Consider the following 57,671-nt stretch of genomic DNA (forward strand, 5'->3'; position numbering starts at 1 on the left):
TGGTTGCGGGAGCAGGATTCGAACCTACGACCTTCGGGTTATGAGCCCGACGAGCTACCAGACTGCTCCATCCCGCGACATCATCTTACTACTTTTGTTGCTACTCTGACCTAAACCGCACACTGAATAAATGGTTGCGGGAGCAGGATTCGAACCTACGACCTTCGGGTTATGAGCCCGACGAGCTACCAGACTGCTCCATCCCGCGTCAGAGGTTGCATATAATACGGAGAGCCTCCCTGTCTGTCAAGGCTTATCAACAAAGAAGACAGGATCTGCTGCGCAAAGCCAGATAGCGATGAAAAAGCGCTCTACAGGGGTGGTCTGAAGCCGGTGGCGGTGATACGTTACCTGTAACAAAAATAACAACAATGACATTACTTATGAGTGCATATCTTACTCCGACATTGACGTCGGCCGCGTTGCATCCTTTGTTCCAGCTCATGCGTGAGCGGGGCCTGAACCCTGACGAGCTTCCTGAGCTGGCCAAGGACTGGGGTAGCAGCCAACTACAATTTCCTGTGCCTGTGTTTGATCGTATCGTCGAACAGGCTGGCCAATTCCTGAAGACACCGGCCATCGGTGTGATGATGGGTAGTCGGCTGGATTGGCGACGCTTCCGGTTACTGGCGTATCTATTGAGTGAATGCCGTACGGGCCGTGATGCGCTGTCACAGTTGCGACGTTATTACCCACTGATCAGCGATAGCCATTCTCCCGATGTGTTTATCGGGCAGCAGGCCGTCAAGGTAGTGTTTTATGTCAGTGAGGGGAGCGCGCAAGCGCGTCAGACCCGAGCGGAGCTGGTCGCGGCCGGTATTCATGATGTCGGTTCCCGACTGGGTAACGGCTTCTACAATATTACGGGTATTGGTTTTCAGCAGCAGCCTCCTCAGTACCGGGATCAACTCGATCGTTATTTTGGTGTGCCGGTTCGTTATGGCGAAAGCTGCAACTGGATCAGTTTCTCCAGCGACTATCTCGACAAGTCGATGAAAAAAGCCATGCCGTTCCTGGAAGCCATGCTCGAGGGAGCGGAAGTCCCCTGGCGCTCGGAAGACACGGAACGCCCTTTCAGTCGCAAGTTACGCCATATTCTTTATTACTGGCCCACCTGTCTGCCAATGACCAAGGAGGCGGTGGCTGATTTATTGGGCACCAGCGCCAGGACATTGACTCGGCGACTACAAGAAGAAGGCAGCCAGTTCTCGGAATTAAGCAAGCATTGCCGGTTGGTACGCGCTGCGGCGGCGTTAAAACGTACCAGTAAAGATGTGCAGCAGCTGGCTAATGAACTGGGGTTCTCTGATCGTCGTGGATTCGAGCGGGCTTTCAAGCAGTGGACTGGGCAAACACCGGCTGCGTTTCGGCGTCAATGGCGTAACCAGGCGGTTGCTGCCGTTTCCAGCCTGTCGCCGCTGGAATCCAATATCGGCTTCTACTAGCGCTATCTCGCAACCGGTTGATCCTGCCCGGTTGGTTGCTGTTTTGTTGAACGAAAAACAGTAACCAACCGGAGACTATCGTCAGGTATATCGGCTATCTGCAACAGGAGATAACAGCGGTCTGTTCAGCCTCTGTTTATTGTATAAGTTCCTGCAGCTCCGTCATGCGGTCACGAACCAGTGCCTTGTCGGCAGCATCAACCGATTCCATTTCATCGATCATTGTCAATGTTCCCCGAAGCATCGATTCCATGGCGTTAAGTTGCTCTGCTGGCATATTACCGCTGCTGCGCATTTGCTGTACTTGAGCCAATTGCTGCTGTACCTGGGCACGGCTTCCTCCTTGCTCGTTCATATCGACCGCCAGCATGCCCAGGCTGATTTCGGTGGTAATCCGGGTCCATTGTTCAACGCTGTCAAATCCGGCGGCGGATAGTTGCTGGCTGAATTCACCATACAATCCCGATGTTTTCAGGCTGTTGATACCTTCCTGGAACATCGCGGCCATGCCGTCTGTCATTGCCGCATTCCCTTGTGGCATCGCATCTTCGTGTTGATCCAGCCAGACCTGTACTGTTGGCATGGATTTAATCCACACATCCAGTTCCGTGGCGGTCAAGGCCCACGCCGGGGATGCTGCCAGCATGGCAGTCAGTGTGATAACTCGACGCATATAATAATCTCCGTTGCTATATTCTGAAGCGATATTCTGGGGTGATCATGCCGCGAGGTTATCACAGCTGGGTCAGGGAGCGACGGGCATAGCGTGGATTTCTATCAAAACCTGCTGATCAAAATCACCGATGGCCGGCAAGGTGGCAAAGTGTCCGCGATCCAGCGCGGCAGAGGCAGGGCAAGCTGTCGCAGCAAGCGTTGCATTGGCTGACTGGCTGTCAGATATCGCTTGCCAGGCATTAACAGGCTCTGCCGTCAGCCCCGCTGGAATGCAATCGTTCAGGCGATTGGGCAATCCGTGGCTGCTGGGGTCATACAACAGATCACCAGCCAGGTACAAATCAAAGCCATCCCAATCATGCTCGTTCACCGAATCCAGAACCACTCCGTTCAACCGGGCATTGTGTTGTGCAGCCAGGGTCGCCAACGGGTCAATATCACAGACGGCCACTCGACTGGCTCCCTGTCGCGCAGCCTGAATCGCCGCTATACCGCTGCCACACCCGACATCCAACACCCGCTTGCCGGCCACCAGCTGCGGGTGCCTGGCCAAATAGCTGGACATGGCGCGCCCTCCTGCCCAGGCAAATGCCCAATACGGCATATACCGCCACAGAGCCGCTACTTCCTGACTATTGAACAGTCGTCCCTGCTGGATAGCCAGCAACCAGAGCTGTATGCCATGTTCCAGCGTAACCGGTTCCAGGCCGGCATTGGACCAAACGTCGTGCTGTTGCAGTCCGGCCAACAAGTCCGCCGGGGGATAATGCATCACACTGGTCATGTGCCACCGCCATAACGCGTCTGGGCAGCGGAGACTTTTTTAAGATAGTTACGGGATTCCTGACTGGGATGACTGGATAGAATGGTGCGATACACTTGGCTGGCCGACATGGCGTTAATGCGGGCAACGGCTTTTTCACGGTCACTGTGGAAGGTTTTATACAGGTTCCCTGCCCCTCCGTTGTAGGAGGCAATCATACAATACAGTTGTTTTTCGGTACCCGGGATATCGCGTAAATAACGATCCCGCAAAATCGACAGATAGGCAGTACCAATATCGATATTCTGTTCTGGACGCAGCAGGACATCACGACCAGGGCTGCCACTGCGCTGGTAGATTTTTTCATATACGTCCTTGCCTGCCGTCCGACTCATTACCTGCATCAGGCCATAAGCACCGGATGGCGACACGGCGAACGGGTTAAAACTGCTTTCGGTTTCAATAATGGCCAGAATCAGTGGCGCCGGTACGCTGTAACGAATCGCGGCCTGTTGCACCAGAGTGCCATATTGCTGGGCGCTGACCTGTTGAAATTCCTGCACCATCGGAATCGAGACCCAGTAACGATTGCTTTCTTGTTGTAATTGGTTAGCCACCAGGTATTCGGCATAACGTCGGGCACGCCAAGAATATTCAATCAGCTGGCCATCGTGATCTTTTACCTTGCCGGCCAGAAACGGCGTTCCGGTCAGGCCAAAGTCGGCAGCAGTGCGCAGATCCACCGCTGCCGGGTCCGCCGGGGTCAGCAAGGTCGCTTCGATAGCGTGTGTCAGCGCTTGCAGTGGTGTTTTACTGCCACGGTTTTCGATATGGATGGTCCCGGCATCAAAGTCGATACGTACCTGGGTATGGTAATTATCCAGATATTTCACCAGTGACCGCACTCCGGAAACAGCCAGGTCTCTTCCCCAGACCTTATTGGCCCGATCCGGAAAGAACATAAACTCCAGAATCACCGACTGTACATCGTCCGACAGCTCAGCGAAGTTTTCCGGTAGCTCGGCATCCGCCAGAGCCAAGCACCCCGTCAGTGGAATGCCCAGCAGTAAATAACGGCATTGGCTCCATCGCCACGATCGCGGTCTGAACACCTTGTTCAACAAGGCCAGAACCGGCAATAAAAGACCTTCACCACAGTATATCCTTATCCAGAAAAGTCCGTAGTGTAGCCGCCTGCTTTCTGGCTGTCAGCGTCTGGCCTGACGACGGATGGCATTGGTGGAGAAATCACTTTCATTCAAACCGGTATCAAAAAAGCGAAAGCTGCGCGGCCGCTCGTTATCCAGCCCTTCGGTGTAATAGCGTCCGGATGGAAAATCATAGGTGACTTCGAGCGTGGTCATCATCAAGGGCATATCGTAGTAGTTGATCAAATGCCCTTCCGTCATCTGTATCAGTGCTCCGTGCTGATCGTATTCTTCGGCATACACAATCGACCACGAATCTTCATCGAGATAATAACGGCGCTTGCTATAACGGTGACTGAAGCCAACCCGCAAGTTGGCCTCGATCACCCACACCCGATGCAACTCATAACGCAGCAAGGCCGGATTCAGGTGATGTTTGGCCAGAATATCGTCCAGCGCCAGATCCCCTTGGTGTACCCGATAGGCATTGTATGGAATATAGATTTCCTGTTTGCCCTGCAAATCCCAGTCGTAATAATCGGGAGCACCGTTAAACATATCAACCTGGTCAATGGTGCGTAACGACTGACTGTTGGGGTCCGGTGTGTCGTATGCCAAATCCGGTGTCCGGCGTAACCGTCGAGCACCCGGTGTATACACCCACGACTTGCGCCGCGCTCGCATCTGATCCAGGGTTTCATGGACCAGGGTCAGGCTGCCGGCCTGATGCGCTGGTGCCAGTGTTTTTCGTGTTAACAGAAAGATTTTGTTTTCCAGTTCGGATGATTTTATGTCCGCCTCGCTGTATTTGAAGTAATAGTTGTACTCCCGCAAGGTGTCCATTCGCTGACCGTTGGTGGTGATCAAGGAGCTGACTGCTTCGTAGGAGACCGTCTGCCCCCGAAATCTCAGGGTGTGATTCCAGAGTACTTCCAGGCCATTGGCTGGAATCGGAAACGGCGAACTCATCACCGCGCCGGTAACCCCCGAGCCATACGGTAATAACTGTGCCGTGGCGGCATTGGACTGGATGGCATCATAAACAGAATCAGGGTACGACGCTGAACGGTGGCTGGGGTAGACATTCAAATACATATCCGGGTAACGCTGCAGCAGCTGACGCTGTCCTTCGGTCAGCTGGTCCTGATAAGCACCGAGGTTGCCAGCATCAATCCGCAACAGCGGCTTCTCGCCGGCATAAGGGTCGGGATGAAAACCGGTTTCCCACGGCCCTTGATCTTGTGGCAAGCCGCCCGTCCAGGCCGGAATGGTACTGCCATTACCTGCGCGCTCCGCCCCCAGGGGCGTCAGGTCCTGCTGTAATCGTTTAATATCACTATCCGGCAACTCTGCCCAGGATGGCATTGCCATACCCAGCAACCACACAAGCATACTTATTATTTTCATGTTTTTATTTACCTGGCAGCCGCGCGTCTGATGAACCAGTCACTCTGCTGTTGTTGTTATTACTGTTATTGTTATTGTTATTCCATCGCTATCGATAATGAGGCCACTCCCCACCAATGATCAATTTCACCTTACAAAAGGCAACATTTTGATCATGAATAAGAAACTGAGAGCCCATCAATCTCATACTTTAGAGTGACATTAATACGAATGCCTTTTGAAAAATAAAAAAATATAACTTTTAGGTTATATGGAAAGATCCGTAGAGCGCCTGAATATCTGACCAATACGGGCAGCCTGTACGGCACGCACGGTGGCGGGAGTAACGCGCTTGAGGCGTGCAAGAGCAACGCCGATTAATGGTAAAAAAACCGGTGAATTGGTCGCGCTGGCAACCACTGCCGGAGCCATATCCGGTGCATCGGTTTCCAGTAACCAGGCGTCCAGTGGCAGCTGCTGCACAGTGCGGCGCAACCGATGGGCATTGGGCCGTAATAACAGCCCACCCAGCCCCAACCGAAAACCCAGATCAAGATACTGCCGGGCCTGCTGTTCACTGCCACTAAAGGCATGGATAACACCCCCCTGGTCAAACCGGGTTTGTCGCAGTGCCAGAATGATCTCATCATGCGCACCAACACCATGCAGGATCACCGGCAGTCGATATTGTTGCGCCAGCTGTAGCTGGGCATCAAACAACCGCCGCTGACGCAGGCGTACCGCCGGGTCCATCTGCCGAACCCGGTGCAAACCAAACTCCCCCACCGCGACACAGTCCGATGTCACCAATGCATGCTCCAGCCAGTCCAGATCGTCCATCGTGTGCTGATCAATAAAAAAAGGATGCAGACCCAGGGCAAACCACCAAGGCCGCCCTTGGCAAAACGACGCCAGTTGTTTGCCTTGCTCACAGCTAATCCCTGGCACGATCAGGCCCGTCAGCCCCAGACTTTCACAGTGCTGCCACACCGCCTGACGGTTTTGCGCAAAGACCTGGAAGTCAAAGTGGCAATGACTGTCAAACCAGCCTGACAGAACAGGAGAGACAGGGCCATCTGTCGCCGCGGGCTTATTCATACATAGCGGTATTCATCGATTGTCTACCTTGGGCCTTGGTGGCCGTTGTCAAATTTATGACAAGTCGTCCCTGTTTTCGTCAGAATATTACCCTAAACAGCATAACAATCGCCCCAAATGCCTGCCTGACCACGCCACCCGTCGCTACCATGACGATTTTGGGGGCATAATAATAAAAACAGGGATGGCGCTCTTTTTGCTTCGATATTCAATACTGCCAATTTATCCGACACTGATTATCCGACACAGGAAGGTGAGCAATGATGCTAACGCCTCACGAGCTCAGAAGTATTATTCATCCAACGCTGGACTATATGGGTTGTTATTCTGTTGCCACAGAAGAGCAACTGGTTGCTCTGGCACAAGCACAATGCCGCCGCCCGCTCAATAACCACGACAGCACTTCTCTGTACCCGATTGATAACGATCTGCACCAGCAAATCTGGGATCAGTACCTGGCATTCAATCCTGATCAGGCCAGCCTGATTCGGGGACTGGCGTCGCAGCGACAGTTTCTGATTGACCCCCACCACGAATTAAAAACCAACCTCAGTTATGCCACCGCCATTGCCTGGGCTGTTTTTATCGCTTATCCACAAATACTGGCAAACGGCCTGGAGCGGAAAAGTGCCTGTTAAAATGCCAGCTGCTCTTTTACTGCATCCCACAGAGCCTGGTAATTACGCGCCAAGGGCACATTAGGCTGGCAGACGACAATCGGGCTGCGTAATTCCAGCATCCGTTCAGCACTGGCAGAATGACCGATAAAAACCGGCAATAACTCTTTGATGGTTGGTGCAACTTCCGAGGCCCATTGCACATGCGCTCGCTTGCGGCGATCAATCAGGGTGACAAATGGCAGCCATTGTTTACTTTTGACCCAGCTGAGATGCTGTTTTGACTGTTCATAGGCCCGAATGGACAGTAACGATGGTTCGATCGGCACCAGAATTTTATCCACCGCCTGTAACACCCCTTCAATTTGCGGTGACAGTATCGGTGGGCAGTCAATCACCACCAGCTCGTAATCTTCTCCCAACATATCGATAGCATCACTGGTGATATCTCTGGCGGTACGTTTGTCGGCGACACTTTGGTGAAATTTGCGCAAAGAGATATCCGCAGCCAAAACGTCCAGACGGTCATACTGCGTCGGGTAAATATAACGGCCGATCGGCTTGCCTTCACTCCAGACCTTGTCTTGCTTGCGATCAGTCTCAACGCCCAGAATCCAGGTGGCGGCCCCTTGCGGGTCAAGATCCCAAAGCAGAGTGCGAACGGAGTTGCTGGCGGCCAGAGCGGCCAGGTTAACGGCGGTAGTAGTTTTCCCCACCCCGCCTTTCAGCTGAAATACAGCAATAGCACGCACGAAACGCTCATCCCTTGATAATATTAACGGTCAGTCTAACACGTGATTCTTACGATATATCCCACCAAAATGCTCTATCAGCACGGCCACTCATCACACCCATGCTGAGATCAGACCAGTCTGGATCTCATCGCCATTTAACCGTGAAAAACCGTGCCAGAAAACATCTTTCTGACCCGGCTTGCTGACACGGTTTTCACACCACCCAGGCACCAGGCTCTCGAACGATAGTTAGATAAGTGATCAGGCGGTAGTTCCCTTGAAAGCCACCCCACAGCCTCCCGATCCACAATAACCGCCAGGGTTCTTGGCCAGATACTGCTGATGATAACTTTCAGCCATATAATAACGAATGCCTGTCCGAATTTCGGTTGTAATCTCTGGCTTGCCTGCTGCCGTCAGACATTGCTGATACTGCTCCCGGCTCTGCTCTGCCACCGTCAGGGCTGCGGCATCGGGCAGATAAATCCCGGAGCGATACTGGGTACCGATATCATTGCCCTGACGCATCCCCTGACACGGGTCATGACTTTCCCAGAACACCGTCAACAGCTGTTGTAGCGATAGTTGCTGCGCGTCATACCAGATACGCACCAGCTCATTGTGACCAGTCAAACCGCTGCAGACTTCGTCGTAGGTCGGATTAGGGGTATGACCGCCACCATACCCGACCGAGGTAGAATACACCCCGGGCAGCGACCAGAACGCCCGTTCGGCACCCCAGAAGCAACCCATACCAACCATCAGCTCTGATAACCCTGCCGGGCGCTCTCCGGCAATCACATGACCATTCACAAAGTGATGGCTGCTGGTTGGCAAAGGCTCGGAGCGGCCCGGCAAGGCCTCTTCCGCAGAAGGAATGGACATATGTTTTGGACGCCACATAATCAGTCTCCAGTAACGGTAATCGTATTCAGACAGAGGAATTTTCTACAGGCATCCTATGACAACCTATCCGAATCAGCTATCCCTCTGTTTTCACGGCGTTGGCAGCGGCGGCCATCTGGCTCTGGGCAGCGCCGCCGCCACTCTGGAACATCAGGGCCAACCCTTGTTATTAATCGACTGTGGTCCAGGGACACTGGCACAGGTCCAGCAGCGCTATCAGGCCTTGCCGACAGCTATTTTCATGACCCATGCGCATATGGATCATATTGCCGATCTGGAAATATTGACGGTACGGGCGAAGCTGCAACAGGTCGCCCCCATTCCGCTGTTTGTGCCTCTCAGTGTCATTCCGGTACTGCATCAGCGGCTGGCAACGTATCCGGGCACGATGGCCGAAGGTGGCCATAACTTCTGGCAGTCGTTCCAGTTATTACCAGTCAGCGACCGGTTTGAATACGCTGGCATGACCTTCCACTGTTATCCGACCCGGCATCACTCTCCCGGCTCATCCTTTGCGTTGCACCTGCCCGGACAGTTTTTTTACAGTGGCGACACCCGGCCCATCCCTGAAATTCTCAATCACCAGTTAAGCGGCAATGAAGTGGTATTTCACGATTGTGGCCTGATTTCCAATCCATCCCATACCGGTCTCGATGATCTGGCAAAAGAATACCCCGAGGCCTTGCGCCGTCAGCTGGTGCTGTATCACTACGCCAATACAGACGCTGGCCAGCAGCTGAGCGCCGCCGGATATCGGGTTGCCACAGTCGACGCCTGTTTTACCCTGGGTAACGGCACTCAAACCCGTGCAGTACAATCAGCAGCACACCAACCAGCAGAGCAGATCAACCACCGCCGTGAATAACAGCCACCCGGAACTCAACCGGCAGCTACAGCAAATGTTGCCGGATGCCTATGTTTGTCGCCAAACCCTGAGTGCCTGTCCAGAGCTGCAACTCTGGCTGGCAGCACCAGAATGTATCAATCGGCCGTTTGCTGCCGACGAACAATTACGTATTGCCGCACACCCGGCCTATTGGGCGGTGTGTTGGCCTGGCGGTCTGGCGATGGCCCGTTATCTGCTGGATCATCCAGCCATGGTTAAGGGCAAAACCGTACTTGATATTGGTTGTGGTTCCGGCTTGGTGGCCATTGCTGCCGCCTATGCGGGAGCCAAACAGGTGATTGCCTGCGATCTCGATCCACAGGCCCTGATCGCCTGTCGCGCCAATATGGCGTTAAATCCGCTGGCACAACAGCAGACCGAACTGGCGTTATGCAGCGACTTTCTCCAGCTCGGCCAGATCGACCTGGTACTGGCCGCCGACCTGCTGTACGACCAGCATAACCATGGCTTGCTGGATAAATTCATAGCGATCAGCCAGCAGGTCTGGCTGGCAGAATCACGACAGCCCGATATCCAGCACCCGGCATTTCACTATCTGGGCCGACACTGTTACCCCACCGAACCGGAAACCGGGCCCAACGATCCTTACGCCACTTCCCTGCTGTATCACTCCCTGCCAACCTGCCAGCCATAAAAAACCCCTGATACCGGGCGGTATCAGGGGTTTGGTTTTATCACCAGGTCGCTATCTGGCCCAAACTAGCCCAGATCATCAACACTCTCCAGCGTCAGTTCTGAACCAGCCAGCACCTGCATACGTTTACCTGTGGTTACGTTGTAGCTTGAGCTGGCGATGGTATCAACAAACACCCAGTCACAGCTGGCCTTTTCTGCGGTAAAGGTCACCAGAATAAAGCCCCGCTGACCGGCATTCAGATACTCAAGGTCATCAATCAAGGTAGTAATCGCCGACTCAAAACTAGCCTGCAAAGCCTCATCCGAACCAAATCCGGCATACAACTCCAGCCCTGGCGAAGTCACCGATGGTGTGGCAAATTCGACACCAATCGTGGTGCCTGACTGAGTCAGCTGGCTGGCCCAGGCATTGTGGGTATCACCCGCCAGTGTCACCAGATTCACATCACGGGACTGGCCGCTGATCTGGGCATACAGCGTTTGACGCGCAACTTCGTAACCATCCCAGGCATCCAGATTATACGGTGCTGTGGTGGCCAATGCGGTGGCGACGTCGTCATCAATATCCATCCCCAGACTTTGCATGTATTTGGCGGTGGCATAGGTTTCCAGCATGGTCGCCAGTGCCAACTGGTCTTCAACGGTTGTCAGTGAGCTCATCGCCAGCAAGATATCTGCCGGGATGTACATTTTCCCCATCAAAACCTGCTGACCCAATACATCCCAGGTGGCACCCGAGGTAGCCAGGCTGTTGCCAAACCAGGCTGTTTGTTCATCCCCCAGCAAGGTACGGGAAGTGTCTGACATGTCCGTCATGAACGCTGTGGTATCCAGCCCGGTAGAAGTGACGTAATCGGCGTAATCCAGTTGCTTGCTACGGGCCAGAATACGGGTATCCAGCATGTGCAGGCGTACCAGATCGCCAAAATCAAACGCCCGATAGATATGGGCGTTATCGGAACCGGTACGAATCGGCAACCATTCATGATAGGCCTGCTCGGCAGCATCACGACGCTCACTGAATGAGCCTTCGGTCGTTTCATCATGATTCTCGGCACCGTCGATATAGGTGTCGTTGGCCAACTCATGATCATCCCAGACGCAAATAAACGGCTTGGCGGCATGGGCAGCCTGCAGGTTGGCATCCACATGGTATTGCGCGTAACGCTGGCGATATTGTGCCAATGTGGTGATTTCTGCCGTTGGCTCCGGTTGGCGGCCTTCGGCATCTTCAGTGGGGTATTCGTTGGAGCCGTATTCGTACAGGTAATCACCCAGATGGATCACGGCATCGGCATCGCTGTTGGCGATTTCCCGATAAACGTTAAACAGGCCGGCCGGAAAGTTGGAACAGGAACACACCGCCAGTTTGACGCTGTCGATACTGCCTTCCGGCAGGGTTTTGGTCTGACCGATGGTTGAAGTTTCACCATCCTTGCCAGCAAATTGATAATAATAGCCAGTGCCTGCCGACAACCCTGTTACGTCCACTTTAACCGTATAGTCACGGGAAGCATCGGTATACACAGTGCCGGATGCCACCACATCGGTCATGGCAGCGTCAGTCGCCACGACATAACCCACTTCGGCTTCCGCGTCGGCATCCGCGAGTTCGTCCGGCGTTACCCGGGTCCAGATAATCACGGCATCCACCAAAGGATCGCCCGACGCCACGCCGTGGCCAAAGACAAATACGGTCAGGTTGCGGCTGGAATCATCGTCGTCGTCATCATCGGCAAAACAGCCGGTAATCACAGCGGGTACACTCACCGCGCTGGCCGTGCCAGCCACAGATTGCAAAAAGCGACGACGGCTCAAATCGGGAGTACGTGACATACTTGGACCTCAACATAACGAGAGGGCGTAATTGCCCCATCAATGACTTAAAAGGCCATAATCGTAAATATTTGTTAAGAACTTAAGACAGAAAGCCTCCTGAGGTAAATCTTTATCAAGAACTACTGGCGGCATGAGTTTTCCGTGCTGGCCTGCACGGCACGCGTCCATTAAACTCAACGGCCTTTTTTACCGGCCGGGGCCAGATCGGAATGCTAGATAAGAATTCGTTGTCACAACTGCAATCTCTCAAACAGGAAATACACGACAGTGTTCCCAGATTTGAGGGAAAGGTTCGAGCGACTGGCGGACGCTTCGGCTTCGTAGTCACGGACGATAACCAGCAGTTCTACATGTCACCGGAAGAGATGGAAAAGGTGCTTCCAGGCGACAGGGTTGCTTTTCGTGTTGAGGAAGTGGATACCAAAAAGACGCAAGCCATTATCGAAAGCCTGATCAGCACAGAGCTGAGCGACTTTTGTGGGACTTATGTGATCAAGGGTAAAGGCCACTTTATCCAGCCCGATCACCAGGCACTGAACCGATGGATTTTTGTACCACCCAAAGCTCGCCAGAATGCCGAAGAAGGCATGTTGGTCAAGGCGCATCTGTCACAGCACCCTTACCCCGCAGGCCGGGCTCAAGCAGAAATTGATACCGTGATTGGCAGCAGCCAGGATGCCGGTATCGAAGCCCGCTACATGTGTCAGAAATGGAATCTGGCCACTGAGTTCAGCGAAACCGAACTGCAACAGGCTCATGAGCTGGCAGCCGCCGGCATTGATGCCCTCAGCACCGATCGCGCCGACCTGACAGAACTGCCGCTGGTCACGATCGACTCCGCCAGCACCCGCGATCTTGACGATGCCCTCTGTGCGACCGTTACCGATACCGGCTGGACCCTGCACATTGCCATTGCTGATCCGGCAGCGGTTATTCAGCCGGGTACTCCTCTTGACCTGATGGCACGCGATCGTGCGACCTCGGCCTATTTCGCCAATCTGGTGATTCCGATGTTGCCGGCAGCATTGTCCGAACAACTCTGCTCACTGCAACCTGGCGTCAAACGCCTTGCTCTGGTGGCCGAAGTCGCGGTTGATCAGGCTGGTGCCTCCACCCTGACCCGCTTGTCTCAGGCGCTGGTGTCCAGCCAGGCCAAGCTGTCTTACCAGCAAGTCGGTGAATTTATGGCGGATGGCAGCCTCGGTGATATCGATGCCGCTCTGCAGCCGTCATTGGATGCCTTGAAAGATTGTGCCCAGGCACTGGCCAGCCAACGCAAAAACGCCTGTCTGGTGATGGAAGACCGCCCAGACTATCGCCTGATACTGGACGAAAACGGCAAGGTCAAAGACATCGTGCGTCAGGAACGTAACGACGCCCAACGTCTGGTCGAAGAATGCATGCTGGTCTGTAATCGCCTGTGCGCCGATTGGCTGCAGCAACATAACAGCGGTATTTTTATTGAGCACGCCGGTATTCGTACCGAACGTATCGGGGATGTCACCACCCTGCTCAAGGAACAGTTGGGGCTGGAAAAGAAACCCAAAATCAAATCGCTGGAAGACTACGTCAGCCTGATGAAACAAGCGGCAGGCGGTGATGATGGCCTGAATATCAAGCAGATCATCAGTCGCCAGCTTGAGCGCAGTAATCTGACCACCGAAGACAAGCCGCATATGGGCCTGGGCTTCCCCCGCTACACCACCATGACGTCACCGTTGCGCAAATACAACGATCTGTTGGTACACCGTATGATTGCGGCAATTCTGACAGAGCAACCCGTCCCTGCCGTCGACGCTCCTTTACTGAGTGCGATTCAGGACAAGCAAGCCAAGGCACGGGTGGCCGCCAATCAGACGGAATCCTGGCTCAAGCTGCAATGGTTAAAAACGTTTCCGGCTGATGCCCAGTTTGATGCGGTCATTCAATACGCGACTGCCAATAACATCATGGTGCGTTTTGAAGACTCCGGGGTGGAAGGACAGATTGATCGTCGTAAAGTGAAGGGCAACTGGGCATTCGACAGCAAAACCCTGTCACACAGCAACGGCGAACAAACGCTGGCCATTGGTCAGACTGTCCGGGTCAGTGTGCAAACACTGGAACCGGATAGCCGCGAGCTGAAGCTGGCATTGCAGCCATAACCCATAACCTCCACTGGTATTACAACGGCATTACAACGCCGGAAACAGCCAGAGGAAGCACTTGTCAGAAAGTGCAGCAAGAATAGTAAGAGTAAGTAAGTAACTAGAAAGAGAAACAGGTAGTCAGAAAAAACAGCAGAGCCGGTCAGTCTGACCGGCTCTGCTGACACCCAGTCAGTTCACCTGGGTTTTGATGGTCAACATCTGGACTTCACTGTCACGATGATCCACCGGTGAGCGCTCATCCTGCCAATCTCCTGGCTGAGCAGTCGGTTGTCCGGTACGGGACACCCGCGCAATCAATGTCAGCTGTTCAAAATCACTGATCGTTATACCCGGAGCCATGGCCTGGGCATCGGTCAGGGTCACTTGTGTGGGCAAATCCGCCACCGTCAAACGTTGTACCGCCAGAGGTAAAGGAGGGCCAGTCACCGCCCGCGCCAGCACAAACACCAGATCATCCGGCTTGACCGCCGCTCTGGCTTCAGCACTGATATCAACCGCCACTGTCAGCCCAACCCGCTCCAGCCAAGCCAGATCGACGATAATATCCTGTGTCGCCAACTGTTCTGCAGCCCGACGTATACCTTGTGCCAGTACCTGGGATTCCGGCCCTTCTGGCAATCCCTGCCACAAGGCTTTCCAGTGATTGATCGCCCGCTCATGCTTGCCCAGCTCAAACGCCAGAATACCTGCCATGCCCAGAGCCTGACGGCTTTGGGGATTAAGCGACAAGGCTTCATCCAGCAAGGCATAGGTCGCTTCGTCGGCTTGTTGGTCGGCAGCAAAGAACTTTGCCTCGGCCATCAATGTCAGGGTCGCAGCACGATCACTGACAGCGTCCTCTGGCAAGGCTTCCAGAATCTCGCCAAAGGCATCAACGGCCTGTTGGTATTCACCGCTGGCGTTAAGCAAGCGGGCGTTCAGATAAGCCCACTCCAGATTATCCGGATCATGGTCCGCTTCTGCCGCCAGGCGCTGCATCAACTGCTGGCGCTCCGGCATGGTCAGCTCAACCTGTTCGCCCTTGTTCAGCAAAGCACTGGCTCGCAGGGCATTATCCGCCCCCCAGATGCTGTACAGCATGACCGACGCCAGCAAGGCCACCACAACCATGCTTCCCAGCATGATCCAGCTGCCAGAGGTCTTGTCGGCACGACTGGTATGCCCGTCGGCGCTGGCCAGAAATTCACGGTCCAGCTCCAGCTGCAAGGCAGCCTGCTCGGCATCGTTCAGCTCGCTGGATTTCAGCTCATCGGTACGTTCCTGGTACAGGCGCAGATTTTCTTCACTCTGCTGATTGGTTTCCGGTCTGAACCACACAGGGCGATACAGCAAGGCCACCAGGGGCAGCAGCAGGATCAACAACATCCAGATCATGAGTTATTCGCCTTTTGGTCGTTCGATGAATCCGCCGAGACTGCGGCTTTTAATTGTTCCAGTTGCTGACGTTCTTCTGCCGTCAATGGAGCCGGAGCAGCTTTCTGATTACGCCGCATTTGTCGCAAGATCAGCAGTCCCAGCAAAAAGGCCAGCAAGGGGCCAAACCAGAGTACATAGGTCTCTGCTCTCACCGGAGGTTTGTAATGGACAAAATCGCCGTAACGGGCGACCAGATAATCAATAATCTGCTCATCCGTCTGGCCGTTATTCATCAGCTCATAAACCTTGTCACGCATGTCTCCGGCCACTGGGGCATTGGAATCCGCCAGGTTCTGGTTCTGGCACTTGGGACAGCGCAGCTCTTCTGCCAGATGCTGAAAACGGGCAATATCATCAGGATCATCAAACGGGTATTTATAGCCATTCACCACCGCGTGGGCAGAGACCGCTCCCAACAGCAGCAGCAAGCCGGCCAGCCAGTGGCGATATTCATAACGCATCATGGCAAGCTCTCAAATTCAGGTTCAAGAGTCGACCAAACCCGGGCATTCAAATCACCGACGTGACGACCACGAATAATCCCGCGACTGTCCAGTAGAAATGTCTCCGGTGCGCCATAAACCCCCAGTTCCAGGCCCAACTGGCCATTGGTATCCGACAGGTTCCAGCGATAAGGATTGCCGTAGGACGCCAGCCATTGAATCGCCTTGCGCTCTTCGTCTTTATAGTTGATGCCGTAAATGCGTATGCCTTCCGCAGCCAGCAAATTAAGGAAAGAATGCTCTGCTTTACAGGTCGGGCACCAAGTAGCCCAGACATTCACCAGCGCACGTTTGCCCAGCAAGTCATCGCGGGTTACCACTTCTCCGGTTTCCAGCGATACCATTTCAAATTCCGGAAATGGTTGCCCGACCAGCGGCGAAGGCAAAACATCCTTGTCTTTACGGTCAATGGTGAGAAAAAACAGCCCCGCCAAGATGGTAAAGCCAACCAGAGGGACAAACAGAATAAACCGGTTCATGCAGTTGCCTCCGCGATTGCAGATGGAGAAGGTGCCGACCGCCGTGGTTGGCGATAACGTTTATCAAACATGGCCATCAGCCCGCCCAGCGCCATAAAGATGGTTCCCAGCCAGACCCAACGCATAAAGGGTTTGACCTGAATCCTCATCCCCCAGGCACCGTTTTCCAGTGGCTCACCCATGGATACGTACAGGTCACGGAACAGCGTGACATCGATGGCGGCTTCGGTCATGACCGAACCCCGCGCCGTGTAGCGGCGTTTTTCCGGCATCAGCTCGCCGATTAGCCGATCGTTGTCGTAGACCCGGAAACGGATGGCATCGGCGTGGTAGTTAGGGCCGCGAATCTGCCCCGCCTCGACAAATTCAAAGCGGTAATCCCCCAGTGTATGACTGTCACCGACCGACATCCGGACTGACTCTTCCTGGCTGTAATTGGCCACCATGGTCACACCGACCACCGTCACGGCAACACCGATGTGCGCCAGAATCATGCCGTTAAAACTGAGACTCAACGATGGAATCCGCTGCAACTGGCCCCGGCATTTTTTCCAGACATCCAGCAGGCTGGCCAGTATCAACCAGCTGGCAATACCGATCCCCAGAATAACCTGGCCATTCAGCTCCCCAGAAACAATCAAGGGGGTGGCGATACCCAGCACAGGAGCGGCCACTGCCGCCAGGCCCAGTTCCCGCCCCAGACGCTTGGTCTGATCCGTCTTCCAGCGCGATACCGCACCGATACCGATAATCAGTGTCAACATGACGCTCACCGGTACAAACATCACGTTAAACCAACTCGCTCCGACGGAGATCTTGCCCATGCCAAGGAAATCAATCAGCAACGGGTACAGGGTGCCCAGCAGAATGGCAAAGGCCGCCACCAGCAACAGCAGATTGTTCATCAACAAAAAGCTTTCGCGGGATAACCAGTCGTAACGCCCAACCGACGCCACCGTGGGCGCCTTGAGTGCATAAATCAGCAGCGAGCCACCCACGCAGATACCCAGCAATGCCAGTACAAACACCCCTCGTTCCGGGTCAGAAGCAAACGCATGTACAGAGGTCAGTACGCCGGAACGTACCAGGAAGGTTCCCAGCAGACTGAGGGAGAACGCAATGATCGCCAGTAACACGGTCCAGCTTTTGAACAGGCCGCGTTTTTCTGTCACCGCCAGTGAGTGCATCAGCGCAGTCGCCACCAGCCAGGGCATCAGTGACGCATTTTCAACCGGGTCCCAGAACCACCAGCCACCCCAGCCCAGTTCGTAATAAGCCCACCAGCTGCCCAAGGCGATACCGATGGTCAGAAAAATCCACGCAGCTGTTGTCCATGGACGAGACCAGCGTGCCCAGGCGGCATCCAGACGCCCACCCAACAACGCCGCCACAGCGAACGAAAACACCACGGACAGGCCAACGTAACCCATATACAAGGTCGGTGGATGCACGATCAAACCAAAATCCTGCAGCAGCGGATTCAAATCACCGCCTTCTGACGGTACCGAAGGCAAGGTGCGGGCAAACGGATTGGAGGTTTCCAGCGTAAACAGAATAAAACCAGTCGAGATCAGCCCCATAATACCCAGCACCCGCGCCAGCATATCCAGCGGCAACGAACGACTGAACAAGGCAACCGCTACGCCCCAGCAACCCAATAAAGCCACCCACAGTAATAACGAGCCTTCGTGGGCACCCCACACCGCGCTGATTTTAAACGGCGTCGGCAAGGCGCTATTACTGTTGGTAGCGACATAAGTCACCGAGAAATCATCCACCACAAAACACCAGGCCAACACCACCAGGCTGACCAGCAAAAACAGCGCCTGGGCTGCCGCCAGTGGCCGGGCGTAGGCCATCATCAGCGTATTATTGCGATGTACCCCCCACAACGGCACGACGGTTTGGAATACCGCCACCACAAACGCCATGATCAGCGCCAGTTGGCCAAACTCCGGAATCGACGACAAGGCGCCGTAAGCTTCGGTCAACATTAATAGGCTCCGTCATTTTTGATCGATTCGGAAATTGAGTAACTGCTCGATGTTGCCGATGCACCCTGCATGGCCTGTTTGCCATCTTCGTGTGCCTGCTCCAGAGCATCCTGCACTTCCGGTGGCATGTAGTTTTCATCGTGCTTGGCCAATACTTCGGATGCCTGTATCACGCCATGCTCATCCAGCTTGCCCAGTGCCACAATACCCTGTCCCTCACGGAACAGGTCGGGCAGGATACCTTCGTAATGAATCGGCACCGTGGCGGCACCATCCGTGACCTGGAACGTAACCGCCAGCCCTTCTTCATCGCGCTGTACGCTACCGTCAACCACCAGACCACCGGCACGAATGGTGCGCCCTACCGGCACTTCACCATTGGCAATCTGGGTCGGAGTCTGGAACAGGTTGATGTTCTGGCTAAGGGAATACATCAACAGCCCCACCGCAACGCCAAAGCCGATCACCAAAAACAGAATCAGCTTCAGCCGTTTCTTCCGTTGTGGATGCATGTCAGTTTTTCTCCTCGTTAACTACGGTTCGGTCAGCGGCCGCTTGTCCGCGACGATCACGGCGTACACGTTGCCCTTGTTCCCGAATCAAACGACGGCGCTGCCACATTGGCAGCACCAGATTGGCAATAATTACCAGCGCACTCAGGCCGTAAGACAGCCATACATACAAACCATGACGTCCCATGGCGAGAAATTCGCCGACACTGTGAAATTCCATTAGCGACCTCCACCCAGCATTTCCGGCAACGCCTGAACCCAGCTGCGCTTGCGTTCATGCCAGAGAATTTCATTACGGGTGCGTAAAATCACCAGCAAGGCAAACAGTACATACGTTGTCAGAATCATGATCAGCAACGGCAATAACATATCCGGGTGCATGCTCGGTTTTTCTGTCAACTTCAAGGTCGCTGGCTGGTGCAAGGTATTCCACCACTCCACCGAATACTTGATGATGGGAATATTCACCAGCCCAACCAGCGCCAGAATCGCCGCGCCCTTATGGCTGGCTTCTTCCGACTCAATCGCCCGCTGTAATGCCATCACGCCAAAATACAGGAACAGCAGCAACAACATCGAAGTCAGACGTGCATCCCATACCCACCAGGTCCCCCAGGTCGGTTTACCCCAGATCGCGCCGGTCAACAGGGCAATCAGGCAAAAACTGGCACCAATCGGCGCAATCGCCCGCGCCACCCAGGCCGCCATTTTCATTTTCCAGATCAGGAACACCGCGCCGGCAACCGCCATCATGATGAACGCACTCTGGGCCACCAACGCCGCCGGCACATGAATATAAATAATGCGAAAGCTGTTGCCCTGCTGATAATCAGCCGGTGCATACAGCAAGCCAAGCACCAGCCCAACCACGCAGCCCACCACAGACAGCAAAGCCAACCAAAAGATCCATTTTGATGTCAGTTCATAAAACCATTTGGGCGAACCCAGGCGGTGATACAGCCGTACAATCCACTGCCACATAAAATCCCCGATCAAAAACGTGCGCCTAGCGCGATAAATTCAGTTTCAGTGCCGCTGCCGAAGCGAAGGGCGTCAAACACACAGACAGCGCCAACATGGCGCCCAGAAAACCGATCTGGCCATTGTATGCCATCCCCAGTCCGGCGTGATAAACCGCACTGGCAGCAAAGATCAACACCGGTACATACATAGGTAAAATCAATAGACTCAATAGCAATCCACCACTGCGCACCCCGGCCGTCAACGCCGCCCCCACAGATCCCAGCAGGCTCAGAATCGGCGTTCCGACCGCCAGGCTCAGTAACATACCGATGTAAGCGTCATCAGGCAGCGCCATCATTAATCCCAGCACCGGGGCCATTAATGTCAGAGGCAAACCGCTGCATAGCCAATGCACCAGGGCCTTGGCCAACGCCAGCATATAGAGAGATTCCCCCGATGCCAGCCATTGTTCCAATGTGCCGTCTTCAACATCGGCTTTATACAAAGCATCCAGTGACAGCAGCGTCGCCAGTAAAGCACCGACCCAGATCACCCCACCGGCGATCCGGGACAAGAATTCAGGGTCCGGGTCCACCGCCAGTGGGAACATCGCCACCACCATCAGAAAAAACATCAACGGATTAAGCCACTCGCCAGGATTACGCCCAGCCAACAGCAGATCCCGCTTGATCGTTGCCATCACCAGGCTCATAAGAGTCCTCCGCCCAAGGCCAGTTCACCCAGATCCAGACGCTTGAGTGACGGAATATTCTGCAACGCATGGTGACTGGTAATAATGACCGCACCGTTGCGGGCAACATGCTGTTGAATGCGGGCTTCCAACCAGGCCACCCCAGCAACATCCAGAGCGGTAAAGGGTTCATCCAGAATCCATAGCGGCGCGGGCACAATCGCCAACCGCGACAAACCGACACGGCGCTGCTGCCCGGCCGAAAGCTGATTACAGGGCGTTTCTTCATAACCGCCCAGCTCAACATCTTCCAGTGCTTGCCACAGATCATCATCGGTAATCACCGACGCGGATTCCGTGGACATCCATGGACTGACCAGCCAGCGCAGATTTTCCAGCGGTGTCAGCGCACGCTTGAGCGCCGCCAGATGGCCGAGATACAAGCGCTGGCTGGCGTAATCGGCAAACACCTGGGTCAATGGCTCGCCATGCCAGAGCAGATCGCCGTCAAAATCCCGGTTCAGTCCGACCAGCAATCGTAACAGGGTGGTTTTCCCGGCACCGTTTGGCCCCGCCAGTTGCAGCAAGTCACCATTCTTGACGGTCAGGTTCAAACGCTCGAATAACACCCGGTCATCACGCTCGCAGTACAACTCACTCGCACTCAGGGACACACTGTTATCGGTATAACGATTTGCCATTCAAACCCCGGAAATTGCCATTGCGCATAAAAGCGGGCGCATTATATACAAAAACCCTGTGGACTGTGGCTTGACCCGGATGGGTCCTTCGACCAATTTGCTTCATTCATGAGACGCACGCCAGACCTGGAGCAATATCACCCCTACTTTGCCATCAGGTGGAGGATCTCTCCCGACGCAGGCACCCGGCATCACTCAGGTTAGAGGTATGGAACCCGGGCAGGAAAAGCGTGATGCCTCAGAGCTGATCTATCGCAAGAAAGGCACCAAACGAAGAAAGGCAACAAATTAAAACCCGGGATGAAGATGCCCATTGGCGTTGATGAAGCTATGAGCCTGACCCACCGCCGCGAATGTTCACAACCTGGCACCTGCTGAAAAGCGGCGCCATGGTGATGAACATTGCAGATCAGGGTTGCCAATTTACTGGGAATTATGGGCTGTATCGGGTTGTTTTAGATTGCTGGTTTGGCATAAAGACAGGCAATCGATGGGCTTTTTCAGAGCTTCCTTAAATTGATTGTTATGAGTACGACTCAAAGGGTTTGAGGTCTATACCTTCAATATCGCAAACCGCCTTAATAGTTGGATTTGAGCAAAGACGCTTTAAATAAGCAGCCAGATGCTCAAATTCAAGAGGGGATTTTTCCAGTGGCAACGACCATTCCGCAAGCATAAACAAAAAATAATCACATGCTGTTAGCGTCCCACCAAGCAAGTATTCATTGCCCTCTAGCTGGTCGTTGATAATGGATAAGGCGTCTGCAACCCTGTCGCCCTGGGCCGCTACAACATTTGGAATGGTAGCTTCATCATTGGTATGGCGATGAGGATAATAGTGAACCATAAGTTCAGCTTGCAGCGTATTATTAAGAAACGCGAGCCACTGATAAAACAAGGGGCGGTTCGGATCACCTGGAGATGGCATCAAATCTGATTCAGGGTGTAATTCACAGATGTGAATGCAAATGGCCGGACTTTCAAAAACGGGCTGCTCATTAACAACCAGAGTCGGAATTCGCCCTACAGGGTTGAGCCTGAGATAATCTTCAGATTTTTGAGCATTTGACGTCTTATCGACCAACAACAACTCATAATCTGCTTTTAAGTGATGAAGTAAAAAATGAGGAGCCAGGCTCGCATTGTTTGGGTAGTAATAAAGTTTGAACAAAATAAATTCCTGATCACCAAAAGTACAGACATTCATAACGAGCCTGTAGAAAAACCTGATTTCAGGTAGTCTTTCCCGCCACCTGCTCGTTCTCTGTTGTTTATTTCCGATTGCCCGTTTTAACCCACAATCGCTTGTTAATTCTGTATTTCAGGTTTTGCTGCCTGTAAGCCAGACCGTCAGATAACCGACGACAGCTGGCTCTGATAATGATTAATACAGAACAACAAACACCCGTGCCAACTATACAGCTATAGCACGGCTATATGAACTTCAATTGCATCGGCACTGGGGTAATATTCAAAGTCAGTTGAATAAACCCTTTTATATTCAGAACCAGGGTTGGAAAAATATTCCCAAATTTCCGTCCATGCATCAATAGCTATTTGAGGCATATTTCCCTTATGAGAAAACACCAAATATTTGGCCGCTGGAATAACTCTCTGCTTTAAACTCACATCAGGCGGCAGTGATTGACCATCAAAACCGGCAAGCACCGTAAATTCTCCAGTATGGTCAGACTCATAATCGGAATATACACCGTATACTCTTTCACCATTTTTATAATCGACTGGCACAGCTTCATCAAATGCTTGCCATAAAGCAGGAATTTTACCTTTATCAGGACTCATTTCCGCTGCGTTATCGGTTCTGACCTCTAACCCATGAATAACCTTGCTTGCAACATGTCTCAACTCCACCACAACGCTCCTTTAGTTACACAGCCAGCTTGTAGAAAAACCTGACTTCAGCCAGGTTTTATCATGCTTTTCATGCTTGCGTTAATACGGTCTTCGCCCTGCCGCTTTGCTCTTGCTGGCAGGGCTGACCGTATTTTGCCAGTTCTTCTACGTTGTGCACCAGGCAATAAAGCTGCCATTGCTCCGGTCAGGCCAAGCCTCAGACGAGATCAACAACCCGCACCTTGACCGCTTCCACCAGCCAGTCGGTATGGGTTCGCACCATATCTTCCGGGATCAGGTCCACCCCTTCCAGCAGCTGTGGCAGGGCCTGGTATTGATAACAGTCGACCAAACCATGAATCGCTGTCAGGAAGTACAGCGTCACTCGCTGACGCTCGACGTCCGTCCGCTGTGCCAGGCCGTCAATGGCGTCCGTCAATAACATCTGGGCCTGGTGTTGCCATTCGTCCAGTAGCCGCGCCAGCTGCCGGGTGACACCCCCATCGTCGTCCCCTGTCGAACCCGGACGAATCCGTGGCGGCTGAAACATCAGTTGGTAATAACCAGCATAGTCTCTGGCGAAACAGGTCAGTTGATGGGCCAGACGATGCAGCGAATCCACTGCATCCTGGCTATCCATCAGCGCCAGTCGTGTATTCTGGAACAGCATTTCAAAACCCCGGCGACGGATATGCAGCAGCAAGGATTCCTTACTGGGGAAGTAGTTATAAATATTGCTGGCTGTCATCCCTAACTCAGCCGCCAATTTACGCATGGAGAGATAATGAAAACCGACATCGGCCATGATGGAAGCAGCACTATCCATAATGCGCTCACGTTGATGAGCGATTTCTTCCGCTGAAAATGGCTTCTTGGGCATGACGACTCCTGGTCGTTACTATAAAAAGGACGGGCGGGTTCAAGCTTATACCCGAGTACCAAACACATCAGGTTAACGACTACCAACATCAAATCAAGTCAGGCTAACTAGCGAAACGTCGTATTGGCATGCTTGGGGCCATTAATCTGACTCTGCATGGCTAGGCGGGGCAGCGATGAAACAGATGCTCCGGCAAGCATAACGACCTGACTCCGTTCTTCTATTGATACAAGGCAATTCAAGCGCTTGCCAACTTATTTATCATTCGTTCATGTAACAGTTTACTGCACTGCCTTGGGTCAGGCTGTTGGGCTGATGATGCGACAGCATGCCACACCGGTGCTTGCCAGCCAGTCACACACCCGATGACCACCCTCCCTGCAGACCGCCAGCCATCACGAGGTAACTTCAGCATGAATCACACCGTCTCCTGGGATCCCCTGCTGATCCAGCGCTACAATCGCCCGGGGCCACGCTATACCTCCTATCCGACGGCTGTGGAGTTCTTGCCGCTCGAAAACGACACTCTCGAACGTGAAGCCTATGCCAGGCGTGATCCACAGCGGCCGCTGTCCCTGTACCTGCATATCCCCTTCTGTCGTCACGTTTGCTACTACTGTGGTTGCAACAAGATTGTGACCAAGGACATGAGCCGGGCAGCCCCTTACCTCGACTATCTCAAGGCAGAAATCCGCCGTAAACATGCGCTGCTGGCCAGCGCGAATAACGGTCGCCTGGCCCCTGTCGAACAGCTGCATCTGGGCGGTGGCACGCCCACCTTTCTCAGTGATGAGCAACTGCAGGATCTGGTGACTTTCCTGCGTGACACATTCGAGTTCAGTGATGCTGAAGACGCGGACTATTCCATCGAGATCGACCCGCGCGAACTGCGCCCCGGTACCCTGACGCTGTTGCGCCAACTGGGCTTTAATCGCCTCAGTTATGGGGTGCAGGATTTACAGCCCGACGTCCAGCAAGCGGTTAACCGCCTGCAACCTGAAGCCATGATCCGGTCGGTTATGTCGGAAGCACGGGCACTGGGTTTCCGCTCCATCAATATTGATCTGATCTATGGTCTGCCACACCAAACCCGTGACAGCTTTGACCAGACGCTGGACACCATGATCGAGTTAAACCCGGATCGTTTGTCCGTGTTCAATTACGCTCATTTACCTGAACGCTTCAAACCACAGCGTCGCATCAATGCCGACGATCTGCCATCCGCTCAGGAAAAGCTGACCATTCTCGGGCACTGCATCCAGCGCCTGACTGCCGCTGGCTATCACTATATCGGTATGGATCACTTTGCCCGCCCGAATGACGAGCTGGCATTGGCTCAGGCCAATGGTAGCTTGCACCGCAACTTCCAGGGTTACACCACTCATGGTGACTGTGACCTGCTGGGTTTTGGTGTCTCTTCCATCAGTCAGATTGGCGATTATTACCTGCAAAACCAGGTACGTATGGATGACTACTGCGCCGCCCTCGACAACCAGCAATTGCCATCCAGCAAATGCTGCCAGGTCACCCGCGATGACCAGATCCGCCGTCGGGTTATCAGCGAATTACTCTGTCACCTGCGGGTCGACTTCAGCGCCATCGACGCCGAATTCAACATTAACAGCCATGATTATCTGCTGTCTTCGCTGCAACGCCTGGAGCCCATGGTGAACGATGGTCTGGTCAGTATTAGCGCCGATGGTGTATCCATTCGTGACAAAGGCCAGCTATTGGTGCGTAATGCCTGCATGGCATTTGACGAGTATATTTACCAACATGAGCAACAACGCTTCTCCAAAGCGATCTGAATCCCGCTGGCGACAAAACTATCAGGCCAGGCCCCGGTGGCAACGCTGGGGACTGGAACTGTTATTGATGGTGGTGGTGATGACCTTGCTCAGCCAATGGCTCGGCCGTCACCTGCTCGACCGGAATACCCCGTTCCCCGACATTTACCTGTCTGACCTGCACGGGCAACCCGTACCGTTCCCGGATACCACCCAGCCACCCCAGACCACGCTGGTGTATTTGTTTGCGCCCTGGTGCAGTGTTTGCCGGGTCAGTATGCCGACCCTGCCATGGGTCGAAAGCGACAATATTCGTATTATTGCCATCGCTCTGGATTGGCGCCAAAAGTCAGAAGTGACCGATATGGTCCAATCCGTTGGTTACGCCGGCACCACGCTGCTGGGTGATCCGGCAACGGCCAAAAAGTTGAATATTCAAGGATATCCCAGTTATTACGTTATCGATAAAAACGGCGCCGTCCGTTTTGCCGATCAAGGGCTGAGCACCTTGCCAGGCCTCTGGTTACGGACTCGTCTGGCTGACTGGTAAGCCCCTCTGGCTGATATTCCGCGCCTGCCAAGGAACTCCGGCCTCGTTACTCCTTCAAAGTCTGCATTCTGACCCATACGCCGATTCCGTCGTGCATAACGTCTCCGTTGCCTCTGTCCAACCTCTAAGGCGTCTCAGTTTTGAAATATTTTTGTCATAAATGATTCACGAATGGCATGACTCCCAATACCATCACACCCCTTGGAACGAATGTCGGATATGTCACCCAAATGTCATACCCAAGCCGTAAATTTGGCCGGATTAACTCAACCATCAGGTGTCACTATGCAGCAAGCCACTGCCTCCCAGATAGCCATCAGCAGCGACTCCCCCCTCGTGGCCCGAGTTACCCAGGACCCCGCTGAAATCCGTCAGGCACTGGCGCTGCGCTACCGAGTGTTTGCCGAAGGAATGGGAGCCAATATCGATAGTGGTGAAGCGGGTATCGACCGTGACCATTTTGACGATATTTGCCTGCACCTGATTGTGAAAGATGTCAATAACGACCGGGTGGTGGGTTACAGTCGTATCCTCACCAACGAGTTGGCAGAGCAGGCGGGCGGGTTCTACTCCGCCACCGAATTTGACCTCAGCAACATCGTCAAACCCGGTTACCGTTATATGGAAATTGGCCGTACCTGTGTTGATCCTGATTTTCGCAGCGGTGCGGTGATTGGCTTGTTATGGTCAGGGATTGCCCAGTTTATGTCGGCTCACCAGATTGATTACCTGATGGGCTGTGCCAGTATCTCGCTTAATGACGGTTATGCACGTGCCATCGCCATCATCAATTACCTGCGAGACAAGCATTTCTCGGCAGCCGATGCCCGCGCCGAACCCCGCGTCCATATGCCCAGCATCGACGTTGAGATGGATGGTGCCAGGCTGGTGCCACCGCTGTTAAAGGCGTATTTGCGTATTGGTGTCAAAGTTTGTGGCGAACCCTGTCTGGATAAAGACTTTAATGTCGCCGATGCCCTGATTTTGCTGAGCCGCGACAACATCAACCAACGTTACCTGCGCCACTTCACCAAAACCGACGGTCAGAGCTGATCGCGGCTCGTCATCAAGCGGCAGACTAGCGGGGTAACGCAGCTGCCTGATGGCGGGCACGACCAGTGTTTTTGGCCTGGTACAAAGCCTTGTCAGCGACCTCAATGGCCATGGTAACCGGGTCACTCATCATGGGTTGAAACCAGCCACTGCCAATACTGATACTGAGCCATGGCCCTGCGGGTGATCCTTTATTCTCCAGCCGTAAGGCAGCCACCGATGCCAGCATTCGCTGCGCAACAATCGCGACCCCTTCCGGCTCGATCAACGGCAGTACAATAGAAAATTCTTCACCACCGTAGCGGGCAACCAGATCGTGGGAACGATTGACGCTGTCGTCCAGTGCCCTGGCCACCTGACGCAAGGCCTCATCCCCTTGTACATGGCCGTATCGATCGTTAAACGCCTTGAAGGCATCCACATCCACCATCATCACCGCCAGATTACTTTGCTGTCGTTGCGCCCGACGCCACTCCGCCAGTAAAAACTCATCAAACCGCCGCCGATTGGCAATTCCGGTTAACCCATCAGTCATGGACAGGGCTTTCAACTGCCGTATACGCTGATACTGTCGCTCCAGTACGCCCAGCCGGGCGGCTACCAGCGGTACCTGTAACGGTTGCTTGAGATAAAGTGCAGCACCAGCATCCAGTGCCATAATTTCCTGATCAACACTCGCTGCGCCTACCGCGACCACTTCCATATACCGGTACAAGGGGTCTTCGGCCCGCTGTGCCATAAAAGCAGCGAAGTCCAGTCCCGGCAGATCCATCGCCAGAATCAACAACGAGGGGTAACGCCCAAATTGCAGCAAACACGCTTCCAGCTGCGCCAGTGAGTTCAAAGACATCACATCACTGGTAGCGGGCAATACAGACGCCAGCAGGGTCTGATCAGACGGGCTGGCAGAGGCGATCAAAACAGTCAGGGATTTATTCATATTCAGAGACACCGGGGGCTGTGAATCAATACTGACAATGAGTCACCATAAAGGACAAACCAGACACACTGCGACATAAAAATAGCAGAAATGAGCACTACCGTTACTGTGCCGAATCAGAAAGCCTGATCCATCGGTTATTTTTTGAGGTCAAACCCCATCCTCATATACACTGCAAACCAATCATTGTGACCAAGGAGCAACACATGTCGCGACCAACGACTTCACGGACCTCTCTGCCTTTACTGCCACTGAGTGTACTGGCCACCACGGTGGCACTGGTACTGACGGGCTGTGACCAACCCGCTGAGCCGGCTGCACCAGAGCCAGTACAGCCGCAAGAGCAAGCACAAGAACAAACACAGCCACAAGAACCGGCACCAACACCGGAAGCACAGCCCGAGTCAGCGGCATCCGAAGCGGCGCCAGAATCCGAAATGCCAACGGTCGAAGTCGCTCCGCAAACCGTCAAGGCCGTTCAGTCACCGGCTGAGCCAGAACATACCGGCACGGTTACCTTGCCTGACTTTGCCAGCTACACCGACGTCAAACAGAAAAAAGAAGCCTTTTTTGGCTACATGCTGAAGCTGGTCAAGCACGCCAATGCCAACGTCCTCAAAGAACGAGACATCATCAAACAATGGGATGGTAACAGCGCTGCAAGCCCGGCTATCAGCGCTCTGGTTGAGAAATACCGGGTCGACGACACACTGTCGACCAGCGACCAGAAAGCCAGCCTGCTAAAACGCGTCCAGGTTATTCCACCGTCACTGGTACTGGCACAAGGGGCCAATGAGAGCGCCTGGGGCACCTCTCGTTTTGCTCGTCAGGGTAATAACTTTTTTGGCCAATGGTGTTTCTCCAAAGGCTGCGGCATTGTGCCGAGCCAGCGTAATGATGGCGCTGGTCATGAAGTGGCCAAATTTGATGATCCGCTGGAATCCGTCGAAAGCTATATCCGCAACCTGAACAGCCATCCGACCTATCAGAAATTGCGTGATTTGCGTAATACCGAAATGGCGACCCAAGGTTATCCGACCGGCATCAATCTGGCCGGTGGTCTGGAAGGCTATTCCGAACGCGGCCACGAGTACATCAAGGAAATCCGCAGCATGATCAGCTTTAACAAGATTGATCAGCTCGACCCGGATGTCCAGACCGACCTCAAGGCCAACACACAGGAAGACTGATGTGAGTGTGACTGAACGTCATTTCAGTCAACGCTATGATGCAGCTCCACTCAAGCTGGAGCTGTATCAGCGTAGCTGGCTGGGTCAATGGCAAGCCCCCCATCATGCCATGGCACTGGAAATCACCCTGGGAGGCGTATCGATTCTGTCGCCCCTGAAACTTCGCATCGGACAACACCTGCTGATATCGCTGGGCAACCGCCACCACAGCTTGCAGCAAGTAACCGCAGAGGTGATTCAAAAATCCCCTCAAGGACGTGACTTTCTCTATGGCCTGAAATTCGATTTCAGTAGACAATCGGACAATTCACGCCAAAGTGCTGAGACCCTTCTCAAACTTATCCTGAATAACCTGACTCATTGACTGGCAATGGGTTGTTACCGGCACCGGAAGCCACTTTCCCGGCTTGACCCACACAAACCGGTAGGGTTTTATGCAGCTCGATATTGAATTCCGACTTTCCATAACGATAGCGAAAAAAGCTCATATCATATGACCGCACTTCTGACCGGACTGGCTGCCAGCCTGTTGCTGATCATCAATACCCTGTTTTGGGCACCCTTATTGATCGTCCTGGCCCTGCTGAAATTGCTGCTGCCCATTCCGGCACTGCGATCCGTGATCAGCCCCCTGATCGATGGCTGTGCCAACCGCTGGATTTCTGGCAACTCCCTTTGGATGAAACTGACCCAGGCAATGGACTGGCACATAGAACGGCCATCACAGCTCGATTCTGATGGCTGGTACTTTGTTGTCAGCAATCACCAGAGTTGGGTAGATATCCTGGTGCTACAACATTGTTTGAACGGCCGTATTCCGCTGCTCAAGTTTTTTCTCAAGCAAGAGCTGATCTGGGTACCGATTATGGGAGTCGTCTGGTGGGCTCTCGATTTTCCATTCATGAAACGCTACAGCAAGGCTTATCTGGCCCGCCATCCAGAAAAACGCGGTCAGGACCTGGAAACCACGCGCCGCTCCTGCGAAAAATTCCAGCACCTTCCCACCAGCGTGATGAATTTTCTTGAAGGCACCCGTTTTTGCCCGGACAAACAGCAACAACAACGCTCACCCTACCGCCACCTGCTGCAACCTCGCGCTGGCGGCATGGCGTTTGCCATGAATATTATGGGAGACAATTTCCATTCTCTGATTGATGTCACCATTCATTATCCTGATGGCGTACCCACATTCTGGTCATTTCTCAGTGGCAAGATGCGACGCTGCCAGGTCATTATCCGCCAGATCCCCATCCCGGCCGGGCTGTCCAGCGGTGACTACCAGAACGACATAGACTTCCGTAACCGCTTTCAGCAATGGGTACATGAATTGTGGCTCGACAAGGATGACACGCTGGAATACCTGTCTCATCGCCCACCAAACGCCTCTGACTAATCACCCACACCATTACCCAGGCCATCACCGGGAAGACCGGTAAAATGAACGTTTCCCATGTCTGACGGACAGACCTGGTCACGGTACAGCAGCAGAACTGCGCGTCAAAACCGCGAACAGCCATTGCCAGACAAACCCATCGGCACCTATGCTGCGGTCACCGCTACTGAATGAACAAGGAGCTTATGCAATGAATGTGTTTGAAGATGTCAGTCAATCGATCGGTAACACCCCGTTGGTACGTATTCGTACCCTGACCGATCACCCGCACGTATACGCCAAACTGGAAAGCCGCAACCCGGCCCAGTCCGTCAAATGTCGTATTGGTGCCAACATGATCTGGCAAGCCGAAAAAGACGGCACTCTGAAACCCGGTATGGAAATCGTTGAGCCAACCAGTGGTAATACCGGGATTGCACTGGCTTATGTCGGTGCTGCCCGGGGCTACAAGGTCACGCTGACCATGCCGGAAACCATGAGCATGGAACGTCGCAAAGTCATGATGGCACTGGGTGCCAATCTGGTACTGACCGAAGGTCCAAAAGGGATGCAAGGTGCCGTCGACAAGGCTGCCGAACTGCTGGCCGAAGCACCAGAAAACCGCATCATGCTGCAACAGTTCAATAACCCGGCCAACCCGGCGATTCATGAACAAACCACCGGCCCGGAAATCTGGCGTGACACTGATGGTGAAGTGGATGTTGTGGTGGCGGGTGTTGGTACTGGCGGTACCATTTCCGGTATCTCCCGCTACCTCAAAAGCCAGAAAGCCATTACCTCGGTAGCGGTGGAACCTTCGGCTTCTGCCATTATTGCCCAGAAGCTGAAAGGGGAAGACCTGACCCCTGGCCCACATAAAATCCAGGGAATTGGCGCCAACTTTATTCCAGGCAATCTGGACCTGGATATCCTCGACCGGGTTGAAGCCGTCGATAATGACGAAGCCATGGCCATGGCCCACAAACTGATGTCGGGAGAAGGGATTCTGGCCGGTATTTCCTGTGGTGCCGCCATGGTCGCAGCCTTGCGCCTGGCCGCTGAAGACGCGTTTAAAGACAAGAAAATTGTGGTAATCCTGCCTGACTCCGGTGAGCGTTATCTGACCTCGCCCCTGTTTGATGGCTTCTTCGACAAGTAAGCCGTCGTAGCAAGAGGAGCACAGCCATGGTTGCCATGGCTGCTCCTCTACTCCCGCCACACCCACACCAGCCACACCACCGACACCGACAGCCAGTTGTTTTTCTTTGGGCCTTACAACAGACTATGGATTCCGCCATTTCGTCTTTTCAAGGATCTGAATTGTGACACCTGTTTCTTCTCCAACTCTACTGATCGCCATCGCGGCTCTGACTGCGACTCCTGCCGTGCTCGCCGATGACCTGTCCTTCGGTCTCGGGTTGGGAACCCCATACGGAGGCAGTCTGGGAACAAATCTCTCCTATCAGCTCCACGACCATATCGATACATTGGCGGCTCTGGGTCTTAACCAGGATGGAGCAGGATGGGAAGTCGGGGCACGCGTCTATCCTTCCACGGCTTTTTCGAATCATCGTGACTGGCGTCTGAGTGTGCTCTACGGTACCAATACGGTGCTGGAGATCAGTACCTGCAATGGCTACTACTGCAAAAGCGATTATGAATCCTTTAATGGCCTGACGCTGGGTATCGGCTGGGGTACCCGCGCCGGTTATCAGGGCTGGGGCATAGACTTGCTGTATATCACCAGCAGCGCCGCTGATGACCGGATTGATGAACTGCAGAATAGAGGGTATTACCTCGACGACACGCCTCGCATCGACCTGTCTTCGGGCTATCAGTGGGATTTTTGATTACTGGCTGCGTTATTTGGAAATCACGCTCTCGATCCGGAACATGATCACCGGCGTGGTTTCGTAATCCTTGTCCCGCTCCCACACCAGTTCCGGAGCCAGTTCGGCAAAGACCCAGTCCTGATAAATCTGGCGGCGATACCGGACACTGACGCTGTAATTATAGAAACTGGCGCTGGCTTCTGTATCACCACTGGCACCGGCAACGTAACCCAGCGCGGCACGCTGGCTGAGTTCGTGATACAAGCCACCACTGTAAGACAGCTTGAAGTAATCATCGTTAAGCAAATAACTGGCTTTGGCATTCACCCGAAACAATTTTTCGATATTGAGTGGGTAGTTCATCTGTACGCTGGTGTATTCGCCCCAGCCTTCGCTGGCAAAATACGAAAAGTTCTGGGTCGCTTTCATTTCCCATTCAGCAAAGTAGCTGTAACGCCTGGCCCGGAGACGGACAAACGGGTCCGGGGGTAATCCCCAGCGGATACCGGCATCAATATTGGTTTTCCAGCGCTCGCTCTCCTGCAGAATAAACCGCAAGGCAGCCGAATAATTATTGTTTTCGATACTTTCCAGCGGGTCCGCTTCCCGCGCTTCTTCTTCTTCCGATTCCAGCAACAGGTTCAGCCGTTCACTGATGTGTGGCAGCTCCAGATTGACACTGATACCAAATTTGTAATCCACCGGATCGCCCAGCTCCCGGCGAGTATAAAGCGACAGTTTGGCCCGGCTGCCCTTGACGTCATCGTCAAAAATATCTTCACTGAAAAAGGTATCAACAAAAAAGCTGTCCAGACCGCCCGACAAATTGTCCAGATGGTTGGCCAGCCATTCCCGTGAGCGCTCCACCATCTCCCCTGAAATCAGGGTTTCTGACTCATAAGAGGGCTCGACGGTATCCGTTTCTTCCACTTGCAAGGCTTCCTGGCCAGCGCGGAGATAAGGCTCCGTTGTAAGTGCCTGCGCCGGTACAAGCTGCAGGCTGAGAGCGGCAATGGTAATACTCCCGGCCCAGCTGGCCCGGTCAGACCGGGTCATGATGAATAAGCACCTCGGCACGGGGGAAACGCGCCAGAATCGCCGCCTCGACCTGATCACCAATGGCATGGGCACGGTTCAGTGTCTGGTCGCCATCCATATCCAGATGAAATTGGATAAACTGCACGGCACCGGCCTGACGGGTTTTCATATCATGAAAACCACGCACGCCATCAACGCCCTTGATCAACTGATGCAACTCCGTCTCTTCTGCTTCTGGCATGGCCTGATCCATCAGCACCACCAGCGCCTCCTGGATGATTTCATACACACTGCGCACCAGTACCAGCGCAATCACCAGCGCAATCACCGGGTCGAGCCAATACTGGCCAAACCAGGCCCCAAGCAGCGCAACCACGACCGCCAGACTGGTGAGAATATCGCCGTAATAATGAGCGGAATCCGCTTTTACTGCGAGCGAGCCAGTCTTGCGGACGACCCAGCGTTGATACAGCACCAGCGCCGTGGTCAGTGCGGTCGAAAACAACATCACGCCGATGCTTTCACCCAACGCCTTGAGCGGCTGAGGGTCCAGCAGACGATCGGTGACGTGCAGCAATAACGCGACCACCGACCCCAGAATAAAGGCCGACTGCACCAGTGCTGCCAGACCTTCGGCCTTGCTGTGACCAAAGGGATGCTCATCATCCGCAGGCATCAGGGCATAACGGATGGCAAAAAAATTCACCACAGAAGCGGCGATATCCATCAGGGAGTCCAGCAGCGACGACAGCACACTGGTCGAGTCACTGACGCTCCAGGCACCGAGTTTGGCCACCAGCAGTATCACCGCTGTGGCAATGGAGGCCATGGCCGCACGTCGGATCAGTATGGCATCGGGTTGTAGAGACATAAGTACCAGCCTTTAACATGATCGGCTGATTATGCCAGAGAAGCAGGCCCGGTCGAGGCCTGCTCGCAAATTAGCCACTCAGGCACATGGCCGGTCAGCTGGGCTGTGACGGTCCATCGCCGGCGCCAATATCCAGAATAACCCGATGACCATCCGCTTCGGCATGGTTGTGATAGTCCCAGTTCAATCGCTTCGTCAATTGCCGGGTCAGCTGCAATCCCAGCCCGAAGCCCTGGTCATATTGACCGCTGTCAGCGGCATTCTGGCTGGCGAGCAAGGTATTTTCGCCCGGCATTGTGCTGTCGTAGTTATTCACCACAATCCGGCTGCCTTGCTGATAAATTTCCACGCGGCCTTCCCAGGTGTGCTGGAAGGCATTGCGAATAATATTCCCCAGCACAATCCGCAGCGGAGTTTCCGGCAGACGGGTCTGCCAGTCGGTATCGGTTTCCACCACCAGTTCGATCGTTTTGTTGTTCAGCAAAAAGGTCAGCTCATCCACCAGTTGCAGCAACAGGTCGCTAGGCGCAATCTGTCGCACCGGCAAACTGGCGATATCATCCCGGCTCAGCCACAACAGGGTTTCGGTCAACTGGGCCATGGTGATACCCGCCCGTTCCAGCCGCGCCACCGTGGCCAGCACCCGCGTGTCGTCCAGCGGCGTGTGGCGTTCCGTCAGTCGTCGCAACAGCTCGGTGTTATTACGCACCACGGCAATCGGTGTGCGTAATTCATGGCTGGCATGGCGTAAAAACGCCTGTTCGCGATTCAGCGTCTGCTGCACGCTGGTCAAACTGCCATGCATCAGGCTGGCCAGTTCATTCAGCTCCGAATAACCAAAATCCGGCACCGGTTGTGCCAGCTCGCTGGCATCCAGCTCTCGTGTCCAGTCCAGCAAACGCCCTGCCGGACGCGATAAAAAACGGAACAATAACACTGCGATCGTCACGATCAGCACCAGGGTTGATGCCAAAATCCAATGCAGCCGTCGACGGCTGCTGTCAATCTGGGTGCTGACCAGTTCCGACCGGGTGGAGTGTTCCAGGGTTCGGCTGATGTACCAGTCCCGCCCGTCATTTTCCCGGCCCAGCCGATAACGCATCACAAAGTGCATATTGGGGTGCTCGTCACCCTGTTCGGCAATACGGCGCTTGTACAGTACACCCGCCGTCTTGGGTGCCTGTTCAAATACCCGCTGTATCACCGCGGGCTGTTGTGCCCAGTCCGGCGCAATATAAAAATCGGCGTATTCGCCAGCATCAGGAGGATGGGTAGCAGAGGTCAGTTTCTTTAGCGTGTGTTCCATATCCTGCACCATCACCACATCCATGCCGCGGATCATATACTGCACACTGAGCATCGAATAACCCACCGTCAGCAGTAACCCCAATAGAAGGAAGGCCAGAATCAACAACCACTTCAGACTGATACGCATCAGGACGATGGCTCGTTACTGACATCCGGCACGCGCAGCGCAATCCCCTGCCCCGCCAGGGTATGCATCAGGTTCACGTCGGCCTGCCCATCCACAGACTTGCGCAGATTAAACAGATGTACTTTAAGACTGTTGCTGTCCGGGGCTTCGTCGCCCCAGACCGCTTGTGCCAGTTGACGCCGGCTGACCACCGCAGGGGAGGCCCGCAGCAGGGTTTCCAGCAAGATCCAGCCAGTGGGCGACAGATGAATTTCGCGTTCTCCCCGTGTCACCACACGACTGCTCAGATCCATCACCAAATCACCACAATCCAGCCGCATCACCTGGCCACTACGACGGCGAGCCAATGCCTTTACCCGCATCACCAGCTCGCTCATTTCAAACGGCTTGACCAGATAGTCGTCGGTGCCAGCCTGAAAGCCATCCCGCTTATCAGTGAGCTGGTCACGGGCCGTCAACATCAGGATCGGCGTATCGTTGCCCAACTGCCGTAATCGCTGGCAAATACTGATGCCATCCAGCCGGGGCAGGTTCAGATCCAGCAGCAACACGCGATACTCATTGTCTGCCATCAGCGTCAGCCCGGCCACACCATTGCTGGCGTGATCGCACTGGATATCTTCCAGCAACAGGTAATCAACCAGAGTGGCCGCCAGGTCGAGATCATCCTCGACCAGTAACACGCTCAGCACGGCTTGTCTCCTGTGGCAGGGGCAGCATCCTTATCGTCAGACTGCCATCCGAGCCGTTGCCGCAGGGCCGCCAGCAGATCAATCACATCATGCTGCACCGCCAACAAGGCTGGAATCAGAATCAGCGTAATCACGGTAGCAAACAAAATACCGTAACCCAACGACACCGCCGCCGGAATCAGGAACTGCGCCTGACGGTCGGTTTCCCCCAGCAACGGCGCCAGACCCGCAAAGGTCGTCACCGAGGTGAGCAATACCGCCCGCAAACGATCCCGGCAGGCCAGACTGATCGCGCTGTTGAAATGCGCCGCATCCGGCTTCAGCTCATTAAAGCGGGACACCAGCAACAGGCTGTCATTCACCACAACCCCACTCAGGGCGATAATGCCAAAAAACGACTGAATGGTGAGCGACAGGCCGGTCATCCAGTGCCCCAGAATCGCTCCCATAATGCCAAATGGAATCGCCACCATAATAATCAGCGGCTGAAAATACGACTGCAGCGGCACGGCCAGCAAAATGTAAATCACCAGCATGGCCACAATAAACAGCGCCGTCATGCTCGACTGGGTGGTGGCCTGCTCTTCTGCCTCACCGGCAAAATGTATATCCAGCCCCGGATACTGTTTTTCCAGCTGTGGGGCAACATCACGCTTCAGCAAGCTGACCAGCTCCGTCGCCGACAGAATATCCTTGTCGACATCAGCGGTCAGGTAGACCGCCCGCTTGCCATCAATACGCGTAATGGTATCGCGGGAATAGCCATAGCTAATGGTCGCCACAGCCGCCAGCGGTACCACGGTGCCATCGTCCGTCCGTACCCGGGCACTCAGTACATCGGCTGGATTCTGACGATCCGTCAACGGATAACGTACCGTCACTTCAATTTCATCACTGCCACGCTGGTAACGTTGCACCACCTGGCCACTGAAAGCCTGCAGTATCTGCTGCGCCAGCATCGAAGTGGTCAGGCCCAGAGCCTCACCCTGGGCATTCAGCGACAGGCTGACTTGTGGCTGGGTCGGGTCCAGATTGTCTTCGACGCCACTGACACCGGGAATCGCCGCCAGACTGGTACGAAACGCAACACCGGCCCCTTCCAGCACATCATCGGCACTGGCGCGCAATTCCACCCGCAATGCGGATATCGACTCGCGACGGCTCTGGATACGCAGGGTTTTGACCCCTTCCGGCATCCCGGCCAAGGCCTTCCATTGACGAGTAAACTCGGTGATCCGGTACGGCGCATCGGCAGCCAGTTCAATCGTCAGGGAGCCGGACTGGTCAGCACTGGACATCACTTGCAGATTGGCAATCCCGCCGCCCCCCAGCCGCTGGTCAATCTCATAAGCCTGCTGCTCCAGCGTCAGCAAATGGCTGTGGGTCAGGCCGTAGCTGGCATCCTGCTCCATCGACAGCGAGGCCCGCACGGTATCGCCTTCCACATCCGGGAAAAAGCTGACCCGCACCGCTCCGGTAAACGGCATCCCCACCACCAGCACAAACAAGGCCGCAAATACCACCAGTACGGCATAACGCTGCGCCAGCGCGGTATCAATCAATGGGCGATACAGGCGCTCGCTAAACCACTGCAACCCGGAGTCACAGCCGTGCTGAACCCGGCCCCAGGCGCGAGCCAACAGATGACGGCGTGGCCGTTTGTGGGTATTCAGATGCGCCAAATGCGCTGGCAAGATCAGCTTCGACTCCACCAGCGACAGCAACAGACAGATGGTGACGACGCCGGCAAACTGGCTGTAGACCTGCCCCAGGCGACCTTCGATATGGGATAACGAATAAAATGCCGCCACCGTGGTAAATACCCCGAACATGGTCGGAATAGCCACTCGCATGGTACCGGCGATGGTATTTTTCATGGTATCGCCGTGCCGACTTCGCTCGGTATAGACACTTTCTCCCACCACCACCGCATCATCGACCACGATCCCCAGTGCCATGATAAAACCGAAGGTGGTAAACGAATTCAGCGACATCCCGGCCCAGCCATCACCCATAAAGTACATGGTGCCGAAGAAAATAAACGGCAGCCCCATGGCAACCCAAAAGGCAACACTGACGTTCAAAAACAGCGCCAGCAGTACAAACACCATCAACACACCAGTCACGGCGTTTTTGACCAGCAAGGCCAACCGGCTGTTGATCGATTCACTGCGGTCATACCAGGTTTCCAACTGCACCGAGTCTGGAATGCGGCCACTTTGCTGCCACTCTTCCACCACCGCACGGGCGGCGATCACCGAGTCGGAAATATCATCCTGCCCCGTCGTAATCACCTGCAAGGCAATACTGTTCTGCCCCTGAAAGCGCGATAACACCACCGTGTCTTCATCATAGGTATCCCGTACCCGAGCCACATCGCCCAATAACAGCTGACGACCACTGTCGAGGCTGATCAGCGGCAATTGCTCAAAATCGGTAACATCGTAAGCCTGCTCCGAGGCTTGTAATTGCAAATACAGGTTCTTGCTTTTTAATACGGCGGTCATGCTGGTGGCCGAGCCGGAATTGACCGCATCTTCCACATCCGACAAGCTCAAGCCATAGGCTTGCAAGCGCCCCTCATCGATTTCGATCACCATTTGCGGATCACGCCAACCCGACTTCGACACACTGCTGATCTCAGTACGCGCCAACAAATCGGATTTCAGTTCGGTACCCAGTTGCTGCAAGGTGTGGCGATCCACATCCCCATAAAATTGCAGCCAGAGCGCATGTTCTTCCCGCTGCGCCTTGGCAATCACCGGATTTTTGGCATCGGCCGGAAAAGTCGAAATACTGTCGACTTCGGCCCGCACATCCCGCAACAGGGTATCCAGGTCGTAATCCGATTTACGCTCAACGGTCACGCTGACGCTGCTGCCGGTGGACGTTGAGGTAACGCTATCGATACCGATCACGCCTTCCAGCGCTTCTTCGATCTTGATCGCAACCCCTTCCTCAGACTGTACCGCCGAACCACTGCTGTAGCTCACGGACACAGTGACTTCATTCGGTTCCAGACTGGGGAACGCCTCCTTGCGCAGCTCAGTGACCTGCAACACCCCGAGAATAATCACCAACCCCAGCAACAAGTTGGCCGCCACCGGATTACAGGCAAACCAGCCGATAATCCCTCCTGACGATGGCTTGCTGAGGTTACTCATACGTTGTTTCCTCGGTCTGGGCGTCGACAATTCCGGTCTTGCCCAGCGTCAACACAACCGGCTTGACCAGGCTTTTTTCGACATAACTCGACAGGGGTTGCACCACCACCTTATGCGTTCCACTCAACCCTTCCGGCACAGAGGTATAAATAAAGTTGGCATCGCTGAACAGGGTATCCGCGACGTATTTTTCCAACAGATCGCGGTCATTCACCAGCCAGATTTCGCCACGCTGGCTCAAGGCCGAAGCCGGTAATTTCCATAACTGATCAACCGATTTACCCAGTAGCGAGACCTTCACAAACAATCCGGGTTGTAACATCGGTTGTTGATCCAGAGGCTTTTCTACCGCCACAATCAAGGCGCGCTGACGCGTCTCTTCGTCCATATGCTGCTCGGCCCGCAGCACCACCCCTTGCCACTGCCCATCGGACTCCACCGACGTCAGCGTTACCGGCCATTGACCATCCAGCAACGTCTCTATACCAGGCAGCATGGCCCATTCCTGTTCCGACAAGGCCACCGACACCTCAACCCGGTCGGTACTGTACAAGGTCGCAATATCACCACCGGCACTGACGTATTCTCCCGGGCTGACCAGACGCTCAACAACCAGGGCATCAAACGGGGCTGTGATTCGAGTCCAGGACAGTTGTTTGCGCGCTGAGCGTAATGCCGCCTCGGCATTTTTTAACGCAGCTTCCGCGGCGGCCAGTTGTGGCTCACGCAGCAACAAGGGTGAGTCCGGTTCACCAGACAGGCCAGCAGCTTGCCATTCATCCAGTGCCTGCTCGACTTCGCGCTGCTCTTCCAGCAACGCCAGCCGGGCATCGGCAACGTCCTGTTCTGCTTCCGCCACCTCAGCCTGATAGCTGCTGTTTTCCAGAGTCGCCAGCACCGCCCCCTGGGCGACCCGGCGGCCGCTGTCGAACAGATCCGTTATACGCTCAATATTACCGGCGACCCGGGCAGTCAGGCTTAACTGAAAATGTGCCTCGGCAGATCCATAACCCGATAACTCCGCCTGATACGCAGCGGCAGTCACCTCCACCACTCGAACAGACGCGGCCACCACGGCTTCTTCAGCAGGCCGACCAGCCGCCCCGCCTTGCTGGCCGCCAGCTGCCGGAGCACCCCCTTTCCCGGCAGCCTGCCCGGGCATTGGGCGGCTATTTTGCTGCGCCATCTGGTATTGGTTCCAGGCCACAACAGCAGCTAAAAAGACGACAGCAAGGCCGAGCCAGATCAGTTTGCGCCAGCCAGTGTGAGTCGAAATGGACGGGTTAGCGCTCATATCAGAGGGTCTCCGCAGATAAGTCAGATGAAGATGCAGGTAAGGATTCGGATACCGCTTGGGCAGGTGATGCGGTGAGGTTCTCCAGGGTTACGGTACCCGGTAATCCCAGTGCCAAACCCAGCGTAATGCGGTTGCTCAAGCGTTGATAAGTCAATGTATTCAGAGTGTCTTCCAGGCTGTAACGGGACTGTTGTACCGATAACAGATCGAGCATATCCACCAGGCCGGAACGATAGCGCCGCACGTAACGTGTTTCATTGGCGCGGGCGCTCTCTAACGCACGTTGAATCGCCTCTTGCTGCCGCGCCAGGGTAGCCTCCTGATCGAGAGCATTCTCGACCTCTACGACCGCTGTCAGTAGCGTTTCACGGTAGGACTGGGCCGCCACCGCAGCATTCAATTCAGCAGTACGAGCCGCCGCTTTTAACTCCCCACCCCGAAACAAAGGCGCGGTAAGCTGTCCCAGCAAACTCCAGACCGGATCTGTCAACAAAGAAGAGGACGGCGACGTCGCGGTATCCGACAGAGCCGCAGAAATGCTCAGGGAAGGCAACATATCCTTATAGGCAACCTGGGTACGCAAATCGGCGGCTTGCAGCGCCTGCCAGGCAGCCTGCAAATCCGGCCGACGCGCCAGCGTCTGCTCCGGCAGCTCCACCAAAGGCAATAACACCGCAGGATAATCTGCCGGAATCGGTACTTCCGCGTCATCCTCGGCGGTATCCGTTACACGTCCCAGCAAGGTGCGCAGACTGCGTTTGGCCGCCGCTAACTGGTAGTAGTTATCCGCCTGGGTCGACTCGGCACTGGCCAATGAGGAACGGGCACTGTCGAGGTCATCCAGATCGCCCACCCCCCGACGATAACGCTGGATAATGGCGTCTTCATTTTTGCGCAGCGAATCCAGCAATAACGCCTGCACCTGAATGGCGTTGTTCAGCTGGATCAGTTGCAACCAGGACGACATCACCTCCGCCACCTGTGTGTCTCGGGCCGACTGGTATAACGCCAGCTGCTCGGCCACATCCGCCGCCGCCGCCGAGCTGCTATCGGCAAGCCTGGCCCATAAATCCAGCTCCCAGCTGACCGATAGCTCAGTGGTAAAGCTGTTGCCATCGTCTTCGCTACGACTGCCAGACAAGGACAGATCGGCTTCCGGTAATTGATTGGCTTCCACACCAAGCTGGCTGCTACGCAAAACCTGCAACGTCAGCCAGGTTTGCTGCAATCCGGGATTGGCGGCCAGGCTTTGTTTGACCAGTTGGGTTAACTGCTCGTCTGGCAATAGCGCCAGCAGACTGTTGGACTCGACCGCTTCCTCCCCTGCCACAGAAGTCACGGGAGTGGCTTGCCACTGCTGAACGCTGGCCTGTTCATCCATCAAGGTTTGCTGTACCGCTTGCTGCTCGCCAGACAAACTGGCACACCCCGCCAGTAACATGACAGGTAGCAGCCGGGCTGTTCGTGGAATCAGGGGCAACGGGAATGCCGGAAAAGGCATAAAAGATACTCCGCGGGAATCTGGTCGGCCATGCTAGAGCAGCCAAGGTTAAGGTGGGGTTAAGAGAAGGTTAAGAGCAAATCCAGCGCGATTCAATCAGCGGCGGACTGGAGGTAAGCTGTGGAGGTGAGAGTCGCCTTATCAAGTGTCCGGGGTTATTGAACTACTACATTTGGGGCGCAGCGTAGGCGTGTCCGACAACAGCCGCTTGTTATATCAGCTCTCTGGTAGCTCAAGTTGTCTCTCACTTCTCCAAACTCGAATGAGCACAACGTCGGTTTCTTGTCTCAGGTAGACAACTCGAAATGGCGAATGGATTAACTCTCGAATATGGTTCAAACCAAACTCGGGGACAATCCGGCCAGCATCAGGGTGTCGCACAGCATTTCAGCTTGCTCCAGAATGGCGGTCACATACCCATCACCGATATGCGGCACGCTCTCTTCGATGTAGTGTTCTTGAATAGCTTGCAAATCCTCAAGAGCAGACTGTGCGACGCGCAGTTCCATTTAGTTAATGCCCAGGGTTTTCTTCGCATCAGCTAGAGAAACAGTATTGCCCTCGCGAACTGTAGTGGTCTACTAATCCCGGACACGGTGTTAAGTTTTTCTTCTGCTGCGAGAGAGCTGATACCACCATTCGCCGTATATGGCCGCTGCAGGTTGTAATAGCCCATAAAAAAGCCCGCATAGTATGCGGGCAAGCAAGTGGTTGATCGCCGAGCAACCAGTGAACGTCAGCGTCCCAGTTTTTTTACCGAGACACCGCCAATACCAAAATGCTGTTTGGGCATTTCGCTAATCAATACCCGCACACTCTCTCGCGGTGCATCCAACGCCCGAACCGCCGCTTCGGTCAGTTCAACAATCAACTGTTCTTTCATCTCATCCGGGCGACCTTCGATAATACTGACTTGAATAATCGGCATAATGATTCCTTCGTTGTGGCGGTATTGTCGGCATCAACAAGTACGTTGTCTTGTTGGTGCCGTTTTGGGTTTTACAGTTTGATGCAGATGTTTTTCAGTTCGGTATAAAACTCCAGACCGTGAACGCCGCCTTCCCGACCAATACCTGACTGTTTGGCACCACCAAAGGCGGTACGCAAGTCACGCAGGAACCAGGAGTTGACCCAGACGATACCGGCTTCCATCTGTTCTGCTACCCGGATGGCTTGCGAGGTATTTTCAGTCCAGATCGCGGCGGCCAGGCCGTATACGGTATCGTTAGCCAGTTCGATCACTTCTTCTTCGGTATCGAAGGGGCGGATATGACAGCAAGGGCCAAAAATTTCTTCACGTACCACTCGGGCATCGTCTGGCAAGCCAGTCCAGATGGTCGGTTCAATCCAGGCACCGTCGTTCATTGCTGCGCCCATATCCGGGATACCGCCACCAATTTCTACGGTCGCGCCTTCTTCCTTGGCCAGGTTGTAGTAGTAAGCAACCTTGTCGCGATGTTCCAGGCTAACCAGCGGGCCGAAGTTGGCTTGCTTGTCTTCCGGGCGACCCAGCTTGAGTTTGGCGACTTCTTCTTTCATACGGGTCAGGAACTGGTCATACACTGACCGTTCGACGTACACCCGTTCGGTGCCCAGGCACACCTGACCGCAGTTGACGAAGGCGGAACGCATGGTGCCTTCGACGGCTTTTTCGATATCACAATCGGCAAAAACGATACCGGCATTTTTGCCGCCACATTCCAGCGAGATATTACGCAGGCCACAGGCGGCGGCTTTCATAATGATTTCGCCGGTGCGGGTTTCGCCGGTAAAGGTAATGGCATCAACCAGCGGATGGGTGGTGAGGAATTCACCCGCGGAGTTTGGCCCCAGGCCATGAACCACGTTAAAGACACCGGCAGGAACGCCACATTCGTTCATGACTTCACCCAGCAAGGTGGTGGTGGCCGGGGTTTCTTCTGATGGTTTGACCACCACGGTATTACCGCACGCCAGTGCCGGGCCTACTTTCCAGGTCATCAGCAACAGGGGCAGGTTCCAGGGGGAGATAACGGCAATCACGCCCTTGGGGGTGCGGTGGCCCATATTGATGGCGCCTTTGCCATCGGGGGTATCCAGATGAAAATTTTCGGTCGGATGGTTGGCCAGGGTTTCGGAGAAGGCCTTGAAGTTGGCGGCTCCTCGCGGAATGTCGATATGGCTGGCAATGCTGTGGGGCTTGCCGGTATCCAGACATTCGGCTTGCAGGAATTCATCAAAGCGTTCGTTGATGCGATCGGCTACCTTGTTCAGCAGCTCGATACGTTGTGCCTGGGTGTATTTGCCCCATGGCCCCTTGAGTGCTTTTTTGGCCGCTTTAACGGCGGCGTCTACTTCTTCTTTTCCGGCTTCGTGCACCAGGCCAATCAGGCTGTTATCAACCGGATTACGATTTTCAAATGTCCGGTTGCTCAGAGATGCAACATATTCACCATTAATAAAGTGTCGAAACTCTTTCATATATCACCTGTTTGATCATGTATTTGCGCAGCAAGCAGCGTCATTACGCCGTTCAGAATCACGGTTTATTGTTATTGGGTTGCTGTGCCAGCCGTGGATTTCCATAGCTTCAGTATATGGCTGGCCCATGGGGTTAAAACCGATATTTTCGAGAGTTGATCATCCCGATTACGGGATTCAGTGCGGATGGCAGCATGCTGTTAGCCCGGCCTGCAGGCCCTTTCCTTCTCTTTCCTTTCCTTCAATCACCTCTCTGACCGGCGCTCTCCCAGCCATGAGAACCAGAACCAGCCATGAGAACCCATGAAAACCAGCAGCACCGGCCAGGGAGCCGGTCGGCGAGGGATAACACAATTACCTTCGCCCCGGGGGATTACGATTTGGGCAACAACATTGGCTTTATAGCCGACCACAATTACCTTCGCCCCGGGGGATTACCCTGCAGGGCGTAGATTGACGGCATGCTGGGCTGCCTTGGCGATAATAAAATCAATAAAGGCGCGGGTTTTGACCGGCATGTTCTGACGATGAGGAAAGACGATATTCACTTCGCGGTCTTCCATGCGCCAGTCTGGCAATAACTGGATCAGGTCGCCATTTTCCAACCCTTCGCGGGCGATATAACAAGGCAAACAGGCCGCTCCGACGCCTTCCAGCACCGCATCCAGGGCAAACTGGATTTCATCGGTACGCAGGGTGGGTTTCGGGACAAAGGTTTCGGCTTCACCAGCGGCATTAAAGAAGCGCCAGACCGGGTTACGCTTGAGCGCTACCAGTGGCATTCGTGACAATGCCTGTGGCCGTTGCGGGCTGTCGAATTGCGCCATAAAGGCGGGCGTTGCGCAGATCAGGTTGCTGGAACGGAACAGCGACCGAGATACCCATTCGTTCAGTGTCACATTACCCATGCGGAAGGCGATATCAATGCTGTTTTTAACCAGGTCGACATTCTCGTTACTGAGGAACATTTCCACGGTAATACGGGGGTTTTCTTTCATAAAATCGAATACCCACTGTTTGACGTAATAATGTCCGAGACTGACTGGTGCGGTGATTTTGATATCACCCGACATCGAGGACAGTTCGCTATTAACGTTTTCCAGTCGGGTTTCCAGGTCTTGTACGGTATCCACAACACTCTGATAAAAACGCTGGCCGGATTCTGTCAGACCAAAGGTTTTGGCGCTGCGATGGATCAGTTTGTAACCCAGTTCGGCTTCAAACGACTGGATACGACGACTCAGAGTGGAGGTAGGAACATTCAAATAACGCGACGCGGCCACGATACTGCCTTTATCGACCACCTTCACAAAGAAATACAAATCCTGATAATTCATTGAGCACCCATATATGACATTCTGAATTCCCGAGCATAATAAAAAACAACACCTGACCTCGTTTTCTATTCGCGCTAGCATTTTAATATTCTTATTATTGGAGTAGTTATGGAACCCCATAGCGATACAGACAGCCCGGTTACGGTTGTTATTTCCCGCCGTGTTATTCCCGGCAAGGAATCCGAGTTCGAACAACTCAGCGCCGATATGACCCTCGCCGCTTCACGCTTCGAAGGCTATCTCGGTACCAACCTGTTCCGACCAGCCAGTAGCGACGACCCAGAGTACCGGATCATCTTCCGCTTTACCTCCCATGCTGCACTGAATGTCTGGGAAGCATCCACCCAACGGGCGCAACTACTCGGCTCGATTGAGGCTCTGCTGTCATCTCCGACCCAGCGGGAGATCACCTACGGCATCGCCAACTGGTTTGATTTGCCAGGGCAACCTGCCGCCAATCCACAGACACCACCGGCCAAATACAAGATGACGATTGTCAGCTGGATGGCTCTGTATCCGATTGTCACGCTGGTGTTCTTTCTGTTTGGTGAACCCCTCGCCCAGATCCCGCTGATATTCCGCACCCTGCTGGTGACGGCGGTGGTCATGGTCCTGATGTCTTATGTGGCCATGCCCCGGATGACACGCTGGTTCGGATTCTGGTTATTCCCCAAACGTCGGCCATAACCGACGCTGACACACTGGCTGATGCACTGTCAGGATATCGCCTTGTTTCCCTGGTACCGATCAACAAAACAGACGTAACACCACAACAGCGTGTGGTGCCACGTTTTACTGCTGATCAGGTAGTAACGGTCAAGAAGCGTTCGTTCAGAACACGATCATGATAGAAAATCGCCTTGCCCAGTTGATCCGCAGTCCAGGTAACCGGCTCGTGGTCCGGATAGTGGTAGTTACCGTTGGCAAACACTTCGGTGCGATTGCCGGAAGGGTCAAAGAAATAGATCGTACGACCGTTAGTCAGCCCGTGGCGGGTTGGGCCAATATCGATCGGGGTATCGGTCATGGAGATCAGGTCCGCAGCACGCAGCACGTCTTCCCAGGTTTCCAGATAATAAGACGAGTGATGGAACTGGCCTGGCTCGGGGTTTTCAATAAAGGCTATATCATGCGCCTTCATGCCACAGCTCAGAAACGCAGCGATCAGGGTTTTGTCTTCATCCGGTGCCACGACCTGCTCAGCCATACCAAAGCCCAGCACTTCCTCGAACAGTTTTGCCGTGGCTGGAACATCCGGGCCATACAGCAGGCAATGGTCAAACCGCACCACGCCCATACCACTCAGACCACGAGGCCAGGCTTCCGGGTTGATATTGGAAATGCCCCATTTGCCGGTTTGTTCCTTGGTAGCAAACAATTCGAAGGAATGACCGGTTGGCACCACAAAACGTACCCTGCGGCCACAGTCTTGCAGGTCGTCAGCGGCAATATCTTCAACTTCCACGCCATACTCGACCAGTCGTCCGCGCAGCAGATCAAGCATTGCTTCGGACACTACCTTGAAACCAAAAAAATCCATCCCCGCTTCGTCTGCTTCCCGCAGCACCACTGAATACTTGTCTACTTCTGACCAGGCTTTCAGATAAACACGTCCCTGATCATCACGGCCGGTTTCAATCAATCCCATCAAGTCACAATAGTGCTTCAGGGCATCTGCCATATCGAGAACCCGAATCTGGACATGTCCAGGACGCATTACACCGTATTTCATAGCTATTTCCTGTTTTATTGTTATTTGTTTTCGATCAAACAGCGGATTCCACCGGTATTGAATTTGGTGGCACCAGCAAGAAATGTGTTAAGCCTGTTCATCCGGTTGGTGGATATGAAGAACAAACACATAACCGACCTGACTGTTATCTCATCACATAACAGGTAAGAGCAATGGCCATGCCAGCGCATCAAACTGGACTTTGTGTCCGAACTGAAAATTCAAGCCATTGTTTTTAAACGATTTTTTAGACACGACCTGCTCGTTAAACCACGTTTCAGCCCAACAGCGGGACGACCAGATCCCGTTTGTAGTTAATGATATGGTGATTGTGATCTATGCAATTGACTATATGATCAAGCAGATTACTGCTTACAAAAAGATAATAACAATGAGCCAAGCCGCCATGAGCCATCGCACACCGTTACCCACTCCCAGCGATGATGACCTGATTCATCAACTGCGCTTCGACCCGGATAGTGGCCATATCTGGCTGCACGAAAATCGCATGCTGCTGACCCATGCCGCAGTGTTTGGCCAGTTACGCAAGGATCTGATTGATATTCTTGGCTGGGAGCGGGCCAAGGGGGTGCTGATGCGTTTTGGTTATGCCTCTGGCCGCCTTGATGCCGAGCTGGCCAAACGCTTGCGCCCCGATCTCAGTACCCAGGATTCTTTTGTTGTCGGGCCACAGCTGCACAAGCTGGAAGGCAAGGTCAAAGTGACGCCGATCCGGCTGGAATTTGATATGGCCAGCGGTGCCTATTACGGCGAATTTGACTGGCACCACTCCTGGGAAGCAGAGCAGCACCTGCAGGAGATTGGCCCCAGCAAAGAAGCCGTGTGCTGGACTCTGCTCGGCTATGCCAGTGGCTACACCAGTTACTATATGGGACGACAGATTCTGTTCAAGGAAACCCAGTGCTGCGCCTGTGGTGACAGTCATTGCGTTAATATCGGCCGCCCGGCCCATGAATGGCCCGACCGCGAAGCACTGGAGAAATACCTCCGCCCCAGTCCATTAATCGACGAACTGGAGCTGCTGCAGCACGAATACACCGAATTAAAAAGCCGCTACGAAGCCCAGGCTCAGGCTGACTGGACACCCTTTTCCGCTGTCGGCAACTCCCCGGCCTTCAAACAGGCCTGCGATATGATCAGCCGGGCGGCGGCCAGCAAGGTAAGCGTGCTGTTGCTGGGTGAAACCGGTGTCGGCAAGGAAGTCCAGGCGCGTAATATCCATCGCCTCAGTGACCGGGCCGAGCAGCCTTTTGTCGCCGTCAACTGCGCCTGCATCCCACCGGACCTGATTGAATCCGAGTTATTCGGGGTTGAAAAGGGAGCCTTCACCGGAGCGCACCAGTCACGCAAAGGCAAGTTTGAACGGGCGGACTATGGCACCATTTTTCTTGATGAAGTGGCTGAACTGACGCCCCGCGCACAAGCCACGCTGCTGCGAGTCCTGCAAGAAGGTGAACTGGAACGGGTGGGCGATACCATGACCCGTAAAATAGACGTACGTGTCGTAGCCGCCACCAACGAAGATTTACAACAGGCCGTCCAGGGTGGACGCTTTCGGGCAGATCTGTTCTTCCGTCTGAATGTGCTGCCGATCCGTATCCCACCCTTGCGTGAGCGCAGGGAGGATATTCCGCTGCTGGTCGAGCATTTTCTCGACCGCTACCAGCGCGAATACAACAAGAAAATCATCGGCCTGACTGACCGCGCCATGTCGATGCTGGCCGACTACAGCTGGCCAGGTAACGTCCGCGAACTGGAAAACATGATCGAACGCGGTGTTATCCTGACGGACAACCACCGAGTGATCGAGCTGGAGCATCTGTTTCCATCACTGACGGAGCCGACACACCCGCTTAATATCATTAATCACCAGGGGAAAATCACCTCCCCGGAAGGTGACGCGAGCAACCTGATACCGGGATTATCGACCGACCAGCTGGCTGACATTCTTATCTCATCCGGTACCAGTCTGGATGAGCTGGAAACCCTGATGATCGACAAGGCGCTGAAAAACAGCGAGGGCGTCGTTACTGAAGCAGCAAAACAGCTGGGGCTGACACGCCCGGCACTGGCCTACCGCATGAAAAAACGCCAATAAAGTTCGAGAGCCAGCTGGGCTGGCATCTCGGCCCGGTCGCTATCAGCCCAACTGCTAGAACTGCTAGCGACCCAACTGCTACCGATCGGCCACTAGCGACCGAAGGTCAATTCCATATCTTCGGCAATGGCACGAGGATCAACCGACTGGCCATCCAGGGTTTTGACTCCTTGCAACCAGGCGCTGACCTGACCCGGGTTGCTGTGCATCCACATCCGCACGGCACGATCCACCGGTACAAATTCATTGCTGGTTTTTTGCATGATTTCTTCTTCCAGCGCGGCCTTGAATTTCAGATTGCTGAAGAATTGGGCCAGGTTAGGACATTCTTGCTCCAACCCTTTGCGGATACTGGTGTTTACCGTGGCCTTGCCGTAATCCGGGCCAAAGTAGTCATCCCCACCGCTGAGATAGCGAATGGCAAACTGCTGGTTCATTGGATGCGGCTTCCAGCCCATAAAGACAATCCACTCGCCCTTGCGGACGCGGCCATTCACCTGGGCCATCATCAGTCGTTCTGACGTTTCGATCAGATCAAAATCTTTCAGGCCAAAGGCATCGGCATTAATCATGTCGTGAATGGCTTCGTTACCACTGCTGCCTTTTTCCAGACCGTAAATACGCCCTCCAAATTTGTCGTGAAAACGGGCGATATCGGCAAAGTCACGCACACCCTGGTTATATACGTATTCAGGGACAGCCAGGGTCCATAGGGCTTCATCCAGATTGGCGGTCAGGGTGCTGACCTCTTGCTGACCATAATAGGGAGCGGCCACTTCGACCATGGCCGGTGTCCAATACCCCATGAATACATCGATATTACGCTGCTTCATCTGGTTAAAGACTTCCGGGGTCGCAGGCTGCATGCTCAGCTCTACCCGATAACCCAGTTTTTCCAGCAGTGACTGGGCAATGCCGTTCACCACATGCAAGTCAGTCCAGTCCACCACACCAATTCGTACGGTTTCGCACTGTTTTTCGGTCACCGCTTCTACATGGCCAGTCAATGCCAGCAGCCATACCAACGCACAACGGGAAATAACTTTCATCCATTACCTCTTAATCAAACAATTCAAACCATGAAAATCAAACAGCACCTGAGCTTCAGCACATCCTGTATCAATATCGCCACTGCACTCATTGGTTCGTGGCAGAAAGCTTATTGACAAGTTTGCAATTAACCGTCAGCAAATCATCATCAGTCTACAAACAACCATAGATATCGACATTGCCCCGTTAGAGTCACCTCTAAAGGGGTATTTCATGACAATCAGGGGTGACAAATGCGTGGTTATCGGCTAGCCAGGCACGTTTTGAGGATAGTTCATAAAAAACAAGGAGAGAGATTTATGCAGATATTGTGAATTGGTTCACACGGAACGAAGCCTGATGACACGCAGAGGAAGACCGTTCACGCTATTTACCAGGGTCAGACGAATCAGGAAAACCGGACAAACCGGCAAAGAGTCTCAACTGGGCATCCGCTCACCTAGAGACCGGAGCTGAGCACCCAGCTGATGGTGAAGAGCGACACCATCGAGGTCCAGATAATGGTGGTAGAGGTTTCCTGCACAAAAATATTGTACTTTTGTGCCAATACAAAACTGCCCGCCCCTGTTGGGGTGCTGGCCATCAGGATTGCCACACTGGTCCAGAGCGGCGACAACGAAAAGACATAACTGGCCAAAAACCAGGTCAGCAAGGGTTGCCCCAGCAGTTTCAGTAATGCCGTCGTTGAAATGGCAGAAATATCCCCGAACAGGGGTTTGCCAACCAGAAACAACCCCAGCGAAAACAACGCACACGGCCCCGCGGCATCCCCCAACATATCGCAGAAGTTAAACACCATGGAAGGCAATTCCACTGGCAACATGGCATACAGAATGCCCGCCAGTGGCGACAGTAACATCGGGTTTTTACACACGGCTTTACCAATATCCATGGTAATTTGCGCCGGGCTGGCCGCCACCTTGTTATCCAGTTCAATCATGATGATGGCAATGGTCACGGTTAACAGTGACCCGACCACCACATACAGGATCACCGGCACACTGGCGGCATCTCCAAAACTCGCAAACGCCAGCGGAATTCCGAGGTAACCGGTGTTGCCATAGGCCGCATTCAGCCCCAGCAAGGCGCTGCTATCCAGCCGTTTACCCAGCAGATATTTCGCCATCAAGACCCCTACCGCCATGGTCAGAATGGCGCTGATCGCAATCAGGATCAGGTAGTCCAGATTCAGCAGCTCGGCCGGATCAACCACCACCATGGCCTTGAACAGCAGGCATGGCATGGCAAACCAGAAGACAAAATCATTCAGGACCTTGGCCGCATCACCACCACAGATTCTGAATTTTCCGGCCAGAAAACCAACCAGAATAATCAGAAAGATCGGAAAAACCGTGTCGATCAAAATGGACATACCACCCCCAAAGTCCCTCCTTTATGGAGGGCCTGCAGTATAAGTAGAAACGATTGTCGGATACCAGACGGCTATTGGTAGCACTCGGTATCAGGGCACGATCCGTTCAGTCTGTTTGACGGCGGCGACCTGTCGAGCTGCTCTTGCGAGATTTGCCGGTGCCTGCCCGACGCTGCTGGGGACGACGGGATTTACCCTTGACCGGGCTATGGCTTGGTAGCCCACTGAACGCCTGGGTATTCAGCTGGCAAGCCTGGCCGACCAGGTTGTGCAGCTGCTCCAGCAAGGGCTGCATAAAGCCGTCATATTTCAGCGCTCGTTCGCTGATATCGTTAAGCTGACGCTCCCAGTGCGCGGTCATATCCGGCACTGTGGTGCTTTCTGGCAAGGTATTGATCAGCGCACACCCTAGTGGCGTCGCCAGGATACTTTTGCCTTCGCGGTGTAAAAAACCGCGTTTGAACAGCAGTTCGATAATGCTGGCCCGGGTGGCTTCGGTGCCGAGGCCGTCGGTGTCCTTGAGGATTTTTCTCAGCTGCCGGTCTTTGACAAAACGGTTGATGCCCGTCATCGCCGCCAACAAGCTGGCATCGGAAAAATGCGCCGGGGGCTGGGTGTGTTTTTCATCAACCCTTGGCTCGCCACTCCAGACCAGCTGACCCGGAGATAACGCCGGTAATGGCTGCGATTGTGAGTCTGGCCTGTCTGCAGCGGGCCGCTGTTTGCCGGGTGGCATGGCGGCTTTCCAGCCAGGTTCCAGGTTCTCGCGTTCGTTGGCGACAAACCGGCCCCCGGCAATTTCCAGTTCGATCCGGCGATCCGCGTAGCGATATGGGGGATAAAACTGCAGCAGATACTGCCGTGCAATCAGGCTGTAGAGCTGTTTTTCCGTCAGCGTCAGACGATCTGCTCCGGTGTTTTTTTCGGTCGGAATAATGGCGTGGTGGGCTTCGACCTTGCGGTCGTTCCAGGCTTTCGAGCGTAGCCCCAGATTGGCTCCCTGCACCACGCTGGCCAGCTCGGGCTGATGTTGCCCAATCGCCTGAATCACCGCTTCCCGGCGACTGTAGTGATCCATCGGCAAGTAACGGCAATCGGAACGAGGATAGGTGATCAGCTGATATTTTTCGTACAACGACTGGCAGCCGTCGAGCACGTGTTTGGCGCTCAGGCCAAAGGCTTTGGCAGCATCGATCTGCAGGGCCGACAAGTTGTAAGGCAAGGGCGCGGCTTGCTGTTTTTCCTTGCGATCCGTCGCAGTAACCCGCGCTTCCTGTTGCCGGATACGGGTGGCGACGTTATTGGCCAGCCGGGGATTCAGTACCCGGCCTTCTTCGTCCTGATGACTGGCACAGGCATCACTGGGTTGCCAGCTGGCATAAAAGCACAGTGGCTGGTCGGCCTGCAGATGAATCGCCGCACAGACTTCATAAAAGGGCCGGGAGACAAATTGCCGGATTTCTTCATCCCGTCGTACCACCAGACCAAGAATCGGGGTTTGCACCCGACCGACCGACAGTACTTGTTTTAACCCTCCTTGCTGCCCCTTGAGCGTACAGGCCCGCGTCAGGTTGATGCCATACAGCCAGTCCGCCCGGCTGCGCGCCAGGGCCGAGGTCGACAGCGGTATAAACTCCTGGTTGGAGCGCAGTTGCGTCAGCGCCCGGCTTACGGCCTTGGGGTTGAGATCACTGACCAGCAAACGTTGCATGTTCTGGCGCTTGGCACTCGGAACATTCAGGTAGCTGATCACTTCATCCACCAGCAGTTGTCCTTCGCGGTCCGGGTCACCGGCGTGCACCAGCTGACTGGCTTCTTTTACCAGTTTGCGTAGCACCGTCAGTTGTTTGCGGGTCTGGCTTTTGGGTTGCAGTTGCCAGCTGTCAGGTACAATTGGCAAGACATCCAGCCGCCACTGTTTGAAGGCCGGGTTGTAGGCTTCAGGCTCGGCCTGTTCGAGCAAATGGCCGATACACCAGCTGACCACATCGCCATTGGCAGCGCGCACAAAGCCTTCACCTTTTTGGTGAGGCTTGGGCAGTACCGCCGCAATGGCGCGACCAAGGGAAGGTTTTTCAGCAATAAACAGGCGCATGGAATGTCTGTATAACTGGGATTTTGTACAGTATATCCAGACTGGGAACAAAAGAAACCGTCAGTACCAGGCGCTATCGCTGAACTGGCGGTATCTATGAGTTGGCAAAGAATGGCGCAACCAGCAGCAACCAGCAGCGTTCCGGGCCTGTGCCCTGACTAGCCACAGGCCCACCGGGCAATCAGATACCCCAGTTCACATCATCGTCGTCATCGGTACAGTTACTACGGAAAGACGACAGGCTTGATCGACTGCATTCCAGATCGGTCACCACAATATCAATACCATCGTAATAACCTTCGATCAGCATCCAGTCATCATCGTCAATGGCATCGTTCAGATCACTACACTGACTGAAGCTGCTGCAATCCAGATCCGGGGCGCTGTCGTACAGGTCGATGGAACCGCCACTGCTTTCGGACAGTTCACTGCCACGCACAATCATCTTGAAATCGTAGCTGCTGCCGATGCGGTCATCCGGGCTGCTGTCATCCTCATCCAGTTCAACAGCGGTAATGCTGCCGCCATCACTGGTGGTCACCACCACATCAATATAAGGACGCTCACCCCATACCGGAGTAAAACCGTCGATATCGTCTTCCAGTTGCAGCAGCTCGTATTCATCAGAGCTGTTTACCTTGTACAGCAGACACATGGCGGCATCGGCCAGACCACAGTCACTCTGGAACCAACCGATATACCAGGAGGCATCGCTGTCACCTTCGCACGTGCTGTCAAAGTCGTCTTCGGCGGCAGAGCACAGCACGTATTCCAGCGCAATGGTGCCTTCATCGTCGACACTGAACTCCAGCTGGGTTACATAGCTGTTGGCCACCGCAGCGGTCAGGTCATCACAGGCTTCGTTACAGGCAAAGTCGATCTCGCTGGCCAGCTCCCAGGTGGCGTCATCCAGTTCATACAGAATGCCAACGTCGGTGTATAACGATATGGAGAAGGTATCTTCGCTGTCATCAACCGCTTCGGTAGAAATAATGCTGTTGAAAACATAACTGCTGGGGTCGCCATCATCATCAAACGAGACGGTGACGTAGACTTCGTAACGGTTGCCCCAGACGAAGTCATCAAAGCCGCTGAACGATTCCTCGACAACTTCCCAGCTGTCGCTGCTGTCTTCCCGAATGCGGAAGCAAAGCGAGGTGCTATCGGAGTCGCATTGCTCTTTGTAATAATCAACCAGCCGGGTTTCTACCTGGTCATCCCAGGTTCGCCCCAGCTCCAGGCAGCCTGACAGTGCCAGGGCCATCAGCGGCAATATCAACCGTATTATCCAACGCATAGGTTCAAATTCTCTGTCATCGGGTCAGTAACCAACGGAACAACCCGTTCAGTCAGGTTAGAGCGCCCCCCGTTACGCCGAGGTCTTAACCATCAACCATCGGCCATATTTTGTTGCAGCAGAATCGGCATGGCGTAACCAGTCAGAACCTGCTTTTGTACGTCTTGTGCTTCGCCTTCAATCCGTTGCCACAAGGTATCCTGGATCTGGCGACTGCTGTCACCGGCCCGGGCCTGCAGATAGCAGGAAAAACGCTGCTGTAACAGGCGCACGGCGGCATGATGCACGGGCAGGATTTCGGTCATATCCCGGATCTGGCGATCAATCGCGGCCGCCATGGTTTCGGCACTGGCAAGATCGTCGTCACTCAGCGGTTGGCCAAAATCCACATGGATCGTGCCTTTCTGGCCCACGATACCGGTCAACAAACTACGGGTATCTTCCCCTTCTTCCTTGCTGTAACTGCCGTATTTCGCCCGAGCCACCAGCTCTCTGGCTTTCATCAGATCACAGGGGTCCCACTCGTATTGAATACACACAGGCACCGGACGCAAGGCCGACAGGGTCTCGGCAAAGGTTTCTTTATGTTCCCGGCCGTTTAATGCCAGCATTTTCAGTACCGCTTTGTCGGTCAGGTCGACGCCGTTTTTGGCGCGGCCTTCCCGCTGGGCAATCCAGACCGATTCACGCTGTGCCAGCGAATAGCGAATATAGCCCGACAATTGCTGCAGTGCCGTCAGCTTTTCGCGTTTATTGGTAATGTTTCGTCGAACAATGAAGGATTTATTAAGCCGCATCACGTCGGCAATATCCGGATGGCTGAGCAAGTTATCACCAATCGCAATGCGACTGGTTGGCCAGCCGGCCTGATACAACGAGTAGTTGATCAGCGTTGGGTCCATGGCAATATCGCGATGATTGGAAATCCAGAGATGCCCCTGATCCGGAGACATGCTATCCAGCCCCCGTACCACAACGTCGGTGGTGGTTTTGGCCAGTAACCGCTCGACCCAGCCTTCCATCCACATCTGGAAGTCGTGCACGGTATTCACATTCGCCAACTGGCGATCCAGCAGGTAGCGCGCCACTGGCAGCAGCCACTCCCGCAACCAGTGCGGCAACATAGGCAGGCGGTATTTCAACAGCGCCCGGTGCAAGGTGTCGGATTGACTCACTCGCTCAAGTACAGC

The 57,671-nt window shown here is 54.2% G+C and carries 54 protein-coding genes and 2 tRNA genes (1 of these 56 running past the window's edge); 15 read left to right on the forward strand and 41 right to left on the reverse strand.

Features of this window, described 5'->3' with window-relative positions:
• Positions 1–77, reverse strand: a tRNA-Met gene (locus Q8W22_RS08960).
• Between the two features lie 54 nt (positions 78–131).
• Positions 132–208, reverse strand: a tRNA-Met gene (locus Q8W22_RS08965).
• 175 nt (positions 209–383) lie between these two features.
• Here Q8W22_RS08965 and Q8W22_RS08970 point away from each other — a divergent pair.
• A complete protein-coding gene (locus Q8W22_RS08970; protein WP_305452133.1) occupies positions 384–1,445 on the forward strand; it encodes an AraC family transcriptional regulator in 1,062 nt (353 codons plus the stop codon).
• Positions 1,446–1,581: 136 nt separating this feature from the next.
• Here the strand turns inward: Q8W22_RS08970 and Q8W22_RS08975 are convergent, their stop codons facing one another.
• From Q8W22_RS08975 to Q8W22_RS08995, 5 genes are all read right to left on the reverse strand, one after another.
• Positions 1,582–2,118: a hypothetical protein gene (locus tag Q8W22_RS08975; protein WP_303433340.1), complete on the reverse strand. Its 537-nt coding sequence runs from the start codon at positions 2,116–2,118 to the stop codon at positions 1,582–1,584.
• 72 nt (positions 2,119–2,190) lie between these two features.
• A complete protein-coding gene (locus Q8W22_RS08980) occupies positions 2,191–2,904 on the reverse strand; it encodes a methyltransferase (protein ID WP_305452134.1) in 714 nt (237 codons plus the stop codon).
• A complete protein-coding gene (locus Q8W22_RS08985; protein WP_305452135.1) occupies positions 2,901–3,923 on the reverse strand; it encodes a murein transglycosylase domain-containing protein in 1,023 nt (340 codons plus the stop codon). Before Q8W22_RS08985 ends, Q8W22_RS08980 begins: the two co-directional genes overlap by 4 nt.
• A 168-nt stretch (positions 3,924–4,091) precedes the next feature.
• Positions 4,092–5,423: a DUF1329 domain-containing protein gene (locus tag Q8W22_RS08990; protein WP_305452136.1), complete on the reverse strand. Its 1,332-nt coding sequence runs from the start codon at positions 5,421–5,423 to the stop codon at positions 4,092–4,094.
• Positions 5,424–5,684: 261 nt separating this feature from the next.
• Positions 5,685–6,515, reverse strand: coding sequence for a TatD family hydrolase (locus Q8W22_RS08995; protein ID WP_305452137.1), 831 nt, complete (start codon positions 6,513–6,515; stop codon positions 5,685–5,687).
• Positions 6,516–6,775: 260 nt separating this feature from the next.
• Here Q8W22_RS08995 and Q8W22_RS09000 point away from each other — a divergent pair, with 260 nt between their 5' ends.
• Positions 6,776–7,153 (forward strand): hypothetical protein, encoded by a 378-nt coding sequence (locus Q8W22_RS09000; protein WP_303433335.1) that lies wholly within the window; start codon positions 6,776–6,778, stop codon positions 7,151–7,153.
• Here the strand turns inward: Q8W22_RS09000 and Q8W22_RS09005 are convergent.
• Positions 7,150–7,884, reverse strand: coding sequence for a ParA family protein (locus tag Q8W22_RS09005; RefSeq protein WP_303433334.1), 735 nt, complete (start codon positions 7,882–7,884; stop codon positions 7,150–7,152). The two genes, Q8W22_RS09000 and Q8W22_RS09005, sit on opposite strands and share 4 nt — an antisense overlap.
• A gap of 243 nt (positions 7,885–8,127) precedes the next feature.
• Entirely contained in the window at positions 8,128–8,769 is a 642-nt protein-coding gene (gene msrA, locus Q8W22_RS09010) for a peptide-methionine (S)-S-oxide reductase MsrA (RefSeq protein ID WP_305452138.1), read from the reverse strand.
• 58 nt (positions 8,770–8,827) lie between these two features.
• Here msrA and Q8W22_RS09015 point away from each other — a divergent pair, with 58 nt between their 5' ends.
• Together Q8W22_RS09015 and Q8W22_RS09020 are read left to right on the forward strand one after the other, a co-directional pair.
• Positions 8,828–9,637, forward strand: a complete 810-nt coding sequence (locus tag Q8W22_RS09015; protein WP_305452139.1) for an MBL fold metallo-hydrolase — start codon at positions 8,828–8,830, stop codon at positions 9,635–9,637.
• Complete coding sequence (locus Q8W22_RS09020) at positions 9,630–10,313, forward strand: methyltransferase (protein WP_305452140.1); 684 nt, start codon at positions 9,630–9,632, stop codon at positions 10,311–10,313. Before Q8W22_RS09015 ends, Q8W22_RS09020 begins: the two co-directional genes overlap by 8 nt.
• A gap of 65 nt (positions 10,314–10,378) precedes the next feature.
• Here Q8W22_RS09020 and Q8W22_RS09025 read toward each other — a convergent pair whose 3' ends face one another.
• A complete protein-coding gene (locus tag Q8W22_RS09025) occupies positions 10,379–12,151 on the reverse strand; it encodes an alkaline phosphatase (RefSeq protein ID WP_305452141.1) in 1,773 nt (590 codons plus the stop codon).
• A gap of 212 nt (positions 12,152–12,363) precedes the next feature.
• Between Q8W22_RS09025 and Q8W22_RS09030 the strand changes: the two genes are divergently transcribed.
• Positions 12,364–14,298, forward strand: coding sequence for a VacB/RNase II family 3'-5' exoribonuclease (locus Q8W22_RS09030; RefSeq protein WP_305452142.1), 1,935 nt, complete (start codon positions 12,364–12,366; stop codon positions 14,296–14,298).
• Positions 14,299–14,472: 174 nt separating this feature from the next.
• Here the strand turns inward: Q8W22_RS09030 and ccmI are convergent, their stop codons facing one another.
• The 12 genes from ccmI to Q8W22_RS09095 form a co-directional block, all read right to left on the reverse strand.
• Positions 14,473–15,678: a c-type cytochrome biogenesis protein CcmI gene (ccmI, locus tag Q8W22_RS09035; protein ID WP_305452143.1), complete on the reverse strand. Its 1,206-nt coding sequence runs from the start codon at positions 15,676–15,678 to the stop codon at positions 14,473–14,475.
• Positions 15,675–16,184 (reverse strand): cytochrome c-type biogenesis protein, encoded by a 510-nt coding sequence (locus Q8W22_RS09040; RefSeq protein ID WP_303433327.1) that lies wholly within the window; start codon positions 16,182–16,184, stop codon positions 15,675–15,677. The genes ccmI and Q8W22_RS09040 overlap by 4 nt, the downstream gene beginning before the upstream one ends.
• Entirely contained in the window at positions 16,181–16,702 is a 522-nt protein-coding gene (locus Q8W22_RS09045) for a DsbE family thiol:disulfide interchange protein (RefSeq protein ID WP_303433326.1), read from the reverse strand. Before Q8W22_RS09045 ends, Q8W22_RS09040 begins: the two co-directional genes overlap by 4 nt.
• Complete coding sequence (locus Q8W22_RS09050) at positions 16,699–18,696, reverse strand: heme lyase CcmF/NrfE family subunit (protein WP_305452144.1); 1,998 nt, start codon at positions 18,694–18,696, stop codon at positions 16,699–16,701. Before Q8W22_RS09050 ends, Q8W22_RS09045 begins: the two co-directional genes overlap by 4 nt.
• Positions 18,696–19,208 (reverse strand): cytochrome c maturation protein CcmE, encoded by a 513-nt coding sequence (gene ccmE / locus Q8W22_RS09055; RefSeq protein ID WP_303433324.1) that lies wholly within the window; start codon positions 19,206–19,208, stop codon positions 18,696–18,698. The genes Q8W22_RS09050 and ccmE overlap by 1 nt, the downstream gene beginning before the upstream one ends.
• 1 nt (position 19,209) lies before the next feature.
• Positions 19,210–19,428, reverse strand: coding sequence for a heme exporter protein CcmD (gene ccmD / locus Q8W22_RS09060; RefSeq protein ID WP_305452145.1), 219 nt, complete (start codon positions 19,426–19,428; stop codon positions 19,210–19,212).
• Positions 19,428–20,189 (reverse strand): heme ABC transporter permease, encoded by a 762-nt coding sequence (locus tag Q8W22_RS09065; RefSeq protein WP_303433322.1) that lies wholly within the window; start codon positions 20,187–20,189, stop codon positions 19,428–19,430. Before Q8W22_RS09065 ends, ccmD begins: the two co-directional genes overlap by 1 nt.
• A gap of 25 nt (positions 20,190–20,214) precedes the next feature.
• Positions 20,215–20,883 carry a heme exporter protein CcmB gene (gene ccmB / locus Q8W22_RS09070; RefSeq protein WP_303433321.1) on the reverse strand — a complete coding sequence of 223 codons (669 nt, stop codon included), beginning with the start codon at positions 20,881–20,883 and terminating at the stop codon, positions 20,215–20,217.
• A complete protein-coding gene (ccmA, locus tag Q8W22_RS09075; RefSeq protein ID WP_305452146.1) occupies positions 20,880–21,563 on the reverse strand; it encodes a cytochrome c biogenesis heme-transporting ATPase CcmA in 684 nt (227 codons plus the stop codon). The genes ccmB and ccmA overlap by 4 nt, the downstream gene beginning before the upstream one ends.
• 523 nt (positions 21,564–22,086) lie before the next feature.
• Positions 22,087–22,770: a glutathione S-transferase family protein gene (locus Q8W22_RS09085; RefSeq protein WP_305452147.1), complete on the reverse strand. Its 684-nt coding sequence runs from the start codon at positions 22,768–22,770 to the stop codon at positions 22,087–22,089.
• A gap of 215 nt (positions 22,771–22,985) precedes the next feature.
• Positions 22,986–23,438, reverse strand: coding sequence for a GyrI-like domain-containing protein (locus tag Q8W22_RS09090; protein ID WP_305415119.1), 453 nt, complete (start codon positions 23,436–23,438; stop codon positions 22,986–22,988).
• A gap of 196 nt (positions 23,439–23,634) precedes the next feature.
• The gene (locus tag Q8W22_RS09095) at positions 23,635–24,297 is read right to left on the reverse strand and encodes a TetR/AcrR family transcriptional regulator (protein ID WP_303433317.1); all 663 of its coding nucleotides are present in this window, start codon (positions 24,295–24,297) and stop codon (positions 23,635–23,637) included.
• Between the two features lie 413 nt (positions 24,298–24,710).
• Between Q8W22_RS09095 and hemN the strand changes: the two genes are divergently transcribed.
• From hemN to Q8W22_RS09110, 3 genes are all read left to right on the forward strand, one after another.
• Complete coding sequence (gene hemN, locus Q8W22_RS09100; protein WP_303433316.1) at positions 24,711–26,105, forward strand: oxygen-independent coproporphyrinogen III oxidase; 1,395 nt, start codon at positions 24,711–24,713, stop codon at positions 26,103–26,105.
• Positions 26,074–26,634: a TlpA disulfide reductase family protein gene (locus Q8W22_RS09105; RefSeq protein WP_303433315.1), complete on the forward strand. Its 561-nt coding sequence runs from the start codon at positions 26,074–26,076 to the stop codon at positions 26,632–26,634. Before hemN ends, Q8W22_RS09105 begins: the two co-directional genes overlap by 32 nt.
• A gap of 285 nt (positions 26,635–26,919) precedes the next feature.
• The gene (locus Q8W22_RS09110) at positions 26,920–27,687 is read left to right on the forward strand and encodes a GNAT family N-acetyltransferase (protein WP_305415116.1); all 768 of its coding nucleotides are present in this window, start codon (positions 26,920–26,922) and stop codon (positions 27,685–27,687) included.
• Positions 27,688–27,712: 25 nt separating this feature from the next.
• On the opposite strand, the gene Q8W22_RS09115 is transcribed toward Q8W22_RS09110, so the two are convergent.
• Positions 27,713–28,627 carry a diguanylate cyclase gene (locus tag Q8W22_RS09115; protein ID WP_305415115.1) on the reverse strand — a complete coding sequence of 305 codons (915 nt, stop codon included), beginning with the start codon at positions 28,625–28,627 and terminating at the stop codon, positions 27,713–27,715.
• Positions 28,628–28,833: 206 nt separating this feature from the next.
• Between Q8W22_RS09115 and Q8W22_RS09120 the strand changes: the two genes are divergently transcribed.
• The 5 genes from Q8W22_RS09120 (at position 28,834) to Q8W22_RS09140 (ending at position 33,039) form a co-directional block, all read left to right on the forward strand.
• Positions 28,834–29,817 carry a glucosaminidase domain-containing protein gene (locus Q8W22_RS09120; protein ID WP_305415114.1) on the forward strand — a complete coding sequence of 328 codons (984 nt, stop codon included), beginning with the start codon at positions 28,834–28,836 and terminating at the stop codon, positions 29,815–29,817.
• A 1-nt stretch (position 29,818) separates the two neighbouring features.
• Positions 29,819–30,181: a PilZ domain-containing protein gene (locus Q8W22_RS09125; protein ID WP_303433311.1), complete on the forward strand. Its 363-nt coding sequence runs from the start codon at positions 29,819–29,821 to the stop codon at positions 30,179–30,181.
• A gap of 129 nt (positions 30,182–30,310) precedes the next feature.
• Positions 30,311–31,210: an acyltransferase gene (locus Q8W22_RS09130; protein WP_303433310.1), complete on the forward strand. Its 900-nt coding sequence runs from the start codon at positions 30,311–30,313 to the stop codon at positions 31,208–31,210.
• A gap of 190 nt (positions 31,211–31,400) precedes the next feature.
• Complete coding sequence (gene cysK / locus Q8W22_RS09135) at positions 31,401–32,348, forward strand: cysteine synthase A (protein WP_303433309.1); 948 nt, start codon at positions 31,401–31,403, stop codon at positions 32,346–32,348.
• Between the two features lie 163 nt (positions 32,349–32,511).
• Positions 32,512–33,039, forward strand: a complete 528-nt coding sequence (locus tag Q8W22_RS09140; RefSeq protein ID WP_305452148.1) for a hypothetical protein — start codon at positions 32,512–32,514, stop codon at positions 33,037–33,039.
• Between the two features lie 12 nt (positions 33,040–33,051).
• Here Q8W22_RS09140 and Q8W22_RS09145 read toward each other — a convergent pair whose 3' ends face one another.
• The 12 genes from Q8W22_RS09145 to Q8W22_RS09200 form a co-directional block, all read right to left on the reverse strand.
• Entirely contained in the window at positions 33,052–34,077 is a 1,026-nt protein-coding gene (locus Q8W22_RS09145; RefSeq protein ID WP_305452149.1) for a hypothetical protein, read from the reverse strand.
• Entirely contained in the window at positions 34,064–34,930 is an 867-nt protein-coding gene (locus Q8W22_RS09150; RefSeq protein ID WP_303433306.1) for a cation diffusion facilitator family transporter, read from the reverse strand. Before Q8W22_RS09150 ends, Q8W22_RS09145 begins: the two co-directional genes overlap by 14 nt.
• A gap of 94 nt (positions 34,931–35,024) precedes the next feature.
• On the reverse strand, positions 35,025–36,365 hold the full coding sequence (locus tag Q8W22_RS09155) for a HAMP domain-containing sensor histidine kinase (protein ID WP_303433305.1): 1,341 nt from the start codon (positions 36,363–36,365) through the stop codon (positions 35,025–35,027).
• Positions 36,365–37,057, reverse strand: a complete 693-nt coding sequence (locus tag Q8W22_RS09160; RefSeq protein ID WP_303433304.1) for a response regulator transcription factor — start codon at positions 37,055–37,057, stop codon at positions 36,365–36,367. The genes Q8W22_RS09155 and Q8W22_RS09160 overlap by 1 nt, the downstream gene beginning before the upstream one ends.
• Positions 37,051–40,221 carry an efflux RND transporter permease subunit gene (locus tag Q8W22_RS09165; RefSeq protein ID WP_305452150.1) on the reverse strand — a complete coding sequence of 1,057 codons (3,171 nt, stop codon included), beginning with the start codon at positions 40,219–40,221 and terminating at the stop codon, positions 37,051–37,053. Before Q8W22_RS09165 ends, Q8W22_RS09160 begins: the two co-directional genes overlap by 7 nt.
• Positions 40,214–41,515 (reverse strand): efflux RND transporter periplasmic adaptor subunit, encoded by a 1,302-nt coding sequence (locus tag Q8W22_RS09170; RefSeq protein ID WP_305452151.1) that lies wholly within the window; start codon positions 41,513–41,515, stop codon positions 40,214–40,216. The genes Q8W22_RS09165 and Q8W22_RS09170 overlap by 8 nt, the downstream gene beginning before the upstream one ends.
• 1 nt (position 41,516) lies before the next feature.
• Positions 41,517–43,019 carry a TolC family protein gene (locus Q8W22_RS09175; protein WP_305452152.1) on the reverse strand — a complete coding sequence of 501 codons (1,503 nt, stop codon included), beginning with the start codon at positions 43,017–43,019 and terminating at the stop codon, positions 41,517–41,519.
• Positions 43,020–43,235: 216 nt separating this feature from the next.
• Positions 43,236–43,400 carry a type II toxin-antitoxin system RelE/ParE family toxin gene (locus Q8W22_RS09180; protein ID WP_305415105.1) on the reverse strand — a complete coding sequence of 55 codons (165 nt, stop codon included), beginning with the start codon at positions 43,398–43,400 and terminating at the stop codon, positions 43,236–43,238.
• A complete protein-coding gene (locus Q8W22_RS09185; protein ID WP_305415140.1) occupies positions 43,355–43,528 on the reverse strand; it encodes a type II toxin-antitoxin system RelE/ParE family toxin in 174 nt (57 codons plus the stop codon). The genes Q8W22_RS09180 and Q8W22_RS09185 overlap by 46 nt, the downstream gene beginning before the upstream one ends.
• A 227-nt stretch (positions 43,529–43,755) precedes the next feature.
• On the reverse strand, positions 43,756–43,947 hold the full coding sequence (locus Q8W22_RS09190) for a 4-oxalocrotonate tautomerase (RefSeq protein ID WP_303433300.1): 192 nt from the start codon (positions 43,945–43,947) through the stop codon (positions 43,756–43,758).
• A 71-nt stretch (positions 43,948–44,018) separates the two neighbouring features.
• Positions 44,019–45,479, reverse strand: a complete 1,461-nt coding sequence (locus Q8W22_RS09195) for a 2-hydroxymuconic semialdehyde dehydrogenase (protein ID WP_303433299.1) — start codon at positions 45,477–45,479, stop codon at positions 44,019–44,021.
• Between the two features lie 434 nt (positions 45,480–45,913).
• The gene (locus tag Q8W22_RS09200) at positions 45,914–46,816 is read right to left on the reverse strand and encodes a LysR family transcriptional regulator (protein ID WP_303433298.1); all 903 of its coding nucleotides are present in this window, start codon (positions 46,814–46,816) and stop codon (positions 45,914–45,916) included.
• Between the two features lie 108 nt (positions 46,817–46,924).
• On the opposite strand from Q8W22_RS09200, the gene Q8W22_RS09205 reads away from it, so the two are divergent.
• Complete coding sequence (locus Q8W22_RS09205; RefSeq protein WP_303433297.1) at positions 46,925–47,503, forward strand: antibiotic biosynthesis monooxygenase; 579 nt, start codon at positions 46,925–46,927, stop codon at positions 47,501–47,503.
• A 115-nt stretch (positions 47,504–47,618) separates the two neighbouring features.
• Here the strand turns inward: Q8W22_RS09205 and Q8W22_RS09210 are convergent, their stop codons facing one another.
• Positions 47,619–48,548: a catechol 2,3-dioxygenase gene (locus Q8W22_RS09210; RefSeq protein ID WP_303433296.1), complete on the reverse strand. Its 930-nt coding sequence runs from the start codon at positions 48,546–48,548 to the stop codon at positions 47,619–47,621.
• A gap of 391 nt (positions 48,549–48,939) precedes the next feature.
• On the opposite strand from Q8W22_RS09210, the gene Q8W22_RS09215 reads away from it, so the two are divergent.
• Positions 48,940–50,667: a sigma-54-dependent Fis family transcriptional regulator gene (locus Q8W22_RS09215; protein ID WP_305452153.1), complete on the forward strand. Its 1,728-nt coding sequence runs from the start codon at positions 48,940–48,942 to the stop codon at positions 50,665–50,667.
• Positions 50,668–50,759: 92 nt separating this feature from the next.
• Here Q8W22_RS09215 and Q8W22_RS09220 read toward each other — a convergent pair whose 3' ends face one another.
• The 5 genes from Q8W22_RS09220 to Q8W22_RS09240 all read right to left on the reverse strand — a co-directional run.
• A complete protein-coding gene (locus Q8W22_RS09220) occupies positions 50,760–51,716 on the reverse strand; it encodes a glycine betaine ABC transporter substrate-binding protein (RefSeq protein WP_305452155.1) in 957 nt (318 codons plus the stop codon).
• Between the two features lie 440 nt (positions 51,717–52,156).
• Positions 52,157–53,089, reverse strand: a complete 933-nt coding sequence (locus Q8W22_RS09225) for an AEC family transporter (protein WP_303433293.1) — start codon at positions 53,087–53,089, stop codon at positions 52,157–52,159.
• Positions 53,090–53,195: 106 nt separating this feature from the next.
• Complete coding sequence (locus Q8W22_RS09230) at positions 53,196–55,184, reverse strand: DNA topoisomerase III (RefSeq protein WP_305452156.1); 1,989 nt, start codon at positions 55,182–55,184, stop codon at positions 53,196–53,198.
• Positions 55,185–55,365: 181 nt separating this feature from the next.
• On the reverse strand, positions 55,366–56,481 hold the full coding sequence (locus Q8W22_RS09235) for a hypothetical protein (protein WP_303433291.1): 1,116 nt from the start codon (positions 56,479–56,481) through the stop codon (positions 55,366–55,368).
• A 92-nt stretch (positions 56,482–56,573) separates the two neighbouring features.
• On the reverse strand, positions 56,574–57,671 hold the 3' portion of the coding sequence (locus Q8W22_RS09240) for a 1-acyl-sn-glycerol-3-phosphate acyltransferase (RefSeq protein ID WP_303433290.1). It continues 51 nt past the right edge of the window; 1,098 of the gene's 1,149 nt are visible here — the last part of the coding sequence; its start codon lies off the right edge, out of view; it ends in the stop codon at positions 56,574–56,576.

The organism is Oceanobacter sp. 1_MG-2023 (genome assembly GCF_030689025.1).
In the GTDB taxonomy this organism is placed as follows: Bacteria; Pseudomonadota; Gammaproteobacteria; order Pseudomonadales; family Oceanobacteraceae; genus Oceanobacter.

Coding starts and splice junctions, on each gene's coding strand:
- Q8W22_RS08970 (WP_305452133.1), top strand. CDS start 384: ATGAGTGCATATCTTACTCCGACATTGACGTCGGCCGCGTTGCATCCT.
- Q8W22_RS08975 (WP_303433340.1), bottom strand. CDS start 2,118: ATGCGTCGAGTTATCACACTGACTGCCATGCTGGCAGCATCCCCGGCG.
- Q8W22_RS08980 (WP_305452134.1), bottom strand. CDS start 2,904: ATGACCAGTGTGATGCATTATCCCCCGGCGGACTTGTTGGCCGGACTG.
- Q8W22_RS08990 (WP_305452136.1), bottom strand. CDS start 5,423: ATGCTTGTGTGGTTGCTGGGTATGGCAATGCCATCCTGGGCAGAGTTG.
- Q8W22_RS08995 (WP_305452137.1), bottom strand. CDS start 6,515: ATGAATAAGCCCGCGGCGACAGATGGCCCTGTCTCTCCTGTTCTGTCA.
- Q8W22_RS09000 (WP_303433335.1), top strand. CDS start 6,776: ATGATGCTAACGCCTCACGAGCTCAGAAGTATTATTCATCCAACGCTG.
- msrA (WP_305452138.1), bottom strand. CDS start 8,769: ATGTGGCGTCCAAAACATATGTCCATTCCTTCTGCGGAAGAGGCCTTG.
- Q8W22_RS09015 (WP_305452139.1), top strand. CDS start 8,828: ATGACAACCTATCCGAATCAGCTATCCCTCTGTTTTCACGGCGTTGGC.
- Q8W22_RS09025 (WP_305452141.1), bottom strand. CDS start 12,151: ATGTCACGTACTCCCGATTTGAGCCGTCGTCGCTTTTTGCAATCTGTG.
- Q8W22_RS09030 (WP_305452142.1), top strand. CDS start 12,364: ATGCTAGATAAGAATTCGTTGTCACAACTGCAATCTCTCAAACAGGAA.
- ccmI (WP_305452143.1), bottom strand. CDS start 15,678: ATGATCTGGATGTTGTTGATCCTGCTGCTGCCCCTGGTGGCCTTGCTG.
- Q8W22_RS09040 (WP_303433327.1), bottom strand. CDS start 16,184: ATGATGCGTTATGAATATCGCCACTGGCTGGCCGGCTTGCTGCTGCTG.
- Q8W22_RS09045 (WP_303433326.1), bottom strand. CDS start 16,702: ATGAACCGGTTTATTCTGTTTGTCCCTCTGGTTGGCTTTACCATCTTG.
- Q8W22_RS09050 (WP_305452144.1), bottom strand. CDS start 18,696: ATGTTGACCGAAGCTTACGGCGCCTTGTCGTCGATTCCGGAGTTTGGC.
- ccmE (WP_303433324.1), bottom strand. CDS start 19,208: ATGCATCCACAACGGAAGAAACGGCTGAAGCTGATTCTGTTTTTGGTG.
- ccmD (WP_305452145.1), bottom strand. CDS start 19,428: ATGGAATTTCACAGTGTCGGCGAATTTCTCGCCATGGGACGTCATGGT.
- Q8W22_RS09065 (WP_303433322.1), bottom strand. CDS start 20,189: ATGTGGCAGTGGATTGTACGGCTGTATCACCGCCTGGGTTCGCCCAAA.
- ccmB (WP_303433321.1), bottom strand. CDS start 20,883: ATGAGCCTGGTGATGGCAACGATCAAGCGGGATCTGCTGTTGGCTGGG.
- ccmA (WP_305452146.1), bottom strand. CDS start 21,563: ATGGCAAATCGTTATACCGATAACAGTGTGTCCCTGAGTGCGAGTGAG.
- Q8W22_RS09085 (WP_305452147.1), bottom strand. CDS start 22,770: ATGAATGTCTGTACTTTTGGTGATCAGGAATTTATTTTGTTCAAACTT.
- Q8W22_RS09095 (WP_303433317.1), bottom strand. CDS start 24,297: ATGCCCAAGAAGCCATTTTCAGCGGAAGAAATCGCTCATCAACGTGAG.
- hemN (WP_303433316.1), top strand. CDS start 24,711: ATGAATCACACCGTCTCCTGGGATCCCCTGCTGATCCAGCGCTACAAT.
- Q8W22_RS09105 (WP_303433315.1), top strand. CDS start 26,074: ATGAGCAACAACGCTTCTCCAAAGCGATCTGAATCCCGCTGGCGACAA.
- Q8W22_RS09110 (WP_305415116.1), top strand. CDS start 26,920: ATGCAGCAAGCCACTGCCTCCCAGATAGCCATCAGCAGCGACTCCCCC.
- Q8W22_RS09115 (WP_305415115.1), bottom strand. CDS start 28,627: ATGAATAAATCCCTGACTGTTTTGATCGCCTCTGCCAGCCCGTCTGAT.
- Q8W22_RS09120 (WP_305415114.1), top strand. CDS start 28,834: ATGTCGCGACCAACGACTTCACGGACCTCTCTGCCTTTACTGCCACTG.
- Q8W22_RS09130 (WP_303433310.1), top strand. CDS start 30,311: ATGACCGCACTTCTGACCGGACTGGCTGCCAGCCTGTTGCTGATCATC.
- cysK (WP_303433309.1), top strand. CDS start 31,401: ATGAATGTGTTTGAAGATGTCAGTCAATCGATCGGTAACACCCCGTTG.
- Q8W22_RS09145 (WP_305452149.1), bottom strand. CDS start 34,077: ATGACCCGGTCTGACCGGGCCAGCTGGGCCGGGAGTATTACCATTGCC.
- Q8W22_RS09150 (WP_303433306.1), bottom strand. CDS start 34,930: ATGTCTCTACAACCCGATGCCATACTGATCCGACGTGCGGCCATGGCC.
- Q8W22_RS09155 (WP_303433305.1), bottom strand. CDS start 36,365: ATGCGTATCAGTCTGAAGTGGTTGTTGATTCTGGCCTTCCTTCTATTG.
- Q8W22_RS09165 (WP_305452150.1), bottom strand. CDS start 40,221: ATGAGTAACCTCAGCAAGCCATCGTCAGGAGGGATTATCGGCTGGTTT.
- Q8W22_RS09170 (WP_305452151.1), bottom strand. CDS start 41,515: ATGAGCGCTAACCCGTCCATTTCGACTCACACTGGCTGGCGCAAACTG.
- Q8W22_RS09175 (WP_305452152.1), bottom strand. CDS start 43,019: ATGCCTTTTCCGGCATTCCCGTTGCCCCTGATTCCACGAACAGCCCGG.
- Q8W22_RS09185 (WP_305415140.1), bottom strand. CDS start 43,528: ATGGAACTGCGCGTCGCACAGTCTGCTCTTGAGGATTTGCAAGCTATT.
- Q8W22_RS09190 (WP_303433300.1), bottom strand. CDS start 43,947: ATGCCGATTATTCAAGTCAGTATTATCGAAGGTCGCCCGGATGAGATG.
- Q8W22_RS09195 (WP_303433299.1), bottom strand. CDS start 45,479: ATGAAAGAGTTTCGACACTTTATTAATGGTGAATATGTTGCATCTCTG.
- Q8W22_RS09200 (WP_303433298.1), bottom strand. CDS start 46,816: ATGAATTATCAGGATTTGTATTTCTTTGTGAAGGTGGTCGATAAAGGC.
- Q8W22_RS09205 (WP_303433297.1), top strand. CDS start 46,925: ATGGAACCCCATAGCGATACAGACAGCCCGGTTACGGTTGTTATTTCC.
- Q8W22_RS09210 (WP_303433296.1), bottom strand. CDS start 48,548: ATGAAATACGGTGTAATGCGTCCTGGACATGTCCAGATTCGGGTTCTC.
- Q8W22_RS09215 (WP_305452153.1), top strand. CDS start 48,940: ATGAGCCAAGCCGCCATGAGCCATCGCACACCGTTACCCACTCCCAGC.
- Q8W22_RS09220 (WP_305452155.1), bottom strand. CDS start 51,716: ATGAAAGTTATTTCCCGTTGTGCGTTGGTATGGCTGCTGGCATTGACT.
- Q8W22_RS09225 (WP_303433293.1), bottom strand. CDS start 53,089: ATGTCCATTTTGATCGACACGGTTTTTCCGATCTTTCTGATTATTCTG.
- Q8W22_RS09230 (WP_305452156.1), bottom strand. CDS start 55,184: ATGCGCCTGTTTATTGCTGAAAAACCTTCCCTTGGTCGCGCCATTGCG.
- Q8W22_RS09235 (WP_303433291.1), bottom strand. CDS start 56,481: ATGCGTTGGATAATACGGTTGATATTGCCGCTGATGGCCCTGGCACTG.